The sequence below is a fragment of the Streptomyces sp. NPDC043876 genome (genome assembly GCF_056435825.1).
In genome coordinates this window covers 57672-115342 of record NZ_JBWKDV010000010.1, presented here as the reverse complement: position 1 = coordinate 115342, position 57671 = coordinate 57672, and the positions used below count along the sequence as shown (strand labels likewise).

At 72.9% G+C, this 57671-nt stretch carries 47 protein-coding genes, 1 tRNA gene and 1 riboswitch (1 of these 49 only partly in view); of the genes, 30 read left to right on the top strand and 18 right to left on the bottom strand.

What is annotated here, in order from left to right; genetic code table 11:
* Window positions 1-395, top strand: partial view of a CGNR zinc finger domain-containing protein gene (locus tag AC0693_RS28450; RefSeq protein WP_478803230.1) — the 3' portion only. The gene continues 169 nt to the left of window position 1, outside the view; the window shows 395 of its 564 coding nt (coding positions 170-564); its start codon lies beyond the left edge, outside the window; its stop codon occupies window positions 393-395.
* A gap of 28 nt (window positions 396-423) precedes the next feature.
* Here the strand turns inward: AC0693_RS28450 and AC0693_RS28445 are convergent, their stop codons facing one another.
* Together AC0693_RS28445 and AC0693_RS28440 are read right to left on the bottom strand one after the other, a co-directional pair.
* The gene (locus AC0693_RS28445) at window positions 424-1479 is read right to left on the bottom strand and encodes a hypothetical protein (protein WP_478803229.1); all 1056 of its coding nucleotides are present in this window, start codon (window positions 1477-1479) and stop codon (window positions 424-426) included.
* Window positions 1480-1613: 134 nt separating this feature from the next.
* Complete coding sequence (locus AC0693_RS28440) at window positions 1614-3284, bottom strand: MDR family MFS transporter (protein ID WP_478803228.1); 1671 nt, start codon at window positions 3282-3284, stop codon at window positions 1614-1616.
* Between the two features lie 269 nt (window positions 3285-3553).
* On the opposite strand from AC0693_RS28440, the gene AC0693_RS28435 reads away from it, so the two are divergent.
* Both AC0693_RS28435 and AC0693_RS28430 read left to right on the top strand, forming a co-directional pair.
* Window positions 3554-4342 carry an ABC transporter ATP-binding protein gene (locus AC0693_RS28435; protein WP_469333633.1) on the top strand — a complete coding sequence of 263 codons (789 nt, stop codon included), beginning with the start codon at window positions 3554-3556 and terminating at the stop codon, window positions 4340-4342.
* Window positions 4339-6915, top strand: a complete 2577-nt coding sequence (locus AC0693_RS28430) for an ABC transporter permease (RefSeq protein WP_478803227.1) — start codon at window positions 4339-4341, stop codon at window positions 6913-6915. Before AC0693_RS28435 ends, AC0693_RS28430 begins: the two co-directional genes overlap by 4 nt.
* A 63-nt stretch (window positions 6916-6978) precedes the next feature.
* On the opposite strand, the gene AC0693_RS28425 is transcribed toward AC0693_RS28430, so the two are convergent.
* The 3 genes from AC0693_RS28425 to AC0693_RS28415 are packed head-to-tail and all read right to left on the bottom strand — an operon-like array spanning window position 6979 to window position 9546.
* Window positions 6979-8436 (bottom strand): DUF2079 domain-containing protein, encoded by a 1458-nt coding sequence (locus tag AC0693_RS28425; protein ID WP_478803336.1) that lies wholly within the window; start codon window positions 8434-8436, stop codon window positions 6979-6981.
* A gap of 5 nt (window positions 8437-8441) precedes the next feature.
* On the bottom strand, window positions 8442-9065 hold the full coding sequence (locus AC0693_RS28420) for a hypothetical protein (protein ID WP_478803226.1): 624 nt from the start codon (window positions 9063-9065) through the stop codon (window positions 8442-8444).
* Entirely contained in the window at window positions 9058-9546 is a 489-nt protein-coding gene (locus tag AC0693_RS28415; protein WP_356409801.1) for a SigE family RNA polymerase sigma factor, read from the bottom strand. The genes AC0693_RS28420 and AC0693_RS28415 overlap by 8 nt, the downstream gene beginning before the upstream one ends.
* Before the next feature lie 217 nt (window positions 9547-9763).
* On the opposite strand from AC0693_RS28415, the gene mfd reads away from it, so the two are divergent.
* Complete coding sequence (gene mfd / locus AC0693_RS28410) at window positions 9764-13315, top strand: transcription-repair coupling factor (protein ID WP_356409804.1); 3552 nt, start codon at window positions 9764-9766, stop codon at window positions 13313-13315.
* Window positions 13316-13328: 13 nt separating this feature from the next.
* Here mfd and AC0693_RS28405 read toward each other — a convergent pair whose 3' ends face one another.
* From AC0693_RS28405 to AC0693_RS28395, 3 genes are all read right to left on the bottom strand, one after another.
* Window positions 13329-14252: a phosphatidylinositol-specific phospholipase C gene (locus AC0693_RS28405; RefSeq protein ID WP_469319513.1), complete on the bottom strand. Its 924-nt coding sequence runs from the start codon at window positions 14250-14252 to the stop codon at window positions 13329-13331.
* Window positions 14253-14446: 194 nt separating this feature from the next.
* Entirely contained in the window at window positions 14447-15244 is a 798-nt protein-coding gene (locus tag AC0693_RS28400) for a VOC family protein (RefSeq protein ID WP_478803335.1), read from the bottom strand.
* 455 nt (window positions 15245-15699) lie between these two features.
* A complete protein-coding gene (locus AC0693_RS28395) occupies window positions 15700-16116 on the bottom strand; it encodes an ATP-binding protein (protein WP_356409810.1) in 417 nt (138 codons plus the stop codon).
* A 118-nt stretch (window positions 16117-16234) separates the two neighbouring features.
* Between AC0693_RS28395 and AC0693_RS28390 the strand changes: the two genes are divergently transcribed.
* Both AC0693_RS28390 and AC0693_RS28385 read left to right on the top strand, forming a co-directional pair.
* Window positions 16235-17104: a helix-turn-helix domain-containing protein gene (locus AC0693_RS28390; protein WP_478803225.1), complete on the top strand. Its 870-nt coding sequence runs from the start codon at window positions 16235-16237 to the stop codon at window positions 17102-17104.
* Entirely contained in the window at window positions 17101-17346 is a 246-nt protein-coding gene (locus AC0693_RS28385) for a DUF397 domain-containing protein (protein WP_478803224.1), read from the top strand. The genes AC0693_RS28390 and AC0693_RS28385 overlap by 4 nt, the downstream gene beginning before the upstream one ends.
* Before the next feature lie 42 nt (window positions 17347-17388).
* Here AC0693_RS28385 and AC0693_RS28380 read toward each other — a convergent pair whose 3' ends face one another.
* Window positions 17389-18111 carry a hypothetical protein gene (locus AC0693_RS28380; protein WP_478803223.1) on the bottom strand — a complete coding sequence of 241 codons (723 nt, stop codon included), beginning with the start codon at window positions 18109-18111 and terminating at the stop codon, window positions 17389-17391.
* A gap of 162 nt (window positions 18112-18273) precedes the next feature.
* Between AC0693_RS28380 and AC0693_RS28375 the strand changes: the two genes are divergently transcribed.
* From AC0693_RS28375 to AC0693_RS28355, 5 genes are all read left to right on the top strand, one after another.
* Entirely contained in the window at window positions 18274-20316 is a 2043-nt protein-coding gene (locus tag AC0693_RS28375; RefSeq protein WP_478803222.1) for an N-6 DNA methylase, read from the top strand.
* Between the two features lie 122 nt (window positions 20317-20438).
* Complete coding sequence (locus tag AC0693_RS28370) at window positions 20439-21068, top strand: hypothetical protein (RefSeq protein WP_469319518.1); 630 nt, start codon at window positions 20439-20441, stop codon at window positions 21066-21068.
* A complete protein-coding gene (locus tag AC0693_RS28365) occupies window positions 21065-22570 on the top strand; it encodes a protein kinase domain-containing protein (protein ID WP_478803221.1) in 1506 nt (501 codons plus the stop codon). Before AC0693_RS28370 ends, AC0693_RS28365 begins: the two co-directional genes overlap by 4 nt.
* Before the next feature lie 170 nt (window positions 22571-22740).
* Window positions 22741-23367 (top strand): SurA N-terminal domain-containing protein, encoded by a 627-nt coding sequence (locus AC0693_RS28360; RefSeq protein WP_469333645.1) that lies wholly within the window; start codon window positions 22741-22743, stop codon window positions 23365-23367.
* A gap of 26 nt (window positions 23368-23393) precedes the next feature.
* Window positions 23394-24416 carry a nucleoside triphosphate pyrophosphohydrolase gene (locus AC0693_RS28355; RefSeq protein ID WP_478739799.1) on the top strand — a complete coding sequence of 341 codons (1023 nt, stop codon included), beginning with the start codon at window positions 23394-23396 and terminating at the stop codon, window positions 24414-24416.
* Window positions 24417-24458: 42 nt separating this feature from the next.
* Here the strand turns inward: AC0693_RS28355 and AC0693_RS28350 are convergent, their stop codons facing one another.
* Window positions 24459-25655: a globin domain-containing protein gene (locus AC0693_RS28350; protein ID WP_478803220.1), complete on the bottom strand. Its 1197-nt coding sequence runs from the start codon at window positions 25653-25655 to the stop codon at window positions 24459-24461.
* 121 nt (window positions 25656-25776) lie between these two features.
* Here AC0693_RS28350 and AC0693_RS28345 point away from each other — a divergent pair, with 121 nt between their 5' ends.
* From AC0693_RS28345 to AC0693_RS28305, 9 genes are all read left to right on the top strand, one after another.
* Window positions 25777-27135, top strand: coding sequence for a cytochrome P450 family protein (locus AC0693_RS28345; protein ID WP_478803219.1), 1359 nt, complete (start codon window positions 25777-25779; stop codon window positions 27133-27135).
* A gap of 109 nt (window positions 27136-27244) precedes the next feature.
* Window positions 27245-28288, top strand: coding sequence for a LysM peptidoglycan-binding domain-containing protein (locus tag AC0693_RS28340; protein WP_478803218.1), 1044 nt, complete (start codon window positions 27245-27247; stop codon window positions 28286-28288).
* Window positions 28289-28563: 275 nt separating this feature from the next.
* A riboswitch (cyclic di-AMP (ydaO/yuaA leader) is annotated at window positions 28564-28736 on the top strand.
* A gap of 2 nt (window positions 28737-28738) precedes the next feature.
* Window positions 28739-29446, top strand: a complete 708-nt coding sequence (locus tag AC0693_RS28335; RefSeq protein ID WP_356409840.1) for a transglycosylase family protein — start codon at window positions 28739-28741, stop codon at window positions 29444-29446.
* A gap of 259 nt (window positions 29447-29705) precedes the next feature.
* Window positions 29706-30992, top strand: coding sequence for a phosphopyruvate hydratase (eno, locus tag AC0693_RS28330; RefSeq protein WP_356409843.1), 1287 nt, complete (start codon window positions 29706-29708; stop codon window positions 30990-30992).
* Window positions 30993-31109: 117 nt separating this feature from the next.
* Complete coding sequence (locus AC0693_RS28325; protein ID WP_468470147.1) at window positions 31110-31592, top strand: FtsB family cell division protein; 483 nt, start codon at window positions 31110-31112, stop codon at window positions 31590-31592.
* 41 nt (window positions 31593-31633) lie between these two features.
* Window positions 31634-32209 carry a DUF501 domain-containing protein gene (locus AC0693_RS28320; protein ID WP_469319523.1) on the top strand — a complete coding sequence of 192 codons (576 nt, stop codon included), beginning with the start codon at window positions 31634-31636 and terminating at the stop codon, window positions 32207-32209.
* Window positions 32206-33147 carry a Ppx/GppA phosphatase family protein gene (locus AC0693_RS28315; protein WP_356409851.1) on the top strand — a complete coding sequence of 314 codons (942 nt, stop codon included), beginning with the start codon at window positions 32206-32208 and terminating at the stop codon, window positions 33145-33147. The genes AC0693_RS28320 and AC0693_RS28315 overlap by 4 nt, the downstream gene beginning before the upstream one ends.
* Before the next feature lie 380 nt (window positions 33148-33527).
* Window positions 33528-34913: an NAD(P)/FAD-dependent oxidoreductase gene (locus AC0693_RS28310; RefSeq protein ID WP_356409854.1), complete on the top strand. Its 1386-nt coding sequence runs from the start codon at window positions 33528-33530 to the stop codon at window positions 34911-34913.
* A 176-nt stretch (window positions 34914-35089) separates the two neighbouring features.
* Window positions 35090-36445: a class I SAM-dependent methyltransferase gene (locus AC0693_RS28305; protein ID WP_478803217.1), complete on the top strand. Its 1356-nt coding sequence runs from the start codon at window positions 35090-35092 to the stop codon at window positions 36443-36445.
* Window positions 36446-36524: 79 nt separating this feature from the next.
* Here the strand turns inward: AC0693_RS28305 and AC0693_RS28300 are convergent, their stop codons facing one another.
* On the bottom strand, window positions 36525-39080 hold the full coding sequence (locus AC0693_RS28300; protein ID WP_478803216.1) for an ABC transporter permease: 2556 nt from the start codon (window positions 39078-39080) through the stop codon (window positions 36525-36527).
* 69 nt (window positions 39081-39149) lie between these two features.
* Window positions 39150-39923, bottom strand: a complete 774-nt coding sequence (locus AC0693_RS28295; RefSeq protein WP_468470134.1) for an ABC transporter ATP-binding protein — start codon at window positions 39921-39923, stop codon at window positions 39150-39152.
* A 496-nt stretch (window positions 39924-40419) separates the two neighbouring features.
* Between AC0693_RS28295 and AC0693_RS28290 the strand changes: the two genes are divergently transcribed.
* Window positions 40420-40499 (top strand) — tRNA-Leu (locus tag AC0693_RS28290).
* Between the two features lie 197 nt (window positions 40500-40696).
* Window positions 40697-41542, top strand: coding sequence for a Bax inhibitor-1/YccA family protein (locus tag AC0693_RS28285; protein ID WP_356409863.1), 846 nt, complete (start codon window positions 40697-40699; stop codon window positions 41540-41542).
* 120 nt (window positions 41543-41662) lie between these two features.
* Here AC0693_RS28285 and AC0693_RS28280 read toward each other — a convergent pair whose 3' ends face one another.
* Complete coding sequence (locus tag AC0693_RS28280; protein ID WP_330330803.1) at window positions 41663-41893, bottom strand: DUF4287 domain-containing protein; 231 nt, start codon at window positions 41891-41893, stop codon at window positions 41663-41665.
* Window positions 41894-41994: 101 nt separating this feature from the next.
* Between AC0693_RS28280 and AC0693_RS28275 the strand changes: the two genes are divergently transcribed.
* Window positions 41995-42348, top strand: coding sequence for a hypothetical protein (locus AC0693_RS28275; RefSeq protein ID WP_478803215.1), 354 nt, complete (start codon window positions 41995-41997; stop codon window positions 42346-42348).
* Here AC0693_RS28275 and AC0693_RS28270 read toward each other — a convergent pair.
* The 3 genes from AC0693_RS28270 to AC0693_RS28260 all read right to left on the bottom strand — a co-directional run bounded on the left by AC0693_RS28270 (window position 42332) and on the right by AC0693_RS28260 (window position 45895).
* On the bottom strand, window positions 42332-43150 hold the full coding sequence (locus AC0693_RS28270) for a hypothetical protein (protein ID WP_469319696.1): 819 nt from the start codon (window positions 43148-43150) through the stop codon (window positions 42332-42334). The genes AC0693_RS28275 and AC0693_RS28270 overlap by 17 nt on opposite strands.
* 292 nt (window positions 43151-43442) lie before the next feature.
* Window positions 43443-44660, bottom strand: coding sequence for an acetyl-CoA C-acetyltransferase (locus tag AC0693_RS28265; RefSeq protein WP_356409869.1), 1218 nt, complete (start codon window positions 44658-44660; stop codon window positions 43443-43445).
* Window positions 44661-44824: 164 nt separating this feature from the next.
* Window positions 44825-45895 (bottom strand): SGNH/GDSL hydrolase family protein, encoded by a 1071-nt coding sequence (locus AC0693_RS28260; RefSeq protein ID WP_469333652.1) that lies wholly within the window; start codon window positions 45893-45895, stop codon window positions 44825-44827.
* A gap of 124 nt (window positions 45896-46019) precedes the next feature.
* On the opposite strand from AC0693_RS28260, the gene AC0693_RS28255 reads away from it, so the two are divergent.
* The gene (locus AC0693_RS28255; RefSeq protein WP_356410007.1) at window positions 46020-47402 is read left to right on the top strand and encodes a cystathionine beta-synthase; all 1383 of its coding nucleotides are present in this window, start codon (window positions 46020-46022) and stop codon (window positions 47400-47402) included.
* Window positions 47403-48206: 804 nt separating this feature from the next.
* Here AC0693_RS28255 and AC0693_RS28250 read toward each other — a convergent pair.
* Window positions 48207-48584 (bottom strand): hypothetical protein, encoded by a 378-nt coding sequence (locus AC0693_RS28250; RefSeq protein ID WP_469333653.1) that lies wholly within the window; start codon window positions 48582-48584, stop codon window positions 48207-48209.
* 171 nt (window positions 48585-48755) lie between these two features.
* Here AC0693_RS28250 and AC0693_RS28245 point away from each other — a divergent pair, with 171 nt between their 5' ends.
* Window positions 48756-49607, top strand: a complete 852-nt coding sequence (locus AC0693_RS28245; RefSeq protein WP_468470124.1) for a MurR/RpiR family transcriptional regulator — start codon at window positions 48756-48758, stop codon at window positions 49605-49607.
* 11 nt (window positions 49608-49618) lie between these two features.
* Here the strand turns inward: AC0693_RS28245 and AC0693_RS28240 are convergent, their stop codons facing one another.
* Window positions 49619-50998 carry a type III PLP-dependent enzyme domain-containing protein gene (locus AC0693_RS28240; protein WP_478803214.1) on the bottom strand — a complete coding sequence of 460 codons (1380 nt, stop codon included), beginning with the start codon at window positions 50996-50998 and terminating at the stop codon, window positions 49619-49621.
* A gap of 104 nt (window positions 50999-51102) precedes the next feature.
* Here AC0693_RS28240 and hutU point away from each other — a divergent pair, with 104 nt between their 5' ends.
* From hutU to AC0693_RS28215, 5 genes are all read left to right on the top strand, one after another.
* Entirely contained in the window at window positions 51103-52767 is a 1665-nt protein-coding gene (gene hutU / locus AC0693_RS28235; RefSeq protein WP_356409882.1) for a urocanate hydratase, read from the top strand.
* Window positions 52768-52880: 113 nt separating this feature from the next.
* A complete protein-coding gene (locus AC0693_RS28230; RefSeq protein ID WP_478803334.1) occupies window positions 52881-54071 on the top strand; it encodes an allantoate amidohydrolase in 1191 nt (396 codons plus the stop codon).
* A complete protein-coding gene (locus tag AC0693_RS28225; protein WP_478739821.1) occupies window positions 54062-55426 on the top strand; it encodes a formimidoylglutamate deiminase in 1365 nt (454 codons plus the stop codon). Before AC0693_RS28230 ends, AC0693_RS28225 begins: the two co-directional genes overlap by 10 nt.
* 211 nt (window positions 55427-55637) lie before the next feature.
* Window positions 55638-56816: an imidazolonepropionase gene (gene hutI / locus AC0693_RS28220; RefSeq protein WP_478803213.1), complete on the top strand. Its 1179-nt coding sequence runs from the start codon at window positions 55638-55640 to the stop codon at window positions 56814-56816.
* A 125-nt stretch (window positions 56817-56941) separates the two neighbouring features.
* Window positions 56942-57634, top strand: a complete 693-nt coding sequence (locus tag AC0693_RS28215; RefSeq protein ID WP_469333658.1) for an LPXTG cell wall anchor domain-containing protein — start codon at window positions 56942-56944, stop codon at window positions 57632-57634.
* Window positions 57635-57671 lie beyond the last annotated feature (37 nt).

Sequence of the window (57671 nt, the reverse complement as noted above, 5' to 3'; positions counted from 1 at the left end):
CCCGCGTCCACGCGGTACGGGAGGCGGCGCGGGCCGCGCTCGAAGCGGCACGGCAGGGCGAACGCCCGCCCGCCGGGGAGCTGCGGGCCCTGAACGAGGCCATGGCGGCGGCCCCCGCGCACCGCGAACTCGCCTGGACAGCGGCCGGGGGGCTCACGGCGGCCGTGCACCGGCGGGCCGAGGACCCCGGGCGGCGGCTCGCGGCCGAACTGGCCGGGGCGGCGGCGGACCTGCTGACCGACCCCCGCGTGCGGGAGGTCCGCGGCTGCGAGGGCGCGGAGTGCGAGCTGCTCTTCCTGCCCGCGAACGCGCGGCGGCGCTGGTGCGTGGCCGGGATCTGCGGCAACCGGGCCCGGGTGGCGCGGTACTACGCCCGGCACAAGGGCGAGGGGTGAGGCGGCTCGCCTGCCCGGCCCGCCCGCCCTACGGCCGCGCGGGCGGCTCGTCGCAGGGCGCGGGCGCGAGGGCGGGTGCGGCTTCCCGCTCCGGCGCGGACGCGGCGGGCCGCTGCGGGACGACGGGCACCGCCACCGCGTCCGCCGTGGCGACGAGTTCGGCCTCGACGACCGGTACCGCCACCGGAACCGGGTCGGCCACCGGCGTCGGGTCGGCCACCGGCGCCGGGGGCTGGTAGACGTACGGGTCGCTGCGCAGGCCGCGCGAGGTCACGTGCACCGTGAACGGCTGCTCGGGGCCGTCCGCCGGGGGCGGGCGCAGGAGGGTCAGCGTGCCGTCGCTGACGAGGTCCGCCTCCCGCTGCGGCTCGTCGCCGACGGTGACCCGGACCTTGCCGTGCAGGGGGTCGTCGCAGAAGCCGCCGCCCTCGACGTGCAGGAGGTCGCCCGTGCGCGTGACGCGGGTGATGACCGGGTTGGGCCGGGTGGCCACCTTGTTGAGCAGGTAGGCCGCGGCGGGGGCGCCGGTGAGCGCCCACATCTCCGCGGGCAGCTTCGGCAGGCCCGCGCCCACGTCGGCCACGAAGAACGCGGCGACGTAGAGCATCGTGACGATGCTGAAGGCGACGTACTGGAGGTCCATCAGGTCGGTCTGGCCGGAGTCGTTGGAGATGAGCTCGCCCATCGGCAGCCGCTCGGCGGGGGCGTTGGGCCCGGTGGGCGCGGCGCCCGGCGCGGACTTCTTTTCCGGCTTGAAGAGGTGGCCGTGCTGCACGCGCAGGCCGACCACGCCCTTGGCGCCGATGAGGGCCAGGTACGGGCCGCCGAGCAGCGGCAGGTAGACGCTCGTCAGGGAGGAGAACGGGTTCTGCGGGCCCTGGAACCAGCCGATGCCCCGGGTCAGTCCGTATGCCAGCAGCACGAGCAGCATCCACACGAGCAGCCCGGTCCAGGCGGCGGCGAGCGTCTTGGACGTGGAGAGCCGGCCGTCGCGGCCGGTCACCAGGCCGGGGTGGGCGCGCAGGGTCCGGTACCCCAGGAGCAGTCCGGCGACGAGCGTGAGCAGTGCGGGCAGCCAGGCCATGTGTCGTTTCCCCCCGTTCGGTCCCCGTCCGTGGTCTACCGCGTGACCGGGTCCATGACAAGTCCGCCACGCCGGTGGGCCGTTCGGGCGTACGGGAGGACCGCGCGCCCGGCGCCCCCGCCCGGCCCTTGCGCTCAGCCTTGCCGGTCCTCGCGGTCCTCCCGGTCCTCCCGGTCCTGGGCCTCCGTCAGCACCGGGAAGCGGCGGGGCGCCAGCAGGAGCAGCGCCAGTACGGCGGCCACCGCGGCCGCGGTCGCCCCCAGGTAGATGTGGTCCACGGCGGTGGCCACCGAGGCCCGCAGGTAGTCGGCGGCCGCGGCGGGCAGCGCGCCCGGCTCCGCGAGGGCCTGGGAGACGTCGTCCAGGCGGGCCGGCAGCCCGCCCATCGGGGCGTCGGCGAGCCGGGCGGCGATGGTGGCGTTGGCGACGGCCCCCAGCAGCGCGGCGCCGACGCTCTGGCCGACCTGCCGGGAGAAGAGGACGGACGCGGTGGTGGTGCCGCGCTCCGCCCAGCCCACCGTGGCCTGGACGCCGATCATCAGCGGCAGCTGGAACAGGCCGAGAGCGCAGCCGAGCAGGAGCATGACGAGCGCGGGCTGCCAGGGCCGCGCGTGCGCGGGGAGCAGGGTGAAGGAGTAGAGGACGGCGGCTGCCAGGGACATGCCGATCACGGCGCTGTCGCGGAAGCCGATCCGCCGGTAGACGTGCTGGCTGAAGGCGGCGGATATCGGCCAGCTCAGGGTCATGGCGGACATGACGAACCCGGCGCCGATGGGGCCGAGTCCGAGGACGGCCTGGGCGTAGGTCGGCATGAACACCATGGGCGCCACCATCAGCAGGCCCAGCGCGGCCATCGCGAGGTTGACGGCGGCGATGGTGCGCCGGCGCCAGACCCACCCCGGCAGTATCGGTTCCTCGGCCCGGCGTTCCACCCGGACCACCACCGCCGCCAGCACCGCGCTCCCGGCCAGCAGGCCCAGGGAGGGCGCGGACAGCCAGGGCCAGGCGACCCCGCCCTGGACCAGCGCGAAGAGCAGCAGCCCGCCGCAGGCGAAGACGGCGAGCGCGCCCGCCCAGTCGATGGGCCCCCGGGGGCCCCGGGCCCGTACCGGCTCGGCCAGGTGACGGACGATCAGCCACAGCGCCAGCCCGCCCAGCGGCAGGTTGATCAGGAAGATCCAGCGCCAGTCGGCGTAGGCGGCGAGCAGCCCGCCGACCGCGGGTCCGGCGACGGAGGAGGTGGCCCACACGGTGGACATCCGGGACTGGATCCGCGGCCGTTCCTTCAGCGGGTACAGGTCGGCGGCCAGCGTCTGCACGGTGCCCTGGAGGGCGCCGCCGCCCAGCCCCTGGACGATGCGGAAGGCGATCAGCGCGGCCATGTTCCAGGCGGCCGCGCACAGCAGCGAGCCGAGGAGGAAGAGGGCGACCCCGAAGAGGAGCACGGGTTTGCGGCCGAAGGTGTCGGAGAGCTTCCCGTACACGGGCAGGGAGACGGTGACGGCGAGCAGGTAGCCGGAGAAGAGCCAGGAGAAGACGGAGAAGCCGCCGAGGTCGCCGACGATCTGGGGGACGGCGGTGGCCACGATGGTGCTGTCGAGGGCGACCAGGCCCATGGTGAGCATCAGTGCGGCGACCACGGCGGTACGCGGACGGGCGCGCGCCCCGTCGGCTCCGGCGGCCCCCGGCTTCGTCGTACCCGCGTCCGCGTCCGTGTTCGCGTCCGCGTCCGCGGCCGCGCCCGTGTCGGCGTCGGCCCCCGTTCCCGTCTCCCCCGTACCCACCTGGATCCCTTCACTGTGCACGCATGGGCGGAGAACACCATCTCACCGCGGCCGTACCGGCGGTATCCCCCAGGTCTCCTCGCCCGCAGGGGTGACATCCCCTAGGGGTTGCTCCGCAGTAAGGAGCAGGGGCCTTTCGTCCCGACGGAGGAGGCCGAAAGTCCTCACGGCTTCTTAACTGGTTCCTACGGGCCGCTGGGGGGCGGCTCCCACGGGGGTGGGGCCGGCCCCCGGACGGGCCCCGCCCGTCGTACCCGCGACAGTCGCACGCACCAACCGAGGAGAACACCGTGACAACCGCACTGACCGATACCCGGCACGGGGGCGCTGGAGGGCATGTGGCCGTCGCGGCGCGAGCGCGGGAGGTCGTCAAGGCCTACGGCACCGGCGAGACCCGCGTGGTGGCCCTCGACGGCGTCGACGTGGACATCCACCGCGGCCGGTTCACCGCGATCATGGGCCCTTCGGGCTCCGGCAAGTCCACGCTGATGCACTGCCTCGCGGGCCTCGACACGGTGAGCAGCGGCCGGATCCACCTGGCCGACACCGAGATCACCGGTCTGAAGGACAAGAAGCTCACGCAGCTGCGCCGGGACCGGATCGGCTTCATCTTCCAGGCGTTCAACCTGCTCCCGACGCTGAACGCGCTGGAGAACATCACGCTCCCGATGGACATCGCGGGCCGCAGGCCCGACCAGCAGTGGCTGGACCAGGTCGTGGAGACGGTCGGTCTCGCGGGGCGCCTGAAGCACCGCCCGACCCAGCTGTCCGGCGGCCAGCAGCAGCGCGTGGCGGTGGCCCGGGCCCTGGCGGCCCGCCCCGAGATCATCTTCGGGGACGAGCCGACCGGGAACCTGGACTCGCGGGCCGGGGCCGAGGTGCTGGGCTTCCTGCGCCGCTCGGTCGACGAGCTGGGCCAGACCATCGTCATGGTCACCCACGACCCGGTCGCCGCGTCCTACGCGGACCGGGTGCTCTACCTCGCGGACGGCCGGATCGTGGACGAGATGTTCGACCCGACCGCCGAGCGGGTCCTGGACCGCATGAAGGACTTCGACGCGCGCGGGCGGACGTCATGACCGTCCTGAAGACCTCGCTGCGCAACTTCGCGGCGCACAAGGGGCGGATGGCGCTCTCGGCGATAGCCGTGCTGCTCTCCGTCGCCTTCGTCTGCGGCACCCTCGTGTTCACGGACACGATGAACACGACCTTCGACAAGCTCTTCGGGGTCACCAGCGCCGACGTCACCGTCAGCCCCAAGGAGGCCGGGGACGACGGCGAGAACCAGCAGCGCGGGCGCCCCGAGGCGCTGGCGGGCACGGTCGTCGACCAGATCAGGAAGGTCGAGGGCGTCAAGTCCGCCGAGGGCGGCGTCATCTCGGCCGCCGTGACGGTGGTCGACGCCAAGAACGAGAACATGGGCTCGACGACCGGCGCCCCGACGCTGGCGGGCAACTGGAACGACAACGAGCTCAAGTCCATGAAGATCACCTCCGGGCACGCGCCGCGCGGCCCCACCGAGGTGATGGTCGACGCCGACACGGCGAAGAAGCACCACCTGGCCCTCGGCGACGAGCTGCGCACGATCGCCATCACCGGCGACCTCCGCGCGCGGATCAGCGGCATCGCCGCCTTCACCGTGACCAACCCCGGTGCGGCCGTCGTCTACTTCGACACCGCCACCGCCCAGCAGGGCCTGCTCGGCGCCCGCGGCACCTTCACCCACGTCAACGTCGTCGCCAAGGACGGCGTGAGCGACGACCAGCTGAAGAAGAACATCGCCACCGCCGTCGGCCCGGGCACCTACAAGCTCCAGACCGCCAAGGAGTCCGCGGACGCCGGCCGCAAGAGCGTCGGTTCGTTCCTGAACGTCATGAAGTACGCGATGCTCGCCTTCGCCGGGATCGCGTTCCTCGTCGGCATCTTCCTGATCTTCAACACCTTCTCGATGCTGGTCGCCCAGCGCACCCGCGAGATCGGCCTGATGCGCGCCATCGGCGCCGACCGCAAGCAGGTCAACCGCTCCGTCCTGGTCGAGGCGTTCCTGCTCGGCGTGGTCGGCTCGGTGCTCGGCGTGGCTGCGGGCGTCGGCCTGGCCGTCGGCCTGATGAAGCTCATGGGCCTGGTGGGCATGCACCTGTCCACCGACGACCTGACCGTGCGGTGGAGCACCCCGGTCCTCGGCATCGTGCTCGGGGTCGTCGTCACCGTCGTCTCCGCCTACCTCCCGGCCCGCCGCGCGGGCAAGGTCTCCCCGATGGCCGCCCTGCGCGACGCCGGTACCCCCGGTGACCGCACGGCGGGCGTGGTCCGCGCCGTCCTCGGCCTGGTCCTCACCGCGATCGGCGGCGCCGCCCTGGTCGCCGCCGCGGGCGCCGACAAGGCGGCCACCGGGTCGCTGTGGCTCGGGCTGGGCGTGGTCCTGTCCCTGATCGGCTTCATCGTGATCGGCCCGCTGCTGGCGGGCGTCGTGGTCCGGGTGCTCGCCGGGGCGGTGCTGCGGCCCTTCGGTTCCGTCGGCCGGCTCGCCGAACGCAACGCGCTGCGCAACCCGCGGCGTACGGGCGCCACGGCCGCCGCGCTGATGATCGGCCTGGCCCTGGTGGCCTGCCTGTCCGTGGTCGGCTCCTCGATGGTGGCCTCCGCCACCGACGAACTCGACCGCTCGGTCGGCGCGGACTTCATCATCCAGTCGCAGAACGGGCAGCCGGTGCTCCCGCAGGCCGAGAAGGCGCTGCGCGCGGTCCCCGGCATCGACCACGTCACCGCGTACAAGATCCTCGACGCCAAGCTGACCACTCCGGACGGCAAGAGCGAGGACAAGACGCTCTCCGCCGCGGACCCGACGTACGCCGACGACCTGCGCAAGAAGACCGTCTCCGGCGAGCTGAAGGCCGCGTACGGCAAGAACGCCATGTCGGTCGGCCAGACCTATGCGAGCGCGCACGGCCTGAAACTCGGTGACGAGCTGACGGTCGCCTTCAAGGAGGGGTCGGCGGCCCGGCTGAAGCTCGCGGCGATCACCTCGGACGAGGGCAGCATCGACAAGGGCGCGATGTACACGAGCATCGCGACGGCCGCGCAGTACGTGCCGGCCGACCGGATGCCGCAGAACCTGATCATGTTCGCCAAGGCCGAGGACGGCAAGCAGCAGGCCGCCTACGACGCCATGAAGAAGGCGATGGCCGCGTACCCGCAGTACGACGTGCGCAACCAGACCGACTTCAAGAAGACCATCAAGGACCAGGTCGGGCAGCTGCTCAACATGGTCTACGGCCTGCTCGCCCTCGCGATCATCGTGGCGGTGCTGGGCGTCGTGAACACCCTCGCCCTCTCGGTGGTCGAGCGGACCCGCGAGATCGGTCTGATGCGCGCCATCGGCCTCTCCCGCCGCCAGCTGCGCCGCATGATCCGCCTGGAGTCGGTGGTCATCGCCCTCTTCGGCGCCCTGCTCGGGCTCGGGCTGGGCATGGGCTGGGGCGTCGCCGGGCAGCAGCTGCTGGCGCTCCAGGGCCTCAAGGTGCTGGAGATCCCGTGGCCCACCATCCTGGGCGTCTTCGCCGGATCGGCCTTCGTGGGCCTGTTCGCCGCCCTGGTCCCGGCCTTCCGGGCGGGCCGGATGAACATCCTGAACGCGATCGGCACCGAGTGAGCGCCTAGCGTTCCCCGCGACGGCGGGCGGCCCCGGATCCGGGGCCGCCCGCCGTCGCCTTTACTACGTGACCCGGCGCAGCAGCACGAACCCGCCGCCCTCGTCCGCCCGGACGAACTCCGCGCCGGGGTGCAGTCGGCGGGCCTCCTCGCGGGGGTCGCCGGTGTCGCCCGGGGAGGACTCGAAGACGATCCAGTCCGGCACCAGGCCGCGGGTGCCCCCGATCCAGAACACCCGGCAGCGCGAGGTGAGCCGGGCGATCGGGGCGACGTCCGCCTCCACGCGCGCCCCGTCCGGGATGCCCGCGAAGAGCTGCTCGGCGGCCGCCACCCGGTCGGGCATCCGGTACGTCCCCGGCTCGGCCAGCCGGGCCAGGGGCAGCGTGGTCACGCTGAGCGCGAGCGCGGCGGCCAGGACGGCCGAGGGCACCTGGAGGGCGTACGCGCGCAGCCGCGGCCGCGGCGAGTGCCGGGAGAGGTCCACCGCGTCCGCGAGCGCGAGCGCCAGGACCGGCATCAGGACCGCGCTGTAGTGCCAGTCGGTGGACCAGTAGTGCGGGTCCCCCGAGAGGAACCGCCAGCCGAGGGTGGGCAGCGCCACCAGCAGCAGCGGTGAGCGCAGGGCCAGCAGGCCGGTGGTGGGGACCAGCAGCCAGCCGAGGGTGGCGAGTTTGACGCCGAGGCCGTCCGTCAGGGCGGCGCCCGGCCCCGCCTGCGCCACCTTGCTCCAGTAGTCGTAGTCCCCGGCCGCGTTGAAGGCGGGGATGACGACGGCGAAGGTCAGGACGCTCGCCGCGGTGCCGAAGGCCGCCGCGAGGGCGGCGAGCCGGACCCCGCGCCGGTCGTGCGCCCGGGCCCGCCAGGCGGCCACGCAGGCCAGCGCCGCGAGGGTGAGCCCGAGGTCCTCCTTGACCAGGACCAGCGGCAGCGCCCACAGCAGCGCGGCCCGCGTCCGCCGCCGCAGCAGCGCCTCCAGGGCGAAGGCGAGCAGCGGAACCGCGAAGCAGATCTCGTGGAAGTCGAACTCGACGGCCCGCTGGACCCCCCACGACAGCCCGTACGCCGCGCCCAGCGCGAGCCCGCGCGCCGGCCCCAGCAGCCGCACCGAGGCCCGGGTGACGGGTACGGCGGAGAGCGCGAACAGCGCGGCCTGGGCGACGAGCAGGGTGACGGGGGTCGGGAAGAGGCGGTAGAAGGGCGCGATGAGCGCGGTCACCGGGCTGAAGTGGTCGCCCAGTATCCGGGTGCCGGGGCCCTTGAGGTCGACGACGGGCGCCTGCAGGTGCGCGTAGGCGCGGACCGCCTGCTCGAATATGCCCAGGTCCCAGGACATGGTCTCCAGGCGCGCGTAGCGGAGCACCGAGAGCAGCGTGTAGGCGGCGAAGAGGGCCGCCGCGAGCAGGTACGGGGCCCGGCCCCCCGGCCGCCGGGCCGCGGCGCCGGGACCGGGACCGGGCGCCGCGGTGGCCCGTACGGCCGGCGGTACGGCGGCCCAGGCCGGGGCGGGGGCCGGGGCGTGCAGGGCGGTCACCGCAGCGGGCTTTCGCCGGCCGCGCTGGACGGTCCGGGGGAGCCGAAGGCCCGGGGGGACCCGGAGTACCCGGGCGGCGCGGTGGTCCGGGGGCCCGGGGTGACGGGCGCGCTCCCGGAGGCGCCGGTCCCCGGATCCGGGGACGACGGGGACGACGGGGACACGGTGATCACCGCCCCGTCGCTCCCGGGGGCGGTGAAGGGCGGTGAGGATCCGGTCGCCGGGTCGCCGCCCGAGGAGGCGCCCGAGGGGAACGAGGACCCCGCGGGGGCGGAGGAGGAGAGGCCCCCCGGCCCGGACCGGTCGACGGAACCCGACCCGCCGACCCGCGGCGCGGACGGCGCGGCCGGTGGCGCGTCCCGGTGCGCGGGTCCCGTACCGAGGCCGACGGCCGCGAGCGCACCGCCCGCGCCCAGGACGCACACCGCGCAGGCGGACACGGCCGCCAGGCGGCGCCGCCTGCGCCGGGCGCCGCGCTCCGCGACCACCGCGACCGGGGCGGCCAGCACCCGGCGTCCGCTCTCCCCGGCCGCGTGCTTGAACGCGGCGCCGAGCAGATCGTCGTACTGGTGGGAATCGGGGGAATCGGGGGATTCGGGGAAATCGGGGGAATCACTCACCGCGCGCCTCCTCGAAATGCGGCCGGAGCGCGGCCCGCGCCCGGGACAGGTGGGTCTTGACGGTGCCCGCCGCGATGCCGGTCTCGGCGGCCACCTGTTCCACGGACAGGTCGCAGACGTAGTGCAGGACGGCCACCCGCCGCTGCCGTTCCGGCAGCGTGCGCAGGACGCCGACCAGGGCCACCGTCGCGGGATCGGGTGAACCGGACGCCGCCGGGGGCGCGGCGCCGTGCCGCCGCCAGGCCTCGGCGGCCCGCCCGCGCCGCCGCCACCGGCTGACGGCGAGCCGCCAGGCCACGGTGCGGATCCAGGCCTCGGGCCCGGCGTCGCGTGAGAGCCGGGCCCGCCGGGACCAGGCCCGTACGAAGGCCTCCTGCACCACGTCCTGCGCTTCGTGCAGGTCACCGGTCATCAGGTAGACCTGTCCCACCAGGTGTTTCACGGAGTACGCGTAGAACTCCTCGAACTCCTCGACGGTCATGCGGCTCCCGGTGCTGGACAGATGTCGACGTGTATACGCCTGAGGCACCCGCTCCGGTTGACACCGCACCTCAAGATCTTTTACGCGCCGGACGTACGCATTCCCCCGCGCGACTGTCGGACCCGCGCCGTAAGGTGGGAGGACCCCGGCCCGTACGACGTGTCGGGTCCTTCGCGTTGCCGCCCCACGGCACCCCACCGGACGGAAAGCCGCCTTCATGAGCCTGTACGGACTGCTCGACGCCGTCACCCGGGACCCCGCGCTCAGCGAGGCCGTCCGGGCTGCCGCGGACGGCAACCGCATGCACGTGGACCTCGTCGGGCCGGCCGCGGCGCGGCCCTTCGCCATCGCCGCGCTGGCCCGCACGACCGAGCGGACCGTCCTCGCCGTCACCGCGACCGGCCGGGAGGCCGAGGACCTGGCGGCCGCGCTGCGCTCGCTGATGCCGCCCGAGCAGGCCGCCACCGTCGTGGACTACCCGTCCTGGGAGACGCTGCCGCACGAGCGGCTCTCGCCCCGCAGCGACACCGTCGGCCGCCGCCTCGCCGTCCTGCGCCGGCTCGCCCACCCGAGCAAGGACGACCCGGCCGCCGGGCCCGTGAGCATCGTCGTCGCGCCCATCCGCTCCGTGCTCCAGCCGCAGGTCAAGGGACTCGGGGACCTGGTTCCGGTGGCCCTGCGCGGCGGCCAGAGCGCCGACCTCGGCGAGGTCACCGAGGCGCTCGCCGCGGCCGCGTACGCGCGGGTGGAGCTGGTGGAGAAGCGCGGTGAGTTCGCCGTGCGCGGCGGCATCCTCGACGTGTTCCCGCCCACCGAGGAGCACCCCCTGCGGGTGGAGTTCTGGGGCGACGAGGTCGAGGAGATCCGTTACTTCAAGGTCGCCGACCAGCGGTCCCTGGAGATCGCCGAACACGGGCTGTGGGCCCCGCCGTGCCGGGAGCTGCTGCTCACCGACGAGGTGCGCGAGCGCGCCGCCGCGCTGGCCGTCGACCACCCCGAGCTGGGCGAACTGCTCCACAAGATCGCCGAGGGCATCGCGGTGGAGGGCATGGAATCCCTCGCCCCGGTCCTGGTCGACGACATGGAACTGCTGCTGGACGTGCTGCCCGCCGGTGCGATGGCCGTCGTCTGCGACCCCGAGCGGGTGCGCACCCGGGCCGCCGACCTGGTCGCCACCAGCCAGGAGTTCCTCCAGGCCTCCTGGGCGGCCACCGCGGGCGGCGGCGAGGCGCCCATCGACCTGAACGCGGCCTCCCTGTGGGGGATCGCCGACGTCCGCGAACGGGCCCGCGAACTGGGCACCATGTGGTGGTCCGTCTCGCCCTTCGCCGCGGACGCCGACCCGGACGCGGACCTGGGCGGCGACACGCTGCGCCTGGGCATGCACGCCCCCGAGGCCTACCGCGGCGACACCGCCCGCGCGCTCGCCGACACCAAGGGCTGGATCGCCGACGGCTGGCACACCGTCTACGTCACCGAGGGCCACGGCCCGGCCGCCCGCACCGTCGAGGTCCTCGGCGGCGAGGGCATCGCGGCCCGCCTGGAGGCCGACCTCGCGACGCTGGAACCCTCCCTGGTCCACGTCGCCTGCGGCTCCCTGGAGCAGGGGTTCGTCGACCCCGGCCTCAAGATCGCCGTCCTCACCGAGACCGACCTGACCGGCCAGCGCACCGCCACCAAGGACCTCGGCCGGATGCCGACCCGGCGCCGCAAGACCATCGACCCGCTGACCCTCCAGGCCGGCGACTACATCGTCCACGAGCAGCACGGCGTCGGCCGCTACGTCGAGATGGTCCAGCGCACGGTGCAGGGCGCCACCCGCGAGTACCTGCTCGTCGAGTACGCCCCCGCCAAGCGCGGCCAGCCCGGCGACCGCCTCTACATCCCCACCGACCAGCTGGAGCAGGTCACCAAGTACGTCGGCGGCGAGGCCCCGACCCTGCACCGGCTCGGCGGCGCCGACTGGACCAAGACCAAGGCCAGGGCCAAGAAGGCGGTCAAGGAGATCGCCGCCGACCTGATCAAGCTCTACAGCGCGCGGATGGCGGCCCCCGGCCACACCTTCGGCCCCGACACCCCCTGGCAGCGGGAGCTGGAGGACGCCTTCCCGTACGCGGAGACGCCCGACCAGCTGACCACGATCGCCGAGGTCAAGGAGGACATGGAGAAGTCGGTCCCGATGGACCGGCTGATCTGCGGCGACGTCGGCTACGGCAAGACCGAGATCGCGGTCCGCGCCGCCTTCAAGGCCGTCCAGGACGGCAAGCAGGTCGCCGTCCTCGTCCCGACCACGCTGCTCGTGCAGCAGCACTTCGGCACCTTCTCCGAGCGCTACTCCCAGTTCCCCGTCAAGGTCCGCGCGCTGTCCCGGTTCCAGACGGACACCGAGGCGAAGGCCACCCTGGAGGGCCTCAGGGAGGGCTCGGTGGACATCGTCATCGGTACCCACCGGCTGTTCTCGCAGGAGACGAAGTTCAAGGACCTCGGCCTGGTCATCGTCGACGAGGAGCAGCGCTTCGGCGTCGAGCACAAGGAGCAGCTGAAGAAGCTCCGCGCGAACGTCGACGTCCTGACCATGTCTGCGACCCCGATCCCGCGCACCCTGGAGATGGCGGTCACCGGCATCCGCGAGATGTCGACGATCACCACCCCGCCGGAGGAGCGGCACCCGGTGCTGACCTTCGTCGGCCCGTACGAGACCAAGCAGATCGGCGCCGCGATCCGCCGCGAACTGCTGCGCGAGGGGCAGGTCTTCTACATCCACAACCGGGTCGAGTCCATCGACCGGGCGGCCGCCAAGCTGCGCGAGATCGTGCCCGAGGCGCGGATCGCGACGGCGCACGGGCAGATGGGCGAGAGCCAGCTGGAGCAGGTCGTCGTCGACTTCTGGGAGAAGAAGTTCGACGTCCTGGTCTCCACGACGATCGTCGAGTCCGGCATCGACATCTCCAACGCCAACACCCTGATCGTGGAGCGCGGCGACAACTTCGGCCTCTCGCAGCTGCACCAGCTGCGCGGCCGCGTCGGGCGCGGCCGCGAGCGCGGTTACGCCTACTTCCTGTACCCGCCGGAGAAGCCGCTGACCGAGACCGCGCACGAGCGGCTCGCGACGATCGCCCAGCACACCGAGATGGGCGCGGGCATGTACGTCGCGATGAAGGACCTGGAGATCCGCGGCGCGGGCAACCTGCTCGGCGGCGAGCAGTCCGGTCACATCGCGGGCGTCGGCTTCGACCTGTACATCCGGATGGTCGGCGAGGCCGTCGCGGACTTCCGCTCCGCGGTCGACGGCGCCGAGCAGGAGGAGGCGCCGCTCGACGTGAAGATCGAGCTGCCGGTCGACGCGCACGTCCCGCACGACTACGCGCCGGGCGAGGGCCTGCGCCTCCAGGCGTACCGCTCGATCGCCGCCGCCACCTCGGAGGCGGACATCAAGGCGGTGCGCGAGGAACTGACCGACCGCTACGGCAAGCTGCCCGAGCCGGTGGAGAACCTGCTGCTGGTGGCCGGGCTGCGGATGCTGGCGCGCGCCTGCGGAGTCGGTGACATCACGCTGGCGGGCCCCAACATCCGCTTCGGCCCCGTCGAGCTGCGGGAGTCGCAGGAACTGCGGCTGAAGCGGCTCTACCCGGGGACGGTCCTCAAGCCGGTCACCTCACAGATCCTGGTGCCCCGCCCGAAGACCGCCCGGGTCGGCGGAAAGCCGCTGGTCGGGCGGGAACTCCTGGCCTGGACGGGGGAGTTCCTCACCACGATCCTCGGTTCCTGACGCCTCGAACGGTCTAGAGGAAGTTCTTCTGGACCAGGAGGCGCACGATGTCCGGGAAGAAGTCCGGGAAGTCCAGCGGCACTATGCCGAAGTGGGTCTTCTCGGCCTTCCGGGCGTCCAGGTAGGCGAGGACGTCCGGCAGCGTTTCCCGCGCGTTCTGCTCGGGCCAGTTCCCTCCGGCGTAGCTCGTGAAGTTCACGTACATCTTGTCGGAGTTCTGGTTCCTCCAGGCTTGGTCGAACTGCGCCACGATGAGATCGGTCTTGTCGAACACGGAGGTGTTGTAGACGTCCTGCGTGTTGAAGTAGGTGTTGCTCTTGCTGGACCAGTCGAGGATGCCCCAGGTGTTCGAGAAGTCCGCCGCGATGACGATCTTGCTGCGCACCTGGCCCAGCTTGGGCCAGGACGGCGCCGTCCACACCAGGTTCCGGTAACCCATGTTGTCCAGGTAGTAGTTGAAGCGGCGCCGGAACTCCTCGTCCCCGAGGGCCTGCCCGCCACGGCGCTCGTTCCGTACCCTCATGACGACGGTTTCGCCCGGGTACTTCTTGAAGTGGTTGCGACAGGCTTCAAGTACGTCCTGGAAGCGGTGCCCCTGGTAGTTGTCCTCGTGGTAGACGCCGAATTCGTTCGGCGCGCCCTGGAGGCCGTTCAGCCGGATGTCGAGGAAGCGGATCCCGCGCTCCAGCTGTTCGGGAACGCCCCAGTTCTGGGTCTGGGACCACTTGGTCCCGTTGGCGGGGTCGGTGCACCACGAGTCGTGCGTCCCGGGGATCGTCAGTTGGTAGAGGTACTTGCTGCTGGGCAGCTTGCCCATCCAGTCGTAGAAGTAGTAACTACCGGCGGCCCGGGCGGTGCCGGGAAGGCCGAGGGTGACCGCTGCTGCGGCGCCTGCTCCGGCTCCCCATTTCAGAACGTCACGACGGGTGGGGCTCATACCTGGTCTCCGTATCTCCGCGGACGCCGTCCGCGGGAGAGTGCGCGCGGTGGTGGTCGGGCCACCGTGTGCGCCGAAGGTAGGCCGGGCCGCTAACGTTTTTCTCACGCCCCACTGACGTGCCAAGAGGGCCGGAGCGCGCGCCGCGGCCGGGGAGGGCACCCTTCGGTGCGCCTCCCCGGCCGCGGAACGGATCAGGCGGGCTGCTCGGGGGCCTTCGCCGTGATCACGGCGAAGACACCGCCCTGCGGATCGGCGAGGACGGCGATCCGGCCCACCGCCATGTCGAAGGCCGGGGCCAGGACGGTGGCGCCCGCGCGGGTCGCCGCCGCCTGGATCTCGTCGGCGTCGTCCACCTGGAAGTACGGCAGCCAGTTCGGCGGGGTCCCGGGCGGCAGCGCGGACAGGTCCATCATCCCGGCGACCGCGCGGCCGCCGACCTTGAACTCGACGTACCCCTCGGCGCCCGGGATCTCGGTCGTGGCCGTGGTGACCGGCAGGACGGCGGAGTAGAACGCGGAGGCGGCGGCGGTGTCACCGGTGCTCAGCTCGTTCCAGATCAGCGCGCCGTGCTCGTTGACGATGCCCGCGCCGTCGAAGGTACCGGGCTGCCAGAGGCCGACGACCGCGCCTGTCGGGTCGGCGAGGACGGCCATCCGGCCGAGGTCCATGACGTCCATCGGGCCCATCATGACGGTGCCGCCCGCGTCCGTCACCGACTTGAGGGCGGCGTCGATGGAGTCGGTGGACAGGTACGTCGTCCACACGGTCGGCGGCATCGGGTCCGGGACGGTTCCGTCCGGGTTGCTCGCCTTCATGATGCCGGCGACGGGCCTGCCCTTGAGGGTGCAGACCGAGTAGCCGCCGGTCTCCGGCGGGCCGACCTCGCCCTGCCAGCCGAAGAGGTCGCAGTAGAAGTCGAGGGCCGCCTGCTGGTCGGGAACCATCAGGTCGATCCAGCAGGGGGTGCCGGGCTTGTAGGGGCCGTTCATGTCGGGCACGGATGCCTCCGGGGCGGGTGGTGGGGAAGGACGGGCCGTCCCCTACCCGGGCCCTGTCGGGCGGAACCGGGCCGAACGGGTGACCGACCCGGGGCGGGTGCCGGGGCGGGTGCCGGTGCGGGTGCCGGTGCGGGGGCCCGTCCGGCCCGTCCCGACGCTGCTCGGCGCCCTTGGCCCGCCGTCGCTGCCAGCCCGGGCCGTGTTCAGCCCAGCCGGGCCACGTTCAGCCCGTCCGGCGTTTGAGGACCGGGTCTGGGCGGAGCCCGGGAGGCCGGGTCGCGGGCGGAGTGCGGCGGTGGTTGCCTCCGGCGGCCCCTCAAACGCCGGGGAGGCTGGGATGGCCTGGGTGGCCTGGGTGGACCGGGTTGCTGCCGGGGCAGGGCATGTTCAGCCCGTCCGGCGTTTGAGGACCGGGTCTGGGCGGAGCCCGGGAGGCCGGGCCAGGGTCACAGGCTGGCCCATACCGTTTTGCCCGGCGCACCGCTGCCCCGCGGCCGCACCCCCCACTCCCGCGCCACGGCCCCCACCAGCACCAGCCCCCGCCCGCTCTCCGCAAGGCACGGGTCCACCGCCTCCACCGGCTCCGCCTCGCCCCGCGCATCGCTCACCTCCACCCGGACCCGCAGCCCGTCGTAGCCGAGCCGGACCTCGAAGTCCCGCCCCGGCACCCGCCCGTGCAGCACGGCGTTCGCGGCCAGCTCCCCGACCACCAGCTCCACGTCCTCGGCCAGCGCGCACCCCCGCGGGATCCCCCACTCTTCGAGCTGCACCCCGGCCAGGCGCCGGGCGAGCCGGGCGCCCCGCGGGGTGGCGGAGAGGAGCTGCCGGAACTCCGGTGCCATGTCACTCTTTTCGGTCGTCACCTCACCGAGCGTGGCCGGACCGCCGTACGCTTTCCAGCAGCGGCGGCACTACGGAGACCCCCCGTAGGTGCGGCGCCGGTTGCGTGTACGTGCTGTACGGGCGAGGGCGGTTCATCACATGAACGACCTGTCGGAACGCGAAGAAGAGCCGGAGCGGCCCGTCGAGGTCGACGGCACGGCACACCTCTTCAAGGCGCTCGGCAAGATCATCAAGGTGCTACGGGAACGGGCGGGCCTCCAGCAGAAGGAACTCGCCGCGCTCGTGCACGTCGGCGAGGACCTGGTCTCCGCCATCGAACGGGGCGTGCGCACCCCGCAACCGGACTTCCTGGAGAACACCGACCGGGCCGTGGGCGCCGGAGGCATCCTGCTCGCGGCCATCCCGGAGGTGAAGGATGCGCTGAAGCGAGCCCGGACGAGGCACCCCGACTGGTTCCGGAAGTTCGCCGACGCGGAAGCGGTGGCGGTGGCCTTGCACTACTACGAGGTGCAGGCCATTCCGGGGCTGCTCCAGACCGAGGACTACGCACGGGCCGTATTCCGGCACCGCCGTCCTGTGCTGAACGAAGCCACCATCGAGAAGCGAGTGGCAGACCGGCTCGCCCGTCAGGTGATCCTGGAGCGCTGGCCCGCTCCCACAGTGAGCTTCGTACTGGAGGAGTCCATCCTGCTGCGCCCGACGGGCGGCAAGGAGGTCCACCGAGCGCAGCTCCGTCGCCTGCTGGAGGTGGGCAACCTGCGAACCGTCCAACTTCAGGTGATGCCGCTGCAACGCGATGAACACCCCGCGCTGGGCAGCGCGTTCACTCTCCTACGTCATAAGGGCCGTAACGAGGTTGCCTACACGGAGAGCTACGGTCACGCGAACCTCATCACCGACCCCGAACAGGTGAGGGTGTACAGCGAGCGCTATGGGATCATCCGGGCACAGGCACTCACGCCCCACGAGTCCCTTGCCCTGATCGAGAAGATGCTGGGAGAGCGATGAACACCACGGACCTGGCCTGGTTCAAGAGCAGCTACAGCTCCGGCGAGGGTGGCAACTGCATCGAAGTCGCCTTCGACTGGCGGAAGTCGAGCTACAGCGACGGCGAAGGCGGCAACTGCGTCGAGGTCGCCGGATGCGCGGAAGCCGTCCACATCCGGGACTCCAAGGTCCCGGCCGGCCCCCGGCTGGCCGTCGCGCCCCGCGCGTGGGCCGCGTTCCTCGGTGAGGTCACCGGGGCCTAGCGCGGCGGCCGCGGCGGGGGACTCCCCGCCGCGGGCCGGGGATCACTCGTCGGTGTCGATGACCCCGCTGGTCGGGGAGTCGGCCTTCACCGGCTCGTTGAAGCCGGAGAAGGAGACCTCGGAGGCGTCCTTGCCGGTCTCCACGGCCTTGAGCAGGTACGGCTGGCCCGTCGTGGCGACGTAGAGGTTCTCGGTGCCGTCAGTCGTCTTCGTGGTGAGCTTCTGCGCGCTCTGGCCCGCCAGCTGCACGACCCCGTCCTTTCGTGCGCCCGAGCTCTCGTCGAACTCCTTGAGCAGCTCGTCCAGGTCGCAGAGCGCCGAGAGCTCCTTGGAGTCCGCGGCCGACGCCTTGGTCTTCACCCAGTGGCCGGGCAGCTGGGCGAGCGCCGCGTCGGCCTCGGCCTTCGGGGAGTCCTTCATCTGGGTCCGGTAGAAGGTCTTGTCCGCCTTCAAGAAGATGAACTGGGCGTTGCGGATCAGCTCGAACGAGCCTTCGCCCTCCATCGACATCGCCCCCTTGCAGTCCCCGGCCTTGCTGATCGCCATGTCCAGCTTGATCGGCTTGCCCTTGTCCCGGACGGTGCCGGTGATGGTCAGCGAGGAGGCCCCGCGCAGGGCGTCGAGGGAGGAGTTCGCCACCTTCGACCCGGACTGGCCGGGGAAGGGGCCGCCCTCGTCACCGCTGCCGAAGGGGAAGCAGCCGGTGAGGGTGAACAGGGCGGTGGTGGCGACGACCGCGGCGGCGGTCAGGCGGGCAGGGCGCACGGGGGACTCTCTTTACGGGGAGGGGGAGCGGGTGGAACCGGTGAACCGGTGTCCTGCGCGCCATCACAACAGAGTCTGTGAACCGAGTCAACACCGCTCTGTGGGATCAGGCAGTTCACGCTGTGAAGCGGTCTCTCGTCTGTGCACCGGTATGCTCGGTACATGCCGGACAACGCCACAGAGGTGACCGCAGCCGAGATCGCCCGCCTCGCCGGGGTCGGCCGCGCCGCGGTGAGCAACTGGCGCCGCCGCCACGCCGACTTCCCGAAGCCCGTCGGCGGCAGCGAGACCAGCCCGTCCTTCGCCCTCCCCGAGGTCGAGGCCTGGCTGCGCGCCCAGGGCAAGCTCGCCGAGGTCCCCCCGCGCGAACGCGTCTGGCAGCAGATCACCGCCCACCCCGGCGGAGCCGTCGCCGGGCTGGTCGAGGCGGGCTGCGCGCTGCTCGTCGTCCACGACCGGCCCACCGACTGGCTGGAGCTGAGCGCCGTCTCCGACGCGCGGATGGCCGCGCTGCTGCGGCCCGTCCTCGCCCAGGTGCTCACCGCCCGCCTCGGTCCCGGCCACGCCCTGGCCGTCGACGCCCTGGCCGCCACCACCCCCGCGTCCATGCCGCTGCTGCGCGCCGCCGCCGGGCTCGCCGCGGAACTCGGCGCCCGCAGCGCCTTCGAGTTCCTGCTCGGCCGCCACCTCGACGCGAACCCCCGGCAGTACACGCTGACCCCGCCCGGCCCCGCCGAGCTGATGGCCGCCCTCGCCGGGCCCGGCGCCCGCAGCGTTCTCGACCCCGCCTGCGGCACCGGCGGCCTGCTGCGCGCCGTCCCCGCGCCCACCGCCCTGTACGGCCAGGACTCCGCGCCCGAACTCGCCGCCCTCACCGCGCTCCGGCTCGCCCTCCACGGCACCGCCGAGGTCCGCGCGGCCGCCGCCGACAGCCTGCGTGCCGACGCCTTCCCGCGGGCCGCCGTCGATGCCGTGCTGTGTCACCCGCCCTTCAACGAACGCAACTGGGGCCACGAGGAACTCGCCTACGACCCGCGCTGGGAGTACGGCTTCCCCGCCCGCACCGAATCCGAACTCGCCTGGGTCCAGCACGCCCTGGCACGTCTGCGCGAGGGCGGCACCGCCGTCCTCCTGATGCCCCCGGCCGCGGCCGCCCGCCGATCCGGCCGCCGCATCCGCGCCGACCTGCTCCGCCGGGGCGCACTGCGGGCCGTCATCGCGCTCCCGGCGGGCGCCGCGCCCCCGTACGGCATCCCCCTGCACCTGTGGGTGCTGCGCAAGAGCGCCGCGCACGCCCCGGCCCCGCCCGGGCTGCTGCTCGTCGACACCGCCGACCTCGGCGGCGGCGAGGGCCGCGAACGGGCCGCGTGGCCCGCCGTGCGGGACGCGGTGCTGGCCGCCTGGACGACGTACGACGGGGCCGGCGGCCCGGACGAGGTCCCCGGCACGCCCGGGCTGAGCCGCTGCGTGCCCGTCATCGAGCTCCTCGACGACGACGTGGACCTCACCCCCGCCCGCCATCTGCCCCCCGCCGCCGCGGGCGGCGGACCGGCCGCGCTGAGCGCCGTACGCGCCCGCCTCGACGAGGCCCTCCAGCGCGCCGCCCGGCTCACCCCGCCGCCCGCCGAGCCCGCCGCCGGACCCGTCCGGCTGCCCGCCACCACCATCGGCGAACTCGCCCGCGCGGGCGCCCTGGTGCTGCGCACCGGCACCGGCAGCGGCGCCGGGGACGTGCCCGTCCTCACCGAACACGACGTGTACGGCGGCGGCGCCCCCTCCGGCACCCTCGCCGAATCCGCCGAGGAGCCCGTCCTGACCGAGGCGGGCGACATCGTCGTCCCCGTCGTCGGGGCCGCCGCCGTCGCCCGGGTCGTCGGCCCGGCAGACGCGGGCGCAGCCCTCGGCCGCAACCTCCAGCTGCTGCGCCCCGACCCGGCCGCCCTCGACCCGTGGTTCCTGGCCGGCTTCCTGCGCGGCACCGCCAACAACCGGCAGGCCTCCAGCTACGCCTCCACCGCCACCCGGCTCGACGTGCGCCGCCTCCAGCTGCCCCGGCTGCCGCTCGCCGACCAGCGCCGCTACGGCGAACGCTTCCGCGCGCTCGCCGAGTTCGAGGACGCGCTGCGGCTCGCCGGACGGCTCGGCGAACAGCTCGTACAGGGTCTCCACGACGCGCTGGCGGACGGTACGGTCACGGCGGAGTGAGCCGGTGCGCAACGGTTGTGCACATCCCCTGACCGGCCGGACGGATCGCTGTATACGCTCGCACCCGAGCACGTCCGAGAAGCGCCGTCCCACCACGCGCGAAGTCCGTCAGGAGAACAGCGATGCACGGCCACGGCCCCGGCCTCCCGCCGCCGCACCAGCAGTACGGTCCACAGCGCGGTCAGGACGCCGTCATCGCCCTGCGCGTGGTCTTCGCGCTGGTGCCGCTGCTCAGCTGCGGGTTCCTCAGCTGGGTGACCATGCTGCGGGTCGCGATCGTCACCCGGGCCGCCCGCGACTGGGTGCTCTTCGCCCTCTCCGCGGCCCTCGTCATCCTCGGCTTCGCGCTGATCGGCACCGACCCGGTCGCGGACGGCGGCGGCACCCGGGGCGACATCGGACTGGCGCTGCTGCTGGCGACCGGCGTGGCCGCCCTCGCGTATTTCCTCTACGTCGACCTGCGCAGGCCCAGCCGGCCCGCGGCCACCGACTGGTACGCCCCGCCGGTGCCGCCGCAGCAGCCGCAGGGGTACGGCTACGGCTACCCGCCGCAGGCTGGCACGACCGTCCCGGCCCCGCCCCGGCATTCCCCGCAGCCGCAGCCCCGGCCTCACCAGCAGCCGCTTCCGCAGCCCCCGCACACCCCCTCGCCCCCGCGGATCGGCCAGGTCCGCGCCGAGCTCGACGAGCTGAGCGAGCTGCTGCGCAAGCAGGAGACCGAGCGGGGCCACGGCCAGGAGCCCGGCCGGTGACCGAGCGGATCCTCGGCGAGCGCTACCAGCTCGCCACCGTCCTCGGCCAGGGCGGCATGGGCCAGGTCTGGACGGCGTACGACCGGCGCCTGGACCGCCGGGTGGCCGTCAAGCTGCTGCGCCCCGACAAGGTCGCGGGCCCCGGCAGCGTCGCCGAGGAGCTGCGCCGCCGCTTCGTGCGCGAGTGCCGCGTCACGGCGCAGGTCGACCACCCCGGTCTGGTCACCGTCCACGACGCGGGCAGCGACGGGGACGAGCTGTACCTGGTCATGCAGTACGTCGAGGGCGCCGACCTCGCCGACCACCTGGCCGAACACGACCCGTACCCCTGGCCGTGGGCGGTCTCGGTGGTCGCGCAGCTGTGCTCGGTGCTCTCCGCCGTGCACGCGGTGCCGATCGTGCACCGCGACCTCAAGCCGCGGAACGTGATGGTGCGCCCCGACGGGACGGTCACCGTCCTCGACCTCGGCGTCGCCTCCGTCATGGACACCGACACCACGCGCCTCACCCACACCGGCTCGCCGATCGGCAGCCCCGCCTACATGGCCCCCGAGCAGGCCATGGGCGGCGCGGTCGGCCCCTACACCGACCTCTACGCGCTGGGCGTGCTGCTCTACGAACTGCTCAGCGGCAACGTCCCCTTCGCCGGGTCCACCGCCCTCGGCGTGCTCCACCGGCACCTGTACGAGCCCCCGCTCCCGGTGCGCCGGCTGCGCCCGGAGGTGCCGCCCCACCTCGAAGCGGTCCTGATGCACCTGCTGGCCAAGGACTCGCAGGACCGGCCCGGCTCCGCGCAGGAGGTCTACGAGGCGCTGATCCCGCTGCTGCCCACCCACGGCAGCCCCAGCGGCCCCCTGGACCCCACCCGGCCCTTCCTGCGCCCGCAGGCCCCCTGGCCGGACCGGGTCACCGCGGCGCCCCGCCCCCAGGTCCCGCCCGCCGCCGCCCCCGCGCGCCGCGACGTCCCGGCGGCCGTCGACGAGGCCAGGAAGCTGCTGGACGAGGGCAGGCTCACCCAGGCCGTGGACATCCTCGGCGACATCCTCCCGGCCGCCGTCGCGCAGCACGGGGAGCACTCGCCCGTCGTCCGGTCGCTGCGCAAGCAGTACGCGGCCACGCTGATGGACGACGGCCAGTACCGCCGGGCCCTGCCCGAACTGCGCCGCCTGGCCGAGGAGTTCCCGGCGGGCGACCCGCAGTCCCTGCGCTTTCGCTACGACGCCGCCCAGTGCCTGGAGCAGCTCGGCGAGCCCGCCGCCGCCCTGGCCGAGTACCGTGCGCTGCTGCCGCTCTTCGAGAACCGCTACGCGAACCCGGATCCGGGGCTACCGCTGGAGGTCCGGCGCCGGATGGCGCAGCTGCTGCTCTCCCTGGGGGACCGGGCGGCGGCGCACGACACGCTGGTGCGGCTGCTGTTCGACGCGGACCAGCTGCACGGTCCGGGGCATCCGTTCCCCACCGAGGTCCGCCGCACCCTCCAGTGGCTGGGCCAGGTCCGCTGACCCGGGCGCCGCCGTGTGCGGCGGCGCGGACCGTAGGGGTGAAAGCGCACCCCAACGCCCTTGGAATCGTTGGTCGAAGCGGTAGCTGGGACGCCCCGGACTGCATACTATCGATCACCGCAAGGCCCTTGTGCACCAAAGCACAATCCAGCCCGGCCCGGGAGGCTCCTTTGCACCGTCGCACAGCGCTCTCCGTATCCGCCGCCCTGCTCGCGGCGGCCCCCCTCCTGTCCGCCTGCTCCTCCGCCGAGGTCCGCCCCGGCACGGCGGCCGTGGTCGGCGGCGAACGGATCACCACCGCGGCGCTCCAGGCGCAGGTCAAGGACGTCCGCACCGCCCAGAGCAACGCCGAGCAGTCCGCACGGCTCATCGAGGCCAGCGCGGGCCTGGAACGGGTCAAGCTCGGCAAGATGATCCAGCTGCGCATCCTGGAGAAGGCCGCCGACGACGCCGGACTGTCGGTCAGCACCAAGGACGTCGAGGACGCCCGCAAGGCGCAGACCGCCCAGGCCAAGGGCGCCGACCAGCTCGAACAGCTGGCGCTGCAGGCCCGGGTTCCGCTCGCGCCCGACCAGATCGACGGCGAACTCCGCTTCCAGCTGCTGCTCGGCAAACTCAGCGACCGCTTCGGCGAGGACAAGGTCCTCGTCCCGCTCGCGAAGGCCGCCAAGGAGCTGCACATCCAGGTCAACCCGCGCTACGGCGCCTGGAACACGGAGCAGATCGCGCTCGGTGACGCCCGGACCCCCTGGGTCAACCAGAAGACCCGGCCCGAGCAGGCCCCCGCCGGAGCCTGACCCGCCACCGGGGGTAGGTTCGAAGCGTGAACGACCACAGCGCTCCCGAACCCGCCGCCCCGCCCGCCGAGCCCACCGGCCGGATCGTCCTGCTGACCGCGAGCCACCGGGTCGCCCCGGGCCTGCTGTCCTGGTCCGCCTGGCAGACCCTGCACGCCGCGGACCGGGTGCTGTGCGCCGACCCGGCGAACCCGCAGCTGCCGTACCTGCGCGAGGCGGGCGTCGAGGTCGAGGCGGGGGTCCCGGACGCCCACGCGCTGGTCGAGGCGTGCGCCGGGGGGCGCACCGTGGTGGTCCTGCCGGGCGGCGAGGGCGACCAGCGGCTCACCGACGGACTGGCCCGGCTGGCCGGCTCGGGCCGCGTCTCCATGCCCGACCTGGAACTGCTGCCCGGTTCCTACGACCTGCCCGGGGCCCGGCTGCTCGACCTGGTACAGGTCATGGACCGGGTCCGGCGCGCCTGCCCCTGGACCTCCCTCCAGACCCACCGGGGCCTGGCGAAGTACGGCATCGAGGAAGCGTACGAACTCGTCGAGGCCATCGAGGACGGCGACCGCGACGCGCTGCGCGAGGAGCTGGGCGACGTGCTCCTCCAGGTCGTCTTCCACGCGCGCATCGCCGAAGAAGGCGTCGAGGGCGCCGAGGACGAGGACGGGGAGGCCTTCTCCATCGACGACGTGGCCGGGAGCCTGGTCGACAAGCTGGTCCACCGCCACCCGCACGTCTTCGGCGACGAGGTGGTGAGCGGCCCGCAGGACGTCGAGGCGATCTGGCAGCGCACGAAGGCGGTCGAGAAGCGCCGGGAGTCGGTGACCGACGGGGTGCCGGTGGGCCAGCCGGGGCTGGCGCTCGCGGCGAAGCTCGCGGGCCGGGTCCGCGCGGGCGGCCTGGACGTGCCGCTGCCGAGCGGCGAGGGCATCGGGTACGAACTGCTGGCGCTGGCGGCGCGCGCCGAGGCGGCGGGCACCGACCCGGAGACGGCGCTGCGCGCGGCGGCCCGCGCCTACCGGGACGCGATCCGGGCGGCCGAGGGAGTCCCTCCTCTTTAACGCTCCTCTCTTACGCTTTCAGAGCCCTCCGTTTCAACGCTCTCAGTGCGTCCGGCCGCCGGGGTTGTGCCAGTGCGGGTCGGGCCGGTTCAGGAACCACTCGCCGAAGCCGAGCGGCCGGTCGTGGCCCGGGCCGGTGTTCGCGGGCACCGCGTCGTGGAAGATCCGGGCCGGCGCCGCGCCCAGCCCGGCCACCAGCGAGGCGGTCTCGGCGACGAACTGCGGCGGGCCGCTCAGGTAGACGTCCTGGTCGGGCCAGAGCCCGCGGTGGCCGAGCGCCGTCGCGAGCCGCGCGGTGGCCTCGTTGCGCGGCCGCCCGGGCGCGGGCGTGATGTAGGTGACGGCGAGCCAGGGGTGCGCGGCGGCGTACGCGTCGATCAGGGGCCGGTCGTAGAGGTGCGCCCCGTCGCGGGCGACCACGAAGAGCCGTACGTCGTGCCCCGGCGGCCGCGCCAGCAGCTCCTCCAGCATGGCGCGCACCGGAGCCCAGCCGGTGCCGGCCGCGATGAAGGTGGCGGGCCGGTCCTCCCGGCGCAGGGTGACCCGGCCGCCCGCCGAGCCCAGCCGCAGCACCTCGCCGGGCGCGACCTCCCGGACCAGGGCGGTGCTGAGCCGGCCGCCGTCGATCCGGCTGACGTGGAGGTCGAGGGTGTGGTCGGCGCGGGGTGCGTTCGCGACGGAGTAGGTGCGCCAGGTGGCCGGTACCCGGGCGCTGCACACGCTGACGTACTGGCCCGGCAGATAGGGGAGCGGCTGGTGCGGCCGCAGCGTCAGGACGCCGATGTCCGCGCCGTAGCGCAGGTGGCGCACGACCTCCGCGTCCCACCACGGCGGGTCGTGGCTCTGGGCGGCGGCCGCGCTCATCACGTCGGCGATCGCCCGGTAGGCCTCGCTCCAGGCCTTCTCGACCGCCGGGGTCCAGGCGGGGCCGCTGGCTTCGGCGAGCGCGGCGAGCAGGCTGGCCCCGACGGCGTCGTAGTGCTCCGGGCGGGCGAGGAACTTGCGGTGGTCGCGGCCGAGGTCGCGGAGGTAGGGGACGAGGGTCCCGTCGTCGATGTGCGCGATGACGTGGGTGAGCGCGGCGAAGAGCCGGTCCCGCTGGCGCTCCATGTCCAGGGCGGCGGCCGGGAAGAGGCCGCGGATGTCCGGGTTGTGCCAGAACAGGTGGGTGTAGAAGTACTTGACCGCGTGTTCGGCCCTTCTTTCGACCACGGCGAAACTGCTCTTCAAGATCCTCACATCCACAAGAGCGACAGTAGGAGTGGCCGGGAACCCGGGGTCAAGGGAAGGGTGATCTACGGCCAGCCGCGGAAAACCAGTCATATGGGATGAGTGGCGGCGGCCGGGGTACGGTCGCCTGGTGCACCAGCAGACCCCCGCCGAGCCCTCCGCCGGCCCTTCCGCCGAGTCCTCCGCCGAGCGGGCGGGCGGCTGTCCCGTCACCGCCGCCGCCGGGCCCGCCGCCGGACCCGAACTCTTCACCTGGGAGTTCGCGACCGACCCCTACCCGGCCTACGCCTGGCTGCGGGAGCACGCGCCGGTGCACCGCACCACGCTCCCCAGCGGGGTCGACGCCTGGCTGGTCACCCGGTACGCCGACGCCCGCCAGGCCCTCGCCGACCAGCGCCTGAGCAAGAACCCGGTGCACCACGCCGAGCCCGGCAAGACGGGCATCCCCGGCGAGCGCAGCGCCGGTCTGATGACCCACCTGCTCAACATCGACCCGCCGGACCACACGCGGCTGCGGCGCCTGGTGTCGAAGGCCTTCACCCCGCGCAGGGTCGCCGAGTTCGCCCCGCGGGTGCAGGAGCTGACGGACCAGCTCATCGACGCCTTCGCGCAGAAGGGGGAGGCCGACCTGATCCACGAGTTCGCCTTCCCGCTCCCCATCTACGCCATCTGCGAGCTGCTCGGCGTACCGCGCGAGGACCAGGACGACTTCCGCGACTGGGCCGGGATGATGATCCGGCACGGCGGCGGTCCGCGCGGCGGGGTCGCCCGCTCCGTCAAGAAGATCCGCGCGTACCTCGGCGAGCTGATCCACCGCAAGCGCGACGACCTCGGCGACGACCTCATCTCGGACCTGATCCGGGCGAGCGACCACGGCGACCACCTGACGGAGGCCGAGGCCACCGCCATGTGCTTCGTGCTCCTCTTCGCGGGTTTCGAGACCACCATCAACCTGATCGGCAACGGCACCTGCGCGCTGCTCCGCAACCCCCGCCAGCGCGCGCTCCTCCAGGAGTCGCTGGCGGCCGGTGCGACGGAGCTGCTGGCGACCGGGATCGAGGAACTGCTCCGGTACGACGGTCCCGTGGAGCTGGCGACCTGGCGCTACGCGACCGAGCCGCTGACCATCGGCGGCCAGGACGTCCCGGCGGGCGATCCGGTGCTCGTCGTCCTCGCGGCGGCCGACCGGGACCCGGCGCGCTTCGACGCGCCGGACGCTCTGGACCTCGCGCGGAGCGACAACCAGCACCTCGGATACGGGCACGGCATCCACTACTGCCTGGGCGCTCCGCTGGCCCGACTGGAGGGTCAGACGGCGCTCGCGAGTTTGCTGACGCGTCTGCCCGATCTGGAACTGGCCATTCCTCCCGAGGAGCTGCGGTGGCGGGGCGGACTGATCATGCGTGGCCTGCGCACGCTTCCGGTCCGCTTCACAACCCCAAACGTTGCGGATGCGGAAGGGGCGGTGCCGGGGCCCGTGGCTGACTAACAGTCAACTCTGTGACCTCGACGTGATCTGCGCATCATCGACTTGTGACAAGCGTTCGAACCCGGCTAGGTTCGCGTCGCCCCCGCCGCCACGCGAAAGGTCCACCCTCATGCGTTCCGGGAACGGCCGCCACAGACGCCCCCGTCAGGTCCCCGCCCTCGTCGTCACCGCCGGAGTCGCCGGCTCCGCACTCGCTCTGCCGCTGTTCGCCGCCTCCGGCGCGAACGCGGCCGAGACCACCACCTGGGACAGGGTGGCCGAGTGCGAGAGCGGCGGAACCTGGAGCGCCGATTTCGGCAGCGGGTCGTACGGCGGACTCCAGTTCACGCTGGAACAGTGGAAGAGCGCGGGCGGGCTGGAGTTCGCCGCGCGGCCCGACCTCGCCAGCCGCTCGCAGCAGATAGCCATCGCCGAGCGGGTCCTCGCCTCGCAGGGACCGCAGGCCTGGCCGCTGTGCGGGGAGTCCTCCGGGCTCACCCGGGGCGGCCCCGCGCCCACCGTCGACCCGGGCCGCGCAGGTTCCGGTTCCGTCGCGCCGAGCCCGCTGCGCCCCGAAGGAACCCCGGCCTCCGGTGCGGGTCCGCTCGCCGGAGCGCCCGCGCCCGCCTCGACGCCGGCCTCCACCGGGCACATCCCCGGAGCCACCGCCCCGTCCGGGGCCAACGCCTCGCCCGGCGCGCTGCCGGCGGTCCCCGAGACCCCGCTGACCTCCGGACTGCCCGTCATGCCGCCCCCGGCGCCCGAGACCGGTGGCCCCGCCACCCCGACCGGGCCCACGGGAACGCCCGTGGCGCCCGTACCCGGCGGCTCCGCGCTCCCGGGCGGTCCGACGGCCTCCCCGTCGAACCCCGCGACTCCGGCGGCCCCGACGGGCCCGGCCGCCACGCCCGGCTCCGCGGCCACGCCGCAGGGCGAAACGTCGGCAACCGGTGGAAAGCACCGCGGAACGCCCGCCGCGGAGACGCCCGCGGCCCCTGACGCCCTGTCGGATCCGTCGTACACCGTCAAGGCCGGGGACAACCTGACGGCGATCGCGACCGCCCAGGGGGTCGAGGGTGGCTGGAATGCCCTTTACGAGGCAAATCAGCAGGTCATCGGGCATGACGCCGACCTCATCACCCCGGGGCAGAATCTCGATCTAAGCCAGAAATAGGGGCACTTCGGGCGCGAAGATCGCCTTGTATGTCCCCTTCGTGCAAGTGAGACATGCATCTCTTCGGTCCAACTGGCGTGTCCTGGTCGGAGACTGCCGCAAACCCGGCTCTCACCTGCGTAAACACCCGTCCCGGGAGCGCAAGTAGGGCCCGTTTCTCCCCGATGTCCCTCGTTGAACATCGGGGAGAGACCTGTCTACCTTCTGAATCGCTCGCCACCGCGGGCTCCTTCGACCGCATCGCCGAATCCTGCCGGCGGACGGAGGGAACAGTCGTCGCGCAAGCGCCGAAGGCAGGAGCGGGGGAACCAAGGTAAGTGCCGGAACCGGCCGTTGAGAGACGGTCACGGAACCGGCTTGGGGTTAAGCCGCGCACCACGGTGCGCGACCGGGCAACTCATCCGCCCGAACCCGACAGCTCACTTCGCAGGCGTCGGTGAGGAGAAAACCATGCTGCTTTCCGGCAAGGGCAAGCACCGTCGCGCCTCCAAGGCCACCCGTGTCGTCACCCTCGTCGGTGTCGCCGGTGTCGCCGTGGCGGCCCCGCTGATGACCGCGGGCGCCGCGAGCGCCGCGACCACCTCCCAGTGGGACGCCGTCGCCGCGTGCGAGTCCGGCGGCAACTGGTCCATCAACACGGGCAACGGCTACTACGGCGGCGTGCAGTTCTCGTCCTCCACCTGGGCGGCGTACGGCGGCAAGGCCTACGCCCCGCAGGCCAACCAGGCCACCAAGTCGCAGCAGATAGCCATCGCCGAGAAGGTCCTCAAGGGCCAGGGCAAGGGCGCGTGGCCGTCCTGCGGCGTGGGCCTGTCGAACGCGGCCTACAACGGCGGCGCGGCCGAGGCCCCCAAGCAGGCCAAGCCCGAGAAGAAGGCCGAGAAGAAGGCCCAGCCGAAGCAGGAGACCAAGCGCGCCGAGGCGCCGGTCACCCGCTCCGAGCGCGCCGAGACCCCGGCCCCCGTCAAGAAGACCCCGGCCGCCGAGGCCCCCAAGACGGGCAACGGCTCCTACGAGGTCAAGGCCGGCGACACCCTCGGCACCATCGCCCAGGCGAACGCCGTCAAGGGCGGCTGGCAGCACGTGTTCGAGCTGAACAAGGACATCGTGCAGGACGCCGACCTGATCTTCCCGGGTCAGAAGCTGAAGCTCAGCTGAACCCCGCGGTAACGCTCCACGCATGACCACCACCGCCCGGCGCGTATCCCCTCACGCGCCGGGCTGTCGTGTTTCCGCGGGCGGAATCCCGCCTTCAGCCTTGCTCTATGTCCTGTAAGAGGGGTATTCCCACCCTTTTTCGTCCCAGGGAGCGGTTGCTCGGCGGGCCGACCGCCCCGATCCGGTTAGGCTCTAAGCGGCAGGGCCGTCCCACGGCCCGACACGCCACCGCACACCCAGCGCCACATCCCATAAGGAGATGCTCGTGCCGTCCATCGACGTCGTCGTAGCCCGGGAAATCCTGGACTCCCGAGGCAACCCCACGGTCGAGGTCGAGGTTGGCCTCGACGACGGCAGCACCGGCCGTGCTGCTGTTCCGTCCGGCGCCTCCACCGGTGCCTTCGAGGCCGTCGAGCTGCGGGACGGTGACGCCAACCGCTACCTCGGCAAGGGCGTCGAGAAGGCCGTCCTCGCCGTCATCGAGCAGATCGGCCCGGAGCTCGTCGGCTACGACGCCACCGAGCAGCGCCTGATCGACCAGGCCATGTGCGACCTGGACGCCACCGACAACAAGGGCTCGCTGGGCGCCAACGCGATCCTCGGTGTCTCCCTGGCCGTCGCGCACGCCGCGTCCGAGGCCTCGGACCTGCCGCTCTTCCGCTACCTCGGTGGCCCGAACGCGCACCTGCTGCCCGTTCCGATGATGAACATCCTGAACGGCGGGTCGCACGCCGACTCCAACGTGGACATCCAGGAGTTCATGATCGCTCCGATCGGCGCGGAGTCCTTCTCCGAGGCGCTGCGCTGGGGTTCCGAGGTCTACCACACCCTCAAGAAGGTCCTGCACAGCAAGGGCCTCTCCACCGGCCTGGGCGACGAGGGCGGCTTCGCCCCGAACCTGGAGTCCAACCGCGCCGCGCTCGACCTCATCGTCGAGGCCATCAAGCTGGCCGGCTACGTCCCGGGCAAGGACATCGCGCTGGCGCTCGACGCCGCCGCGTCCGAGTTCTACAAGGACGGCAAGTACGAGTACGAGGGCCAGTCCCGCTCGGCCGCCGAGATGACCGAGTACTACGAGGAGCTCTGCGCCGCGTACCCGCTGGTCTCCCTCGAAGACCCGCTGTTCGAGGACGACTGGGCCGGCTGGAAGATCCTCACCGACCGCCTGGGCTCCAAGGTCCAGATCGTCGGCGACGACCTCTTCGTCACCAACCCGGAGCGCCTCGCCCGCGGCATCGAAGAGGGCTCGGCGAACGCCCTGCTCGTCAAGGTGAACCAGATCGGTTCGCTGACCGAGGCCCTGGACGCCGTCGAGATGGCCCAGCGCAACGGCTTCAAGTGCATGATGTCGCACCGCTCCGGCGAGACCGAGGACGTCACCATCGCCGACCTCGCCGTCGCGGTGAACTGCGGTCAGATCAAGAGCGGCGCCCCGGCCCGCTCGGACCGCGTCGCCAAGTACAACCAGCTGCTGCGCATCGAGGAGATCCTCGACGACGCCGCGGTGTACGCGGGCCGCTCCGCCTTCCCGCGCTTCAAGGGCTGACCCTCCTCCGCGGGGTTCATCCCCGCGGGGCCAGGCAGCCTCCGTACGTCCCCGCGCTCGGTCCCGTACCGTGTGCGGGGACGTATTGCTGTGTGCGCTACAGGGGAGGCGGAGTCAATGGCCGGGAACCGGGATCGGTTCTCCACCTTCTCGACCGCGACCAGGCTCAAGCAGCTCGGAGAACGGACCGCGGCCCACGTCTACCGCTCGCAGACGCGCCGTCAGGTCCGCCGCAGCCGGCTGACCGGCCGGGCCGCGCTGCTGGTGCTGGTGCTCTGTACGCTGGTCGTCGCCCTCGCGTACCCGATGCGCCAGTACGTCTCCCAGCGCTCGGAGATCGCCGACCAGCAGCGGAGCGCCGACGGGGCGCGCAAGCGGCTGGACGAGCTGCGCGACGAGAAGGCCCGCTGGCAGGACCCGGCCTACGCGGAGCAGCAGGCGCGCAGGCACCTGCACTACGTGCGGCCGGGGGAGATCGGCTACACGATGGTCGACTCCGAGAGCGCGGAGCACCGCCGCACCGGCGCGGCGACGGCCGACCGGCCCTGGTACTCGAACGTCTGGGACGGCGTCGACAAGGCCGACCGCCCCGCCGACTGACGTTCACCGACCGACCACTTACCGAAAGACGCACCCCAGGCATGCAGACGCCCCCGCCCCAGACCGCACGGACCGAGCCGACGGACGCGGACATCGCCGCGTTCGAGCAGCAGCTCGGCCGCCCGCCGCGCGGACTGCGCGCCATCGCGCACCGCTGTCCCTGCGGGCAGCCCGACGTGGTCGAGACCGCCCCGCGCCTGCCCGACGGCACGCCGTTCCCCACGCTGTACTACTTGACCTGCCCGCGGGCCGCCGGCGCCATCGGCACCCTGGAGGCCAACGGCGTGATGAAGGAGATGCAGGCCCGCCTCGCCACGGACCCGGAGCTGGCCGCCGCCTACCGGGCCGCCCACGAGGACTACCTCACCCGGCGCGACGCGATCGAGGTGCTGGAGGGCTTCCCGAGCGCGGGCGGCATGCCCGACCGGGTGAAGTGCCTGCACGTGCTGGTCGGCCACTCGCTGGCCGCCGGACCGGGCGTGAACCCCTTCGGCGACGAGGCGCTCGCGATGCTCCCCGAGTGGTGGGCCAAGGGCGCCTGCGTCACCCCGTGCGCGGAGAAGTCCGGGGACCCGGAGCCGGCCGGGCGGCCGGAGCAGACGGAGGCCGGCGCGTGACGCGGGTCGCGGGCATCGACTGCGGTACGAACTCCATCCGCCTGCTGGTCGCCGACTGCACCCCGGAGACCGGCGAGCTGATCGAGCTGGACCGGCGGATGACCATCGTCCGGCTCGGCCAGGGCGTGGACAAGACCGGCCGGCTGGCCCCGGAGGCCCTGGAGCGCACCTTTGCGGCCTGCCGCGAGTACGCCGCCGTGATCAAGGAGCTGGGCGCCGAGCGGGTCCGCTTCGTGGCCACCTCGGCCTCGCGCGACGCGGAGAACCGGGACGAGTTCGTCCAGGGCGTCCTGGACATCCTGGGCGTGGAGCCCGAGGTGATCAGCGGGGACCAGGAGGCGGAGTTCTCCTTCACCGGCGCCACCATGGAGCTGACGGGCCGCGACGACCTCGCCACGCCGTACCTGGTCGTGGACATCGGCGGGGGCTCCACCGAGTTCGTGGTGGGCGAGCAGCACGTGCGCGCCGCGCGCTCGGTCGACGTGGGCTGCGTCCGGATGACCGAGCGCCACCTCACCGTCGACGGCGTCGTCACCGACCCTCCGACCGAGGCCCAGATCGCCGCGATGCGGGCCGACATCGAGGCCGCGCTGGACCTGGCGGCCGAGTCGGTGCCGCTGTCCGAGGCGCGCACGCTGGTGGGCCTGGCGGGTTCGGTGACCACGGTCGCGGGCATCGCCCTGGGCCTGGCGGAGTACGACTCGCGCGCGATCCACCACAGCCGGATCCCCTACGAGAAGGTCCGCGAGGTCAGCGACCGGATGCTCACCCAGACGCACGCGGAGCGCGCGTCGATCGGCGTGATGCACCCGGGCCGCGTCGACGTCATCGCCGCGGGCGCCCTCGTCCTGCGGGCCCTGATGGAGCGCATCGGCGCCCGCGAGGTCGTGGTGTCCGAGCACGACATCCTCGACGGGATCTGCTGGTCGGCGGCCTGAGAACCCCTCCCGGGGGGTGGGACGGGCCGTCGCGCGAACGAGGTTCGTGAAGTTCTTCACAAGGAAAAGAAGGCGGATGGCCTCAGCGGAGGTCCTTTGGACGGGTTTTCGAGGCCGCCGAGCCGGTTTCGTAGGGGTGTTCGTGTGATTCACGGGCACCCCTGCGGTCGGTCCGTAGGTATCCACGAGAGGCGTGGTCTACCCCGTCGATAGGCCGGAGTGCCAGTTCAGAGCGGGTGGACAACGTCTCCCGTCACATGGTGGTTCCCCTCGCGCGACATGACCTCCGTCACGTGGGCGGCGCAGTGTAACAGAGGGGTCCGGACACCTTGTGAAGGGGCTCACGAGCGACACCCCTTGGGGTGCTGGATACTCGTTCCATGAGCACCACGGAGCGTCCCAGGATCCTCGTTGTAGGCGGTGGGTACGTAGGCCTGTACGCAGCCAAGCGCATCCTCAAGAAGATGCGCTACGGCGAGGCGACCGTCACGGTCGTCGACCCGCGCTCGTACATGACCTACCAGCCCTTCCTCCCCGAAGTGGCCGCAGGCAGCATCTCGCCTCGGCACGTCGTCGTCCCGCTGCGACGCGTGCTGCCCAAGGCGGAGGTCCTCACCGGCCGGGTCACCAGCATCGACCAGGACCGCAAGGTCGCCGTCGTCACGCCGCTGGTCGGCGAGGCGTACGAGCTGCCCTTCGACTACCTGGTGATCGCGCTCGGCGCCGTCTCCCGCACCTTCCCGATCCCCGGCCTCGCCGAACAGGGCATCGGCATGAAGGGCGTCGAAGAGGGCATCGGCCTGCGCAACCACGTCCTCGAACAGCTCGACAAGGCCGAGTCCACGACGGACGAGGACGTCCGCCGCAAGGCCCTCACCTTCGTCTTCGTCGGCGGCGGCTTCGCCGGCGCGGAGACCATAGGCGAGGTCGAGGACATGGCCCGCGACGCCGCGAAGTACTACACCACCATCAAGCGCGAGGACATGCGCTTCATCCTGGTGGACGCGGCCGACAAGATCCTTCCCGAGGTCGGGCCCAAGCTCGGCACCTGGGGCAAGGAGCACCTCGAGTCGCGCGGCATCGAGATCTACCTGAACACCTCCATGGACTCCTGCGTGGACGGCCACGTGGTGCTGAAGAACGGCCTGGAGGTCGACTCCAACACCCTGGTGTGGACCGCGGGCGTCAAGCCCAACCCGGTCCTGGCCCGCTACGGCCTGCCGCTCGGCCCGCGCGGCCACGTCGACGCCGGCGCCGACCTCCAGGTCACCGGCACCGACTACATCTGGGCCGCGGGCGACAACGCCCAGGTCCCGGACATGGCGGCCCGCAAGGCCGGCGTCGAGAACGCCTGGTGCCCGCCGAACGCCCAGCACGCGCTGCGCCAGTCCAAGGTCCTCGCGGACAACGTCATCTCGGGCATGCGGGGCTTCCCGCAGGGCGAGTACTCGCACTCCAACAAGGGTGCGGTGGCGGGCCTCGGCCTCCACAAGGGCGTCGCGATGATCGTCATGGGCGGCATGAAGATCAAGCTCAAGGGCCGGCTCGCCTGGTACATGCACCGTGGCTACCACGGCATGGCCATGCCGACCTGGAACCGCAAGATCCGCGTCTTCGCCGACTGGACCCTCGCGATGTTCCTCAAGCGCGAGGTCGTCTCCCTCGGTGCGCTGGAGACCCCGCGCGAGGAGTTCTACGAGGCCGCCAAGCCGGCCCCGGCTCCGGCCGCCGCGACGGCTCCCGCCCAGAAGGCCAAGGCCTCCTGACCCGGGCCTGACCGCGAGCATCCCCGCACGACCCCGAAGGGGCCTCCCGCCATCCGTGGTGCGGGCGGCCCCTTCGGTGCGTCCGCGACGGGCCTCCTGCGGCGTGTCCCCGGCGGCTTACCCGGTGTGCGCGCTGGGTAGAGGCAATGGTCGGAGCCTTACTGGAGGTGTGCGCCATGACCGACGCCGCGCCGCGGCTGGCCGCTCTCGCCGAGACCCTGCTGGGTGCCCCGCTGCCCGTCAGGATCCGCGCCTGGGACGGCAGTGAGGCGGGTCCGCCCGCCGGTCCCGTCCTGGTGATCCGCCACCGGCGCGCCCTGCGCCGGATGGTGTGGAAGCCCGGCGAAGTCGGCCTCGCCCGGGCCTGGGTGAGCGGGGACCTGACCGTCGAGGGCGATCTGTACGACCTGCTGGACCGGGTGTCGGGGCTGCTCTGGCAGCGCGCCCCAGACCCCGGCGGGGCGCCTCCCGCCGCGCCGCGCGGCCGGGCCGCCGGGGCACGGGCCGCGGCCGCCGGGGCGCTGGAGTTCGTACGCGATCCCCACCGGCGCGCGGCGCTGCGGGAGCTGGCCGCGCTCGCCGGGCCGCTGCCGCCGCCGGGGCCGCCGGGCGAGGAGGTGCCGCGCCGCGGCGGGCCCCGGCACACCAAGGTCCGCGACCGGCAGGCCATCAGCCACCACTACGACGTCGGCAACGACTTCTACGCCCTGGTGCTGGGCCCCTCCATGGTCTACTCCTGCGCCTACTGGAGCCCCGGCGGCGACCTGGAGGCGGCCCAGCGCGACAAGCTGGACCTGGTCTGCCGCAAGCTCGGGCTGCGGCCCGGCGACCGGCTGCTCGACGTGGGCTGCGGCTGGGGCTCGATGGTCCTGCACGCGGCCCGGGAGTACGGGGTGCGCGCCACCGGCATCACGCTCTCGCGCGAGCAGGCCGCCTTCGCCCGCAAGCGGATCGCGGAGGAGGGCCTGACCGACCGGATCGAGATCCGGGTCCAGGACTACCGGGACGTGGCCGACGGGCCCTACGACGCGATCTCCTCCATCGGGATGGCCGAGCACGTCGGCTCCGCCCGCTACCGGGAGTACGCGGGCGACCTGTACGCCCTGCTGCGCCCCGGCGGGCGGCTGCTGAACCACCAGATCGCGCGCCGCCCCGAACCCGACGCCGCGGCGGAGGCGGCGTACCGGATCGACCCGTTCATCGACGCGTACGTCTTCCCCGACGGGGAGCTGTCCCCGGTGGGCACCACCGTGGCCGAGCTGGAGCGGGCGGGCTTCGAGGTCCGCGACGTCGAGGCGCTGCGCGAGCACTACGCGCTGACCCTGCGGGCCTGGGTCGCCCGGCTGGAGGACCACTGGGAGGAGGCGGTGGCGCTCACCTCGCCCGGGCGGGCGCGGGTCTGGCTGCTGTACATGGCGGCCTCCGCGCTGGGCTTCGAGCAGAACCGGCTCGGGGTGAACCAGGTGCTGGCGGTGCGGACGGCCGGGGACGGGACCTCGGGGCTGGCGCCGCGCACCCGCGCGTGGTTGTAGGGGCCGGGCGCGACGACGGCGAAGGGCCCCGCGACCTCATGGTCACGGGGCCCTTCGGCCGGTCCCTGCCGGAGCCGGGCTACTCGGTCTTGATGGCGGTCAGCATGTTCAGCCGGGCCGCGCTGCGGGCGGGCCACATGGCGGCCAGTACGCCGACCACACCGGCGAGCAGGAGGAAGATGCCGATCCGGTCCCAGGGCAGGACGAGCGCGTAGCCGGGGATGGTGTCGCTGAGGGTGGAGCCGACCGCCCAGGCGAGGAAGATGCCGATGCCGACGCCGAGGATCGCGCCGAAGAGCGAGATCACGACGGCCTCCAGACGGATCATGTTCTTGACCCGGCCGCGGTCCAGGCCGATGGCGCGCAGCATGCCGATCTCCTGGGTCCGCTCGAAGACGGACATCGCGAGGGTGTTGACGACCCCGAGCACCGAGATGATCAGCGCCATGCCGAGCAGGCCGTACATGATGTTCAGGGCGATGTTGATCAGGCCGCCCAGCTCGTCGCGCATGTCCTGCCGGGTGGCGACGGTCATCGCCGGGTTCTTGCCGAGCGCGTCGACGACCGCCTGCTGGGCCGTCGCCGAGGCGCCGCCGGTGGTGTTGACGTACACCGAGCGGACGTACGGCTCGTCGCCGTGGGCGGTGAGGACCTTGGCGTCGACGAGGTAGGGCGAGACCAGCTCGTCGAGGCCCTTGAAGACCGCGCCGACCTTGAGCGGGACCTGCGCGCCGTCGTCGAACCGCACGTCGAGCGTGGAGCCGACCGCGAGGCCGTCCTTCTTGGCGGCCTGCTCCGAGACGGCCAGTTCGCCCTTGCCGAGGCTGCTCAGCGAACCGCTGGTGACCTGGACGTTCAGCAGGTCGGCGATGGTCGCGGGGTTGACGCCGGAGGCGGAGCGGAAGTCGTTCTTCACCTGGAGGGAGCCCTCCGCGATGACGGAGACCGCCTTGATGCCCGGCGCCTTCGCGAGGACCTCGGGCACCGACGCGTCCAGGCCGCCGCCGCGGACGCCCTCGGACATGGAGACCCGGTAGTCGGCCTTGATGTTGTCCGTGCTCAGCCGGTCGATGGCCTTGCCCATGGTGATGCCGAGCACCGACAGGGTGGTGACCAGGGTCAGGCCGATGGCCAGGGAGGCGGCGGTGACGGCGGTGCGGCGCGGGTTGCGCACGGCGTTCTGGGTGGCCAGCTTGCCGGGGACCCCGAAGATCTTCTGCAGCGGCGGCCGGAGCACGCCGATGACCGGCAGGGACAGCAGCGGGAGCAGCACGATCAGCCCGATGAGCAGGAAGAACGCACCACCGGCGATGAGCGTCCGGCCGTCGCTGCCGCCCTGCGCCACTCCGATGAGGACGCCGCCGACGCCGAGGCCGCCGAGGATGCAGCCGAAGACGTTGCGCAGCAGGAGGGACTTGGAGGAGGCCGGCAGGTGGGCGCTGCCCATCGCGGCGACCGGGGCGATCCGGCCGGTGCGCCAGGCGGGCAGCAGCGCGGCGACCACGGTGACGACGACACCGATGACCAGGGCCCACACGATGGTGGCCGGGGCGATGACCAGGTCACCGCCCGGCAGCTTCGCGCCGAAGGAGTTCATCACGGAGCGCATGCCGACCGCCAGGCCGATGCCCGTGACCAGGCCGATCGCGGCCGAGAGGAGACCGACGACCAGGGCCTCGCTGAGCACCGAGCGCATGACCTGGCCGCGGGCGGCGCCGACGGCGCGCAGCAGGGCCAGTTCCTTGGTGCGCTGGCTGACCAGCATGGTGAAGGTGTTGTAGATGAGGAAGACGCCGACGAACAGGGAGATGCCGGCGAAGGCCAGCAGCATGTTGCTCATGCCGCTCATCGACTGCTGGATGTCCTTGGCCTGCTCTGCGGCGAGCGCGGCGCCGGTCTGGGCGCGGTCGTTCTTGCCGAGCAGCGGCGTGATCTGGGTGAGCAGCTGGTCGGCGGAGGTGCCGGCCCGGGCGGCGACGGTCAGCTCCTGGTAGAAGCCGGGCTTGAGGAACATCTCCTGCGCGACCGGGGTGGTGAACAGCACCAGGCTGCCGCCGGCCTTGACCGCGCCGTCCTCGGTGGTGAAGACACCGCTGAGGGTGTACTCCTTCACCGGGCCCTTGGTCGCGACCCGGACCTTGTCGCCGACCGCGTACTTGCCCGCGGCGGCGCTGTCCTTGTCGAGGGCGATCTGGTCGGCCTTCACCGGTCCGGAGCCCTGGACGAAGGCGGAGCGCGGGTCCTTGCCGTCCTTGCCGGGGGCGAAGTTGGAGCCCGCGTTCGACCAGCCCTGGCCGATGAGCTTGCCGTGCTCGTCGCCGACGCCGGCGAAGCCGGTGACCCGGCCGGTGACGGAGGCGACTCCGGAGGTCCGGCCGACCTTGTCGAGGGTCGCCTGGCTGATGCCGGGTTCGCCCTCCTTCTGGCCGTTGTCGCCGCGGGTCTGGCCGTAGGAGGAGACCGAGACGGCGACGCCGTCGTAGCTCTTCGCGGACTGGCTGCTCAGGGACTTCTTGAGGGTGTCGGTGAAGACGAGGGTGCCGGAGACGAACGCGACGCCGAGGGTGACGGCGAGCACCGTCATCAACAGCCTGGCCTTGTGCGCGAGGACGTTGCGCAGGGCGGTACGGAACATGGGTGTGTCAGTCCTGGTGCTGGAAGTCTGGGAGGTGGCTTCGGGGGGCCCGGGGGGCCCGCGACCGGGTCAGCTCGTACGGCCCTTGGCGTCGAAGGCCTTCATGCGGTCCAGCACGCCGTCGGCGGTGGGGCTGATCATCTCGTCCACGATCCGGCCGTCGGCGAGGAAGATCACGCGGTCCGCGTAGGAGGCGGCGACCGGGTCGTGGGTGACCATGACGACGGTCTGGCCCAGCTCGCGGACGGAGTTGCGCAGGAAGCCGAGCACCTCGGCGCCCGAACGGGAGTCCAGGTTTCCGGTCGGCTCGTCACCGAAGATGATCTCGGGGCGGGAGGCCAGGGCGCGGGCCACGGCCACGCGCTGCTGCTGGCCGCCGGAGAGCTGGGTGGGGCGGTGGCCGAGGCGGTCGGACAGGCCGACCATGGCGATGACCGAGTCGAGCCACTGCTTGTCGGGCTTGCGGCCCGCGATGTCCATGGGGAGGGTGATGTTCTCCAGGGCCGTCAGCGTCGGCAGCAGGTTGAACGCCTGGAAGATGAAGCCGATCTTGTCCCGGCGCAGCTGCGTGAGCTGCTTGTCCTTGAGGGAGCCCAGCTCGGTCTCGCCTATCCGGACGGATCCGGCGGAGAAGGTGTCCAGGCCCGCGACGCAGTGCATCAGCGTCGACTTGCCGGATCCGGAGGGGCCCATGATCGCGGTGAACTGGCCGCGGCCGAAGTCCACGGAGACGTTGTCCAGGGCGACCACCTGGGTCTCGCCCTGGCCGTACACCTTGGAGAGCTGCGTGGCGCGGGCGGCCACGGTCTGAGTGGTGTGCGGGGCGTAGTTCACGGTGGTCACGGGAGCTCCTTCGAGCGGCGATCTGACGGACTGGCGGGACTTTCTCCATCCTCTCCGCGCGCACCCCCGCTCCGGATCAGCCGCCGAGCTTGTTCGGGGGGCCACCGGAGGCTGACCGCCGGAGCGCGGGGATCCTCCTCTGGTATGACGGCGCCCCTGAGTCAGGCCCGGGGGAGGCGGTGCCGGCCGCCCCGGGGCGCTCGGCGGGTCCGCTCGCGGTGCGTGGCCGGGGAGTTGCCGGGGCGCGGCGGGGCGCGGCGGGGTGGTGCGGGGTGGCGTACGTGGTGGCGCGGGGTGGTGGGAGCCATCGAAATCCCGTCAATCACGGGCGCCGCATGATCGTCGTCCGCAGGGCACCCACCCCGGGTTCTTGTGTCTGACGGTCCCTCAAGCATCAATAAAATCAGACAACATCGGAAAGAAGGGCCGCCGGTCACGGGCGGGTTCCGGGATACGCTCGCCACTGCGCTCAGGTGCTCGTCACGGGGGACGCAGGGCCCGGATGGTGGAATGCAGACACGGCGAGCTTAAACCTCGCTGGCTTAGGCCGTGCCGGTTCGAGTCCGGCTCCGGGCACTCCCGCCGTGCCGTCGCCCCGTGGACCCGCCACCGCCCCGTTCGCCGCCTTCCGCCGCGTCGGCCGCCGCCCGCGCTCCTCTCCTGCGCTCCGCCCTGCCTTCTTCTAAGATCCTCCTTCAGCAGTAGGGTGATTTTTTTGCTAACGCATTACCCTTGACGCAACAGGCCGCACACCGTGGCCATGGAGGAGTGAGATGAGGAGCAGCAACCCGGTCTTCTCGCGACGGGGGTTCAGCCGCGACAACGGCGGCTACGCGGGCTTTGACGCGCAGCAGGCCGGGACCGCGACCAACCCGTACGCGACGAACCCGTATGCGACCGACCCGCAGACCGGCATGCCCCAGGCGGCGGTCAACCGCGGCGCGATGACCATCGACGACGTCGTGAGCCGTACGGCCATGACGCTCGGCACGGTCGTCCTGACCGCGGTCATCGCCTGGATCGCCCTCCCGGTCGACCCGGCGAACATCAACAAGTCGTACGGCATCGCCCTCGGCGCGGCACTCATCGCGTTCGTCCTCGCGATGGTCCAGTCGTTCAAGCGCAAGCCGATGCCCGCGGTGATCCTGGCCTACGCGGCCTTCGAGGGCGTCTTCCTCGGCGTCATCAGCTCCGCCACCAGCACCTACATCGGCGAGGGCGTGGTCATCCAGGCCGTCCTGGGCACGATGTGCGTCTTCGCCGGCGTGCTGCTCGCGTACAAGATGCGCTGGATCCGCGTCACCCGCCGCTTCTACGGCTTCGTGATCGCCGCCGCGCTGGGCTTCATGCTCCTCATGGCCGTCAACCTGCTGTTCGCCGTCTTCGGCGGCGGCGACGGCCTCGGCTTCCGGTCCGGCGGCCTCGGCATTCTCTTCGGTGTCATCGGCATCATCCTGGGCGCCTGCTTCCTCGCCCTCGACTTCAAGCAGGTCGAGGACGGCGTGCAGTACGGCGCGCCCCGCGAGGAGTCCTGGCTGGCGGCCTTCGGCCTCACCATGACCCTGGTGTGGATCTACATGGAGATGCTGCGCCTGCTGTCGATCCTCAAGGGCGACTAGTACCCCGGTACGTCCCCCGCGCAGGACACCCGCGCGTACGGAAGGCCCCGCGAGCACGCTCGCGGGGCCTTCCCGCATGTCGGGGTGTGCAGGGGTCGGGGACAAGGGGTGCGGGGAGGCTCAGCCGAACTTCCTGGCGGCCCTGCGCAGGTCGTACTCGTGGATGATCGCCTTGGCCTGGCCGTACGACAGCTCGTGCGCGCCGAGCAGCCAGCTGACCTTCTCCTCGAACCGGATGAGGGAGGGGCCCTCGTCGACGGTGCGGAGCCAGTCGGAGAGGTCACGACCGGTGGTCTGGGGGATTCTGGAGATCATGTTGCGGTGGGTGGGCTCCGAGAACTCTACGGACATGGGCGCCTCCGGGGGTATCGCCGTGCTGTTCCCTCCCCGTCACCGTGCCTGACCGTTCGCCCGTTGGCAATGGCGCCCGGGCGGCGCGTAAGGTCGGCCGCGTGCTCGATACGTCACCCCTGACCGCCGCCGTGGAACGGTTCGCCGACCGGCTCCGCTCCGCCCCGCAGAGCCGCCTCCAGCGCGGCGCCGCCGCCGAGGGGCTGGCCCTGGCCCGCGAGCTGTCCCTGCGCGCGCAGCGCCTCGAAGGCCTCCCGGACGCGGCCGCGCCGCGCGAGATGCCGGACGCCGGGATCTTCGTCGTCGGCGATCAGGTCGCGGTGGCCGGGCTGGACCTGGCGGAGGCGTTGCGCGCCGCGGACCCGGGCGCCCCGGACGCGGCGACGGCCCCGTCCGAGGTGCTGGACGAGGCCGTACGGCTGGTGGAGCGGGCGGAAGTCAGAGCGATGCGATGACCCGGTCGGCCAGGATGTAGACGTTGTCGTCGGGGTCCCCGGCGTCACCGCAGGAGAAGGTCAGCGCGTACGCGCCGGAGATGCCCGAGCCGCCCAGCAGGACCGGCGCGGTGCCCGAGCGCAGCGCCTCGGCCAGGCGCTCCGCGGTCTCCCGGTGGCCCGGGGTCATGCACAGGGTGGTGCCGTCGGTGAAGACGTACACGTCCAGGGTGCCCAGCGGGCCGGGGCGGACGTCGGCCAGCGCGGTACGGGCCTGCGCGAGCTCTTCCAGCCGGCTGACGGTGCGCTCGTGGTCGGCGCCCGGCGCGGCGGCCTGGACCGGTACGAAGTCCGGGTGCGAGGGGTGGCGGCGGCGGGCCGCGGCCAGCTCGGCGGAGTCCTCCGGGTAGGCGTAGTCCTCGGCCTCGTCCCCCAGGAAGGGCTCCAGGCCCACCAGGTCCGCCTGGCGGGGCAGGAAGACGGGATTCTCCTCGCCGGCCTCGCCGAGCCCGGGCAGACCGCCCAGCAGCGACGGCGCGTCGGCGGCGTCCCGGGCCTCCTGCGCGGCCCAGAAGGCGCGCGCTTCGGCCAGCTCGCGCTCCCGCTCCTCGGCGAGGGCCTCCGCCACCGCGGTCCGTATCTCCGAGGCGGGAGAGGCGACGGCGGCGCGGGCGTGCGGCACGGTCATGGCGCGGGGGTGCGCCGGAACCGCCAGTTCAGCGCGCAGCGCGGAGACCTGCTTGCGCAGGCCGTGGACTGCGTGCAGCGCGGCGGCGCCCACGGCCGTGGCAGCGGCCGTGGTCAGCAGCAGGGCAAGAGACATGGCGCTCACTGACTAACTCCTGATGTATTCGATCCCCCGACTTCCTACATCAGCTTGTCCCGTCCTGGGAATGGCTTGCAGTGCATTACGTCATGAATTGGACAGGTCTTTCGTCCCGGACCTTCTCCCCTGCCACGCCCTGACCTGCACAAATGCCGAACCCCCAGGACATAGGTCACATCCTGGGGGAGATTCGGTCACAGGTCGGCCGCGAGGGGGTTGGATCCGGGGCCGGTGCGGCGTACGGATCGACCGGTTTTCCTTGGGGCGCTTGGTCCCCGAGGAAAAGGATCTAGCTGAGGCGCTCGATGACCATGGCCATGCCCTGGCCGCCGCCCACGCACATCGTCTCCAGGCCGAACTGCTTGTCGTGGAACTGGAGGCCGTTGATGAGGGTGCCGGTGATCCGCGCGCCCGTCATGCCGAAGGGGTGGCCGACGGCGATGGCACCGCCGTTGACGTTCAGCTTGTCCAGGTCCACGCCGAGGTCGCGGTAGGAGGGGATCACCTGGGCCGCGAAGGCCTCGTTGATCTCGACCAGGTCGATGTCGCCGATGGTCAGGCCGGCGCGCTTGAGGGCCTGCTTGGACGCCTCGACCGGGCCGAGGCCCATGATCTCGGGGGAGAGGCCGGTGACCCCGGTGGAGACGATGCGGGCCAGCGGGGTCAGGCCCAGCTCGCGGGCCTTGGTGTCGCTCATGATGACCAGCGCGGCGGCGCCGTCGTTGAGCGGGCAGCAGTTGCCCGCCGTGACCAGGCCGTCGGGGCGGAAGACGGGCTTGAGGCCCTGGACGCCCTCCAGGGTGACCCCGGCGCGCGGGCCGTCGTCCGTGGAGACCACGGTGCCGTCCGGCGTCGTCACCGGGGTGATCTCGCGCTCCCAGAAGCCGTTCTTGATGGCGGCCTCGGCGAGGTTCTGCGAACGGACGCCGAACTCGTCCATGTCCTGGCGGGTCACGCCCTTGAGGCGGGCCAGGTTCTCGGCCGTCTGCCCCATCGCGATGTACGCGTCGGGGATCAGGCCGTCCTCGCGCGGGTCGTGCCAGGTCGAGCCCTCGCTCTCGGCGACGGCGGCCGTACGGGCCTCGGCGTCGGCGAAGAGCGGGTTGTGGGTCTCGCGGATGTCCGAGGAGCCGTTGACGGAACGGGAGACCATCTCGACGCCCGCCGAGATGAAGACGTCGCCCTCGCCGGCCTTGATGGCGTGCAGGGCCATGCGCGAGGTCTGGAGCGAGGAGGAACAGTAACGGGTGAGCGTCATGCCCGGCAGGTGGTCCATGCCCATCTGCACGGCCACGATCCGGCCCAGGTTGCTGCCCTGCTCGCCGCCCGGCAGGCCGCAGCCCAGCATCAGGTCGTCGATCTCGCGGGGGTCCAGCTCCGGGATCTTCGCGAGGGCGGCCTGGACGATCGTGGCGGTCAGGTCGTCCGGGCGCAGGTCCTTGAGGGAGCCCTTGAAGGCCCGGCCGATGGGGGAGCGGGCGGTGGAAACGATGACGGCTTCGGGCATTGGGACTCCAAGGGGTGGGTTGCGGTTGTGCCGGGACCGCATGTGAAGTTACCGGCCCGTACCGTCGAATTCACCGCCCTCGCCGTGTGACGAGCACCGCAATGGTGCCGCGGGCGGCCGATCGGGACCGGGTGACCGGGCCGGCCCTGGCCGACCCTGGCCGGTCAGGAGACCGGGGCGTCCGGGAGCGACCGGTCGCCCTGCGGCTGCGAGGCGGCTTCCGGCGGGGAGGCGGCCTCGGGCTGGGAGGCGGCTTCCGCCACGCCCTCCGGCAGCCGCCGCCGGCGCCGGTGCTTGAGCAGTGCCCAGGGCGCGCGGGCGGCCGTGACCTCGGTGCCCGCCTGGCTCGCGGCCGCCGAGGCGGCCTTGGCCACCGGGAGCATGTCCTCGTCGCGGGAGACGTCCAGCCGGTCGGACTCGGGCCACAGGGCCAGGGTCGCGCAGAGGGTGGGCAGCACCGCCATGGCGGCGGTCGCGTACCCCTCGGCGGAGGGGTGGTAGGAGTCCGGGCCGAACATCTCGCGCGGGTTCGCGGCGAACTCCGGGCCCAGCAGGTCCCCCATCGAGACGGTACGGCCGCCCTGGGCCACCACGCCGATGGTCTGCGCGGCGGCCAGCTGCCGGGACACCCGGCGGGCCACCCAGCGCAGCGGCTGGTACACCGGCTCGATCGTGCCGAGGTCCGGGCAGGTGCCCACGACGACCTCGGTCCCCGCCAGCCGCAGCCGCTTCACCGCGGCCGTCAGCAGCCGCACCGACTGGGTCGGCGGCATCCTGCGGGTCACGTCATTGGCCCCGATCATCACGACGGCCACGTCGGGGGCCTTCTCGCCGTGGTCGAGCAGCAGCGACACCTGGCGGTCGAGATCGTCCGACATGGCCCCCGACAGCGCGACGTTGCGCAGCTGTACCGGCCGCTCCGCGACCGCGGCCAGTCCCGAGGCCAGCAGCGCCGCCGGGGTCTGCCGGGCCCGCCGTACGCCGAGCCCCGCTGCCGTGGAGTCGCCCAGCATGGCGAGCCGCAGCGGGCCGGGACTCAGCTCCGGGCCGCCGAACTCGCTCCCGTACAGCCCGTCCGCGCGCGGTGGGTCGGGCAGGCCGAAGCCCACGGTCCGCTTGGCCAGCTGGACCTCCGCCACGACCAGCCCCACCGCGGCGGCCCCGAGCAGGCCGAGCCCGCCGCCGCCGTACGCCGCGCCCGCCGCGATCCTGCGGGCCGTTCTCGCCCTCGACACTTCAGGTCACCCTCCTTGCCTCTGCTGGCTTACCTGCCCCGTAGTGCCGCTGCTCCAATCCCTTTCCGCTTAGTCTGGCGGGACCTCCCGGAGAACCCGTGGAGTCCCCTCCTTGGAGAACATGGTGCAATTCCACGACTCGATGATCAGCCTCGTCGGCAACACCCCGCTGGTGAAGCTCAACCGTGTGACCGACGGCATCCAGGCCACCGTCCTGGCCAAGGTCGAGTACTTCAACCCGGGCGGATCCGTGAAGGACCGCATCGCCCTGCGCATGATCGAGGCCGCCGAGCAGAGCGGAGCGCTCAAGCCCGGTGGCACCATCGTGGAGCCGACCAGCGGCAACACCGGTGTAGGACTCGCCATCGTGGCCCAGCAGAAGGGTTACAAGTGCATCTTCGTCTGTCCTGACAAGGTCTCGATGGACAAGATCAACGTCATGCGCGCGTACGGCGCCGAGGTCGTGGTCTGCCCGACCGCCGTCGACCCCGAGCACCCGGACTCGTACTACAACGTGTCCGACCGCCTCGCGCGCGAGCCCGGCGCCTGGAAGCCCGACCAGTACAGCAACCCGAACAACCCCCGTTCGCACTACGAGACCACCGGTCCCGAGCTGTGGGAGCAGACGGAGGGGAAGATCACCCACTTCGTCGCGGGCGTCGGCACGGGCGGCACGATCTCCGGCACCGGCGGGTACCTCAAGGAGGTGTCCGGCGGCAAGGTCAAGGTCATCGGCGCCGACCCCGAGGGCTCGGTCTACTCCGGCGGCTCCGGCCGTCCGTACCTCGTCGAGGGCGTCGGCGAGGACTTCTGGCCCTCCGCCTACGACCGCAACGTGACGGACGAGATCATCGCGGTGTCCGACAAGGACTCCTTCCAGATGACCCGCCGCCTGGCCAAGGAAGAGGGGCTGCTCGTCGGCGGCTCCTGCGGCATGGCCGTCGTGGCGGCGCTGAAGGCGGCCGAGGGCCTCGGGCCGGACGACGTGGTCGTCGTCCTGCTGCCGGACAGCGGCCGCGGCTACCTCAGCAAGATCTTCAGCGACGAGTGGATGGCCGGGCACGGCTTCCTGGAGGAGGCGGGCCCCGCCGCCCGCATCGGCGCGGTCCTGGCCGACAAGGAGGGCGGGATCCCCTCGCTCGTCCACATGCACCCCGAGGAGACCGTCGGGGAGGCCATCGAGGTGCTGCGCGAGTACGGCGTCTCGCAGATGCCGATCGTCAAGCCGGGCGCCGGGCACCCGGACGTGATGGCCGCCGAGGTCATCGGGTCGGTGGTGGAGAAGGAGCTCCTCTCGGCGCTGTTCGCGCAGCGGGCCTCGCTGGGCGACCCGCTGGAGAAGCACATGAGCGCGCCCCTGCCGCAGGTCGGCTCCGGCGAGCCGGTCTCCGAGCTGATGGCGGTGCTGGGTACGGCGGACGCCGCGATCGTCCTGGTCGAGGGCAAGCCGACCGGCGTCGTCAGCCGCCAGGACCTCCTGGCGTTCCTGGCCCGCGGGGCGAAGTAGCCGAACCCCTGGCCGGGGGCCGGGGGCCGGGGGCCGGGGGCCGCGCGTCTGCGCGTCTGCGGGAGGACGCGGGGGCTTCGTGCGATCGGTACGGGGCCGACATGTGGTGGCAGCACCGGCTTAACACGGCTCCGGCACAGTGGTGTTCGTCGGAAGGGAGCGGGGATCCGGGAACGGGTCCCCGGAACGGTTCCTCCGGCGTCACGAACGGCGTTGCGCGTCTCCGGAGCGGCTCCCGGACCGCGGGGCGCCATGGATACGGACGGCCCTGACCCGGCCCGTGTCCTTCGCGGGGACCGCCGTCGTCCCGCCCCCCGGCCCGCCGGGGGTGCGGCGGTCCCCGCCATACCTCTTCCTCCCGGGCTCCGCCCGGCCCCCGGTCGCCTCCGGCGGCGCCTCAAACGCCGGCGAGGCTGAGGTGTCGGGGTGGCCTGGGCTGGTTCCTGCCCTCTGGTTCCCGCCCTCTGGCCTCCGGCCCGCTGCCTCCGGCGGCGCTGGGATTTGCTGGCCAGGTTCCGGCCCCTGGCCTTCCGTGCGTTGCCTCCGGCGGGGCTGGAATTGCTGGGGCTGGCGATGTCACTGGCGCAGCACGGGGGCTCCCGGAGGCGAAAGTCAGCCTCGCCGGCGTTTGAGGCGCCGCCGGAGGCAAGGGGTGGGATCGCCCAGCTGTGCGATCGCTTCGGCGTGCACCCGGGCCGGGCGCCGGAAGGAATTCCGGGGTCGCGCAGATGCCTGCCGTAGCGCCAGGGACGTCCCCACCGGGCCGGCGTGACCACGGCCAGGCCCCCGGAGCCGCCCCGCCCCCTACTCCCGCGGAGCGGACAGGCGGGGGAAGGATTTGGCGGCGTGGGCGAAGTTGACGCCCAGGATGCCCGCCCAGGAGACCAGGAGGCCGCTGAAGCCCGCGTTGGCGACGCCGATGGCCGACAGCGGGATCGCCAGGACCAGCGTCACGATGGCGAAGCCGAAGCGTTCGGCGAAGGTGGGGAGGCCGGCGGCATGGGCGGCGGAGCCGCCGCGGGCCTCGTGGAGGCGCTGCTCGGCCAGGCGGCGCCGGACCTGGGTGTCCACCTTCTCGACGAACGAATCCACGAGCGCCGCCTCGTACTCGGGCCCCAGTTCCCCGCGGGCCCTCAAGGTGGCGTCGAAGTCTTTCCTGAGCTCTTGGGAGTGGGGTTCCATGCCTCCAGGCTAGGAAGGCCCCCGCCGCGCGGCACTGGGGCTAGCCCCCGTATCCCGCACCCGTATCCCGTCCCGCGCACCGGCCCTCGCTTGCCGTCCTGCATAACCGCATGCAGAGTGCTTGCTGACTGAATACTTCAGGGGTTCACGGGACGGGACGGGAGGGGCGGGATGAGCGACAGCGGGGACGGTCCGGCCGCACGGCTGCAGAAGCTCTTCGAGGGGCACCGGCTCACGCCGACCCAGCGGCGGATCGCCCACTGCATGGTGCGGGGCGCGGCCGAGGTGCCCTTCCTGTCCAGCGTCGAGCTGGCCGATCTGGCCGGGGTCAGCCAGCCGTCGGTCACCCGCTTCGCGGTGGCCCTCGGCTTCGACGGTTACCCGGCACTGCGCCGGCACCTGCGCGAGGTGGCCCCCGCGGCACGCTCCGGCGCGACCGGCAGCGACACGTACAACTCCTACCAGCAGGCGGTCCAGGCCGAGATCGACAACCTGCGCCACCTCTCGGCGATGCTCGCCGACCCGGGGCCGGTGGAGGAGGCGGGGCGGCTGCTCGCCGCTTCGGTCCCGCTGCCGGTGCTCGGGCTGCGGGCCGCGTCCTCGCAGGCGCGCGGGTTCGCGTACTTCGCGGGCAAGGTGCACCCGGACGTGCGCCTGCTGGACGAGGGCGGTTCGATGCTGGCAGACCGGATCGACGCGGCGGTCGCCTCCGGTGCCTCGGCGCTGCTGTGCTTCGCGCTGCCGCGCCACCCGCGCGAGGTGGTGGCGGCCCTGGAGTACGCCCGTACGGCGGGCCTGAGCGTGGTCACGGTCGCCGATTCCGCTTTCGCCCCCGTCGCCCGCCACTCGGACCTGCTGATTCCGGCGCCGGTCGGCACCGGGCTGGCGTTCGACACGGCATGCGCGCCGATGCTCCTGGGGCGGGTGCTGCTGGAGTCGATGGCGGACGCGCTGCCGGACGCGCAGGCCCGGCTGGAGGCCTTCGACGCGAAGGCCGCCGCCCGTTCCCTCTTCGTCGAATAGCGGTAGGGCGGCTACAGCAGGGCGTCCCGGGTCCCGCCGCCCGCCTCCTCGACGAGGGCGGCGAGCGGCTGGCCGGGGCGGGCCGCCGCGAAGCGGACCGCGCCGTCCGCCCCGACCGTGAAGCCGTGCACGGGCGGGCGCGGCAGGCTGTTGTAGCCGTAGTGGGCCGTGAAGAAGTACGCGCCCGTGTCCGGTACGGCGATCAGGTCGCCCGCGGCGAGCGGCGGCAGCCGGCGGCCCTCGGCCAGCAGGTCGCCCGCGAAGCAGGCGGGCCCCGCCACGTCCTGGACGACCGGTTCGCCGCCCTTCGGCACGCCCCGGCCGTCGTAGGCCAGGATCCGCAGCGGCCACACGGCGGGCGCGTACACCGTACGGGTGGCCAGCTGGACCCCGGCGTGGGTGAGCGCGATGGGGCGGCCGCCGGAGGTCTTGGCGTACTCGACCCGGGCGATCACCAGGCCGTGCTTCGCGGTCAGGGACCGGCCGAACTCGGTGACCAGGCCGTACGAGCCGTCGAAGAGGGCGGGGACGGCCGCGCGCAGGGCGGCGACGTACGCGGCGTAGGTGGGGGCCTCCTCGTCCGAGGCGAAGTTCACCGGGAGCCCGCCGCCGATGTCGATCGTGTCGATCCGCCGCGCTCCGGCCGCCGCGTTGATCTCCTCGGCGAGCGCGTGCACCGCGGCCGCGCCCCGCGCGATCAGCGGCAGCGGTACCCCTTGCGACCCGGAGTGGGTGTGCAGCCGGGTCAGCCAGGGGCGCTCGGCGCAGGCGCGCACCAGCCACGCGCGCGCCCCCTCGTCGCGCAGCGCGAACCCGAACTTCGAGGTGCCGGTGGCGGTGGAGAGCGCGTCGATCGTGCCCGCGCCGGTCTGCGGGTTGATCCGCAGGCCCACCGGGGAGCGCACGGGGCCGGGGCGGGCCGCGACCAGGGCGTCGACGCGCTCCAGCTCCTGGCGGTTGTCGATGTTGACGGCGATGCCCCGGTCCAGGGCCTCGCGCAGTTCGGCGGTCGTCTTGGCGGGGGAGTCCAGGACGGTGCGCCCGGAGTCCACCCCCGCGGCCCGGGCCAGGGCCAGCTCACCGGCGCTGGCCACCTCGCAGCCCAGCCCCGCGTCCGCGAGCAGCCGCAGCACCGGGACCAGCGGGCAGGCCTTGACGGCGAAGGCGTGCAGGACGGGCGTGCCGGGCGGCAGGGCAGCGGCGAAGGCGGCCGTCAGGGCGGCGGCCGAGGCCCGGATCCCGGCGGTGTCGAGCAGGCACACCAGGGGGGCGTCGCCCTCGCCCGGTCCCACCAGGCCCTGCCGTACGGCGGCCCGTACGGCCAGGTCGCGGCGCGCGGCGGGGCCCTCTGGGCCCCCGGGGGCGGGCACGTCGGCGCTCGGCGCGGTCATGTCCGCCAGCCAACCACCCCCGCGACATGCCCGCAGCTGTTGACTGAATCTATTCAGGGAGTGAGTATGTGAATGGATTGACCAACAACGGAGGAGGCACCGCCATGTCAGGACCCCGCCCCGTACGTGCCGCGCGAGGTACCGAGCTGAGCACCCTGGGATGGCAGCAGGAGGCCGCGCTGCGGATGCTCCAGAACAACCTCGACCCCGAGGTCGCCGAGCACCCCGACAAGCTCGTCGTCTACGGCGGCACCGGCAAGGCCGCGCGCGACTGGCGCTCGTACGACGCGATGGTCCGCACCCTCCAGACCCTCAAGCAGGACGAGACCATGCTGGTCCAGTCCGGCCGCCCGGTCGGCGTCATGCAGACCCACGAATGGGCCCCCCGCGTCCTGCTCGCCAACTCCAACCTGGTCGGCGACTGGGCCAACTGGGAGGAGTTCCGGCGCCTGGAGAACCTGGGTCTGACCATGTACGGCCAGATGACCGCCGGTTCCTGGATCTACATCGGCACCCAGGGCATCCTCCAGGGCACCTACGAGACCTTCGCGGCCGTCGCGGCCAAGAAGTTCAACGGCACCCTCGCGGGCACCATCACCCTGACCGCCGGTCTCGGCGGCATGGGCGGCGCCCAGCCGCTCGCCGTCACGATGAACGACGGCGTCGCCATCTGCATCGACGTCGACCCGCGCGCCATCGACCGCCGCATCGAGCACCGCTACCTCGACGTCAAGGCCGACAACCTGCGCCACGCCCTCCAGCTGGCCACCGAGGCCCGCGACGCCCGCAAGCCGCTCTCCATCGGCCTGCTCGGCAACGCCGCCGAACTCCTCCCGCAGATGCTCGCGGAAGGCGCCCCGGTCGACATCGTGACGGACCAGACCTCCGCCCACGACCCGCTCGCCTACCTCCCCGTCGGCGTGGACTTCGACGACATGGCGGCCTACGCGGCCAAGGACCCGGCCGGTTTCACCACCCGCGCCCGCGAGTCCATGGCCCGTCACGTCGAGGCCATGGTCGGCTTCATGGACGCGGGCGCCGAGGTCTTCGACTACGGCAACTCCATCCGCGGCGAGGCCCAGCTGGCCGGCTACGACCGCGCCTTCGCCTTCCCCGGCTTCGTCCCCGCCTACATCCGCCCCCTCTTCTGCGAGGGCAAGGGCCCCTTCCGCTGGGCCGCCCTGTCCGGCGAGGCCTCGGACATCCACAAGACCGACAAGGCGATGCTCGAACTCTTCCCGGAGAACGAGTCCCTGCACCGCTGGATCAAGATGGCCGGCGAGCGCGTCCACTTCCAGGGCCTGCCCGCCCGCATCTGCTGGCTCGGCTACGGCGAGCGCGACAAGGCCGGCGAGCGCTTCAACGAGATGGTGGCCGACGGCACCCTCGCCGCGCCGCTGGTCATCGGCCGCGACCACCTCGACTGCGGCTCGGTGGCCTCCCCGTACCGCGAGACCGAGGCGATGCTCGACGGCTCCGACGCGATCGCCGACTGGCCGCTCCTGAACGCCATGGTGAACGTCGCCTCCGGCGCGTCCTGGGTCTCCATCCACCATGGCGGCGGCGTCGGCATGGGCCGCTCCATCCATGCCGGGCAGGTCACCGTCGCCGACGGCACGAAGCTCGCGGGCGAGAAGATCCGCCGCGTGCTCACCAACGACCCCGGCATGGGCGTCATCCGGCACGTCGACGCGGGCTACGACATCGCCGAGACCGTGGCCGACGAGCGTGACGTCCGCATCCCGATGCGCGAGGGCGACGACGCGTGAGCGAGCCTGATCTGCCGGGTGCGGCGCCGCTGCCGGGGGCTCTGCCCCCGGGCCCCCGCGCCTCAAACGCCGGCGAGGCTGACATCTCCGGCCCCGGCGCCTCGTTCCACGACATGTGGGCCGAGCTGCGGCCCATCGGCCGCGACGCCGACTCGGGCGGCTACCGCCGCTACGCCTGGACCGGCGCCGACACCGACTGCCGCGCGTGGTTCCGCGCCCAGGCGCAATCGCGCGGGCTCGTCTGCGAGACCGACCGCAACGGCAACCAGTGGGCCTGGCTCGGCGACCCCATGGCCGGGGACGCCGTCGTCACCGGCTCCCACCTGGACTCCGTCCCCGACGGCGGGGCCTTCGACGGCCCCCTCGGGGTGGTGTCCTCCTTCGCGGCCCTGGACGAACTCCGCCGGAGGGGAGCGGAGTTCTCCAGGCCGCTGGCCATCACCAACTTCGGCGACGAGGAGGGCGCCCGCTTCGGGCTCGCCTGCGTCGGCTCCCGGCTCACCGCCGGACAGCTGGCCAAGGAGAAGGCGTACGAGCTGCGCGACGCGGACGGCATCAGCCTTCCCCGCGCCATGGAGGCCGCCGGACACGACCCCGGGACCATCGGCGCCGACCCGGAGCGGCTCGCCCGCATCGGGGCCTTCGTCGAACTCCACGTCGAGCAGGGCCGCGCCCTGGACCTGTCCGGGGACCGGGTCGGCCTCGCCTCCGCGATCTGGCCGCACGGCCGCTGGCGCTTCGACTTCCGGGGCGAGGCCAACCACGCGGGCACCACCCGGCTGGTGGACCGCCGCGACCCGATGCTCACCTACGCCCAGACCGTGCTGGCCGCCCGCGCCGAGGCGGCCCTCGCGGGGGCCGTCGCCACCTTCGGCAAGATCTCGGTCGAGCCCAACGGGGTCAACGCCATCCCCTCGCTGGTGCGCGGCTGGCTCGACTCGCGCGCCCCCGACCAGGCCGCCCTGGACACCGTCGTCACGGCGATCGAGAAGGCCGCCCGGGAGCGCGCCGAGAGCGAGGGCATCGACCTGAGCGTGGTCCGGGAGTCCTTCACCCCGGTCATCGAGTTCGAGCACGCCCTGCGCGACGAGCTGAACCGGATCCTGGGCGGGGCCGTCCCCGTCCTCGGCACCGGCGCGGGACACGACGCCGGAATCCTCTCCGGATCGATCCCGACCGCCATGCTGTTCGTGCGCAACCCCACCGGCGTCTCCCACTCCCCGGCCGAGTACGCCGCCGAGGACGACTGCGTCGCTGGTGTCCTCGCCCTCGCCGACGTACTGGAAGGCCTCGCATGCAGGTGAAGGGGCACGTGCCGACCGCGCCGCAGAACACGTACTGGCTGGAGCACGCCTGGCTCGGCACCCACGTCGAGCCGGGCGTCGCCCTGGAGGTCCGCGGCGGCCGGATCACCGCCCTGCGCACCGGGGTGGACGCCCCGCCGCCGGGCGCCGAAGTGCTGCGCGGCCTCACCCTGCCGGGGCTGGCCAACGCGCACAGCCACGCCTTCCACCGGGCCCTGCGCGGCACCGTCCAGGTCGGCAGCGGCACCTTCTGGACCTGGCGCGACGTCATGTACCGGGTCGCCCAGAACCTCACCCCCGACCGCTACTTCGCCCTCGCCCGCGCCGTGTACGCGGAGATGGCGCTGGCCGGGATCACCGCCGTCGGCGAGTTCCACTACGTGCACCACGCGCCCGGCGGCGCGCCCTACGCCGACCCCAACGCCATGGGCGAGGCCCTGATCGAAGCCGCCGCCGAGGCGGGCATCCGGATCACCCTCCTCGACACGGCGTACCTCTCCGCCGGCTTCGGCAAGGCCCCGGAACCGCACCAGCTGCGCTTCTCCGACGGCAGCGCCGACGCCTGGGCGGAGCGGGCCGCCGCGCTGAAGCCCCGGGAGCACGCGCTGATCGGCGCGGCCGTGCACTCCGTGCGCGCCGTGCCCGCCGACCAGCTCGCCACGGTCGCCGCCTGGGCCGCCGAGCGCCGCGCCCCGCTGCACGTGCACCTGTCCGAGCAGACCGCCGAGAACGACGCCTGCCAGGCGGCGCACGGGCGCACCCCCACCCAGCTGCTCGCCGACCACGGGGTGCTGGGGCCGCGCACCACCGGCGTCCACAACACGCACCTCACCGACGGGGACATCGCGCTCCTCGGCGGCACCTCCACCGGCACCTGCATGTGCCCCACCACCGAACGCGACCTCGCCGACGGCATCGGCCCCGCCACCCGGCTCCAGCGCGCGGGCAGCCCGCTGTCCCTGGGCAGCGACAGCCATGCCGTCATCGATCTCCTCGAAGAGGCCCGCGCGATGGAGCTGAACGAGCGCCTGCGCAGCCGCACCCGGGGCCACTGGACGGCGAACGCGCTGCTGACCGCCGCCACCGGGGACGGGCACGCCGCACTCGGATGGGACGAGGCCGGCCGCCTGGAGGCGGGGGCGCTCGCGGACTTCACCACGCTCGCGCTGGACTCCGTACGCACGGCGGGGCCGCTGCCGCGGCTCGGGGCGGAGACGGCCGTGTTCGCGGCCTCGGCCGCCGATGTGCGGCACACGGTCGTCGGCGGCCGCCACGTGGTCCGCGACGGTGCGCATGCCCTGGTCGGCGACGTGCCCGCCGCCCTGGCCGATGCGATCGCAGCCCTGCGCGGCTGACCCCCCTGGGGCTCCGCCCCAGACCCCGCGCCTCAAACGCCGGCGAGGCTGTCAGTGCGCTCGATCGCCGCGCGTGCCATTCCAGCCCGCGCGGCGATTGAGCGCTCCGGGCGCGAAGCGTCCGGACCAGACGGGCGCAGCCGTTCCAGCCCCGCCGGCGTTTGAGGCGCGGGGCCCGGGGCGGAGCCCCGGTTACCGAGAGGACACCCCAGTGACCACCACCGTCATCAGCAACATCGGCAGCCTCGTCACCAACGACCCCGCCCGGGGCGACGGCTCCCCCCTCGGCCTGATCCGGGACGCGGCCGTCGTCATCGACGGCGACACGGTCGCCTGGGTCGGCCCCAGCGCACAGGCCCCGGCCACGGACGCGGCGTTCGACGCCAAGGGCCGCGCCGTCATCCCCGGCTTCGTCGACTCCCACTCGCACCTCGTCTTCGCCGGCGACCGCACCCAGGAGTTCAACGCCCGGATGTCGGGCCGCGCCTACTCCGCCGGAGGCATCCGCACCACGGTCGCCGCCACCCGCGCCGCCACCGACGCGGAGCTGGAGGCCAACCTGGTGCGCCACCTGGACGAGGCCCGCCGCCAGGGCACCACCACCTTCGAGACCAAGTCCGGCTACGGCCTGACCGTCGAGGACGAGGCCCGCGCCCTGCGCATCGCCGCCGCCCACACCGAGGAGGTCACCTACCTCGGCGCGCACATCGTCTCTCCCGACTTCGCCGGGGACCCGGGCGCCTACGTCGACCTCGTCACCGGCGAAATGCTGGCGGCCTGCGCCCCGTACGCCCGTTGGGTGGACGTCTTCTGCGAGAAGGGTGCCTTCGACGGCGACCAGGCCCGCGCGATCCTCACCGCGGGCGCGGCCGCAGGGCTGATCCCGCGCATCCACGCCAACCAGCTCTCCCACGGCCCCGGCGTCCAGCTCGCCGTGGAGCTGGAGGCGGCCTCCGCCGACCACTGCACGCACCTCACCGACGCCGACGTCGACGCGCTCGGCCAGGCCGCCGGGACCACGGTGGCCACGCTGCTGCCGGGCGCCGAGTTCTCCACCCGCGCCGCGTGGCCGGACGCCCGGCGGCTGCTGGCCGCGGGGGCGACCGTCGCGCTGTCGACCGACTGCAACCCCGGCTCGTCGTACACGAGTTCCATGCCCTTCTGCATCGCCCTCGCCGTCCGGGACATGGGCATGACCCCCGACGAGGCCCTCTGGTCCGCCACCGCCGGCGGCGCCCGCGCCCTGCGGCGCACCGACATCGGCGTGCTCGCGCCCGGCGCGCGCGCGGACCTGGCGCTGCTGGAGGCCCCGAGCCACGTCCACCTGGCCTACCGGCCGGGCGTCCCCCTCGTTTCCGCCGTGTGGCAGCGGGGTGTCCGGGCCTCCTGATACCGGGGCGCCGCGTCTCTTCCCTCCGTAGGCCCCTCGGCGTACTTTGAGCCACCAAATCTGATGTGCCGTCAGTAACTTGCCGTCAGTGAACCGTGGTTCCGAGGTCCGAGGGGAAGACGAAGGTGTCCAACCGGAAACGCTCCACCGCGCTCGCGCTCGCCACCGCGCTGGCGGGATCGGCGGTCCTGCTGGCCGCCCCGGCCGCGCAGGCCGCCGTGGTCGACGTGACGTACGACTGCGAGACCCCGATCGGCCCCAAGTCGGCGGTCTCGCCCATCGACATCAAGGCCGTCAAGGAGGGCGACGGCTACAAGCTCACGATGTCCTTCCAGAAGGGCGTCTCCTCCAGCCCCATCGAACTCGGCCCCGGCGCGATGTCACCCAGCGCCGTCGTCCTCGTCTCCGGAGCGGAGACGGCGAGCGTGCCGGTCGCGGGACCGCCCAACGCCGCGGCGGCGCCCGCCAACACGCCCATCAAGATCTCCGACCTCTCGGGCACCTACACCCCGAAGAAGAGCGGCAAGGTCACCTTCACCGCGGGCGTGCTCACCATCAAGGCCATGGGCACCACGACCACCTGCAAGCCCGGCAACAGCCCGAAGCCGTCCCTGGAGATGGACGTGACGGCCGCCGCGGGCGCCCCCAAGGCCCCCGCGCCGGGCTCGGGCGGCTCGGGAGGCTCGGGAGGCACCCTGCCGCAGACCGGACCCGCCGACTCCGCCCTCGCCCTCGGCACCCTGGGCGGCACCGTGCTGCTCTCCGGCGCCGCCGGCGTGCTGTGGCTGACCCGGCGCGGCCAGCGGGCCCGGTCCTGAACGCAGCGGACCCGGCCGTGCCGCCGCCACCGTCCGG

Bases quoted from the DNA above. Each gene is read 5' to 3' on its own strand.
- AC0693_RS28300 (WP_478803216.1), bottom strand. From the start codon at position 39,080: ATGTTCCGTACCGCCCTGCGCAACGTCCTCGCGCACAAGGCCAGGCTG.
- AC0693_RS28445 (WP_478803229.1), bottom strand. From the start codon at position 1,479: ATGGCCTGGCTGCCCGCACTGCTCACGCTCGTCGCCGGACTGCTCCTG.
- AC0693_RS28305 (WP_478803217.1), top strand. From the start codon at position 35,090: ATGACCGACGCCGCGCCGCGGCTGGCCGCTCTCGCCGAGACCCTGCTG.
- AC0693_RS28335 (WP_356409840.1), top strand. From the start codon at position 28,739: ATGCTGCTTTCCGGCAAGGGCAAGCACCGTCGCGCCTCCAAGGCCACC.
- AC0693_RS28250 (WP_469333653.1), bottom strand. From the start codon at position 48,584: ATGGAACCCCACTCCCAAGAGCTCAGGAAAGACTTCGACGCCACCTTG.
- AC0693_RS28415 (WP_356409801.1), bottom strand. From the start codon at position 9,546: ATGACCGTCGAGGAGTTCGAGGAGTTCTACGCGTACTCCGTGAAACAC.
- AC0693_RS28325 (WP_468470147.1), top strand. From the start codon at position 31,110: ATGGCCGGGAACCGGGATCGGTTCTCCACCTTCTCGACCGCGACCAGG.
- AC0693_RS28280 (WP_330330803.1), bottom strand. From the start codon at position 41,893: ATGTCCGTAGAGTTCTCGGAGCCCACCCACCGCAACATGATCTCCAGA.
- AC0693_RS28385 (WP_478803224.1), top strand. From the start codon at position 17,101: ATGAACACCACGGACCTGGCCTGGTTCAAGAGCAGCTACAGCTCCGGC.
- AC0693_RS28400 (WP_478803335.1), bottom strand. From the start codon at position 15,244: ATGAACGGCCCCTACAAGCCCGGCACCCCCTGCTGGATCGACCTGATG.
- AC0693_RS28230 (WP_478803334.1), top strand. From the start codon at position 52,881: ATGTGGGCCGAGCTGCGGCCCATCGGCCGCGACGCCGACTCGGGCGGC.
- AC0693_RS28390 (WP_478803225.1), top strand. From the start codon at position 16,235: ATGAACGACCTGTCGGAACGCGAAGAAGAGCCGGAGCGGCCCGTCGAG.
- hutU (WP_356409882.1), top strand. From the start codon at position 51,103: ATGTCAGGACCCCGCCCCGTACGTGCCGCGCGAGGTACCGAGCTGAGC.
- AC0693_RS28245 (WP_468470124.1), top strand. From the start codon at position 48,756: ATGAGCGACAGCGGGGACGGTCCGGCCGCACGGCTGCAGAAGCTCTTC.
- AC0693_RS28225 (WP_478739821.1), top strand. From the start codon at position 54,062: ATGCAGGTGAAGGGGCACGTGCCGACCGCGCCGCAGAACACGTACTGG.
- AC0693_RS28370 (WP_469319518.1), top strand. From the start codon at position 20,439: ATGCACGGCCACGGCCCCGGCCTCCCGCCGCCGCACCAGCAGTACGGT.
- mfd (WP_356409804.1), top strand. From the start codon at position 9,764: ATGAGCCTGTACGGACTGCTCGACGCCGTCACCCGGGACCCCGCGCTC.
- AC0693_RS28340 (WP_478803218.1), top strand. From the start codon at position 27,245: ATGCGTTCCGGGAACGGCCGCCACAGACGCCCCCGTCAGGTCCCCGCC.
- AC0693_RS28430 (WP_478803227.1), top strand. From the start codon at position 4,339: ATGACCGTCCTGAAGACCTCGCTGCGCAACTTCGCGGCGCACAAGGGG.
- eno (WP_356409843.1), top strand. From the start codon at position 29,706: ATGCTCGTGCCGTCCATCGACGTCGTCGTAGCCCGGGAAATCCTGGAC.
- AC0693_RS28320 (WP_469319523.1), top strand. From the start codon at position 31,634: ATGCAGACGCCCCCGCCCCAGACCGCACGGACCGAGCCGACGGACGCG.
- AC0693_RS28310 (WP_356409854.1), top strand. From the start codon at position 33,528: ATGAGCACCACGGAGCGTCCCAGGATCCTCGTTGTAGGCGGTGGGTAC.
- AC0693_RS28375 (WP_478803222.1), top strand. From the start codon at position 18,274: ATGCCGGACAACGCCACAGAGGTGACCGCAGCCGAGATCGCCCGCCTC.
- AC0693_RS28265 (WP_356409869.1), bottom strand. From the start codon at position 44,660: ATGCCCGAAGCCGTCATCGTTTCCACCGCCCGCTCCCCCATCGGCCGG.
- AC0693_RS28285 (WP_356409863.1), top strand. From the start codon at position 40,697: ATGAGGAGCAGCAACCCGGTCTTCTCGCGACGGGGGTTCAGCCGCGAC.
- AC0693_RS28240 (WP_478803214.1), bottom strand. From the start codon at position 50,998: ATGACCGCGCCGAGCGCCGACGTGCCCGCCCCCGGGGGCCCAGAGGGC.
- AC0693_RS28270 (WP_469319696.1), bottom strand. From the start codon at position 43,150: ATGTCTCTTGCCCTGCTGCTGACCACGGCCGCTGCCACGGCCGTGGGC.
- AC0693_RS28405 (WP_469319513.1), bottom strand. From the start codon at position 14,252: ATGAGCCCCACCCGTCGTGACGTTCTGAAATGGGGAGCCGGAGCAGGC.